At 53.6% G+C, this 57671-nt stretch carries 53 protein-coding genes (1 of these 53 running past the window's edge); 15 read left to right on the top strand and 38 right to left on the bottom strand.

Annotation, left to right across the window (positions count from 1 at the left end; translation table 11 throughout):
• Positions 1-45 precede the first annotated feature (45 nt).
• Both EAV92_RS23175 and EAV92_RS23170 read right to left on the bottom strand, forming a co-directional pair.
• A complete protein-coding gene (locus EAV92_RS23175; protein WP_123043274.1) occupies positions 46-1365 on the bottom strand; it encodes an extracellular solute-binding protein in 1320 nt (439 codons plus the stop codon).
• A gap of 172 nt (positions 1366-1537) precedes the next feature.
• The gene (locus EAV92_RS23170) at positions 1538-2845 is read right to left on the bottom strand and encodes an S-layer homology domain-containing protein (RefSeq protein ID WP_123043273.1); all 1308 of its coding nucleotides are present in this window, start codon (positions 2843-2845) and stop codon (positions 1538-1540) included.
• Between the two features lie 200 nt (positions 2846-3045).
• On the opposite strand from EAV92_RS23170, the gene EAV92_RS23165 reads away from it, so the two are divergent.
• On the top strand, positions 3046-3474 hold the full coding sequence (locus EAV92_RS23165) for an SRPBCC family protein (RefSeq protein WP_123043272.1): 429 nt from the start codon (positions 3046-3048) through the stop codon (positions 3472-3474).
• 90 nt (positions 3475-3564) lie between these two features.
• Here the strand turns inward: EAV92_RS23165 and EAV92_RS23160 are convergent, their stop codons facing one another.
• Both EAV92_RS23160 and EAV92_RS23155 read right to left on the bottom strand, forming a co-directional pair.
• Positions 3565-4185, bottom strand: coding sequence for a class I SAM-dependent methyltransferase (locus EAV92_RS23160; protein WP_123043271.1), 621 nt, complete (start codon positions 4183-4185; stop codon positions 3565-3567).
• A gap of 34 nt (positions 4186-4219) precedes the next feature.
• Positions 4220-5674, bottom strand: coding sequence for a serine hydrolase domain-containing protein (locus EAV92_RS23155; RefSeq protein ID WP_123043270.1), 1455 nt, complete (start codon positions 5672-5674; stop codon positions 4220-4222).
• 128 nt (positions 5675-5802) lie between these two features.
• Here EAV92_RS23155 and EAV92_RS23150 point away from each other — a divergent pair, with 128 nt between their 5' ends.
• Positions 5803-6519 (top strand): TetR/AcrR family transcriptional regulator C-terminal domain-containing protein, encoded by a 717-nt coding sequence (locus tag EAV92_RS23150; protein WP_164472909.1) that lies wholly within the window; start codon positions 5803-5805, stop codon positions 6517-6519.
• A gap of 173 nt (positions 6520-6692) precedes the next feature.
• Here EAV92_RS23150 and EAV92_RS23145 read toward each other — a convergent pair whose 3' ends face one another.
• Genes EAV92_RS23145 through EAV92_RS23125 form a run of 5 tightly spaced genes read right to left on the bottom strand, consistent with a single transcriptional unit; the run spans position 6693 to position 11310 of the window.
• Positions 6693-7379, bottom strand: coding sequence for a response regulator transcription factor (locus tag EAV92_RS23145; RefSeq protein WP_123043269.1), 687 nt, complete (start codon positions 7377-7379; stop codon positions 6693-6695).
• Positions 7376-8842: a sensor histidine kinase gene (locus EAV92_RS23140; RefSeq protein ID WP_123043268.1), complete on the bottom strand. Its 1467-nt coding sequence runs from the start codon at positions 8840-8842 to the stop codon at positions 7376-7378. Before EAV92_RS23140 ends, EAV92_RS23145 begins: the two co-directional genes overlap by 4 nt.
• A gap of 12 nt (positions 8843-8854) precedes the next feature.
• Positions 8855-9607 carry an ABC transporter permease gene (locus tag EAV92_RS23135; protein WP_123043267.1) on the bottom strand — a complete coding sequence of 251 codons (753 nt, stop codon included), beginning with the start codon at positions 9605-9607 and terminating at the stop codon, positions 8855-8857.
• Positions 9579-10346, bottom strand: a complete 768-nt coding sequence (locus EAV92_RS23130; RefSeq protein WP_123043266.1) for an ABC transporter ATP-binding protein — start codon at positions 10344-10346, stop codon at positions 9579-9581. The genes EAV92_RS23135 and EAV92_RS23130 overlap by 29 nt, the downstream gene beginning before the upstream one ends.
• A 58-nt stretch (positions 10347-10404) precedes the next feature.
• Positions 10405-11310 carry a hypothetical protein gene (locus tag EAV92_RS23125; protein ID WP_123043265.1) on the bottom strand — a complete coding sequence of 302 codons (906 nt, stop codon included), beginning with the start codon at positions 11308-11310 and terminating at the stop codon, positions 10405-10407.
• A 189-nt stretch (positions 11311-11499) separates the two neighbouring features.
• On the opposite strand from EAV92_RS23125, the gene EAV92_RS23120 reads away from it, so the two are divergent.
• The 6 genes from EAV92_RS23120 (at position 11500) to EAV92_RS23095 (ending at position 18443) form a co-directional block, all read left to right on the top strand.
• Complete coding sequence (locus EAV92_RS23120) at positions 11500-12588, top strand: GGDEF domain-containing protein (RefSeq protein WP_123043264.1); 1089 nt, start codon at positions 11500-11502, stop codon at positions 12586-12588.
• Between the two features lie 276 nt (positions 12589-12864).
• A complete protein-coding gene (locus tag EAV92_RS23115; protein WP_123043263.1) occupies positions 12865-15195 on the top strand; it encodes a glycosyl hydrolase family 18 protein in 2331 nt (776 codons plus the stop codon).
• 228 nt (positions 15196-15423) lie between these two features.
• Positions 15424-15660, top strand: a complete 237-nt coding sequence (locus tag EAV92_RS23110; RefSeq protein WP_123043262.1) for a hypothetical protein — start codon at positions 15424-15426, stop codon at positions 15658-15660.
• 115 nt (positions 15661-15775) lie between these two features.
• Positions 15776-16663: a MetQ/NlpA family ABC transporter substrate-binding protein gene (locus tag EAV92_RS23105; RefSeq protein ID WP_123043261.1), complete on the top strand. Its 888-nt coding sequence runs from the start codon at positions 15776-15778 to the stop codon at positions 16661-16663.
• Positions 16664-16750: 87 nt separating this feature from the next.
• On the top strand, positions 16751-17779 hold the full coding sequence (locus EAV92_RS23100) for a methionine ABC transporter ATP-binding protein (RefSeq protein ID WP_123043260.1): 1029 nt from the start codon (positions 16751-16753) through the stop codon (positions 17777-17779).
• Complete coding sequence (locus EAV92_RS23095) at positions 17769-18443, top strand: methionine ABC transporter permease (protein WP_123043259.1); 675 nt, start codon at positions 17769-17771, stop codon at positions 18441-18443. Before EAV92_RS23100 ends, EAV92_RS23095 begins: the two co-directional genes overlap by 11 nt.
• 43 nt (positions 18444-18486) lie before the next feature.
• Here the strand turns inward: EAV92_RS23095 and aac(6') are convergent, their stop codons facing one another.
• From aac(6') to EAV92_RS23015, 16 genes are all read right to left on the bottom strand, one after another.
• Positions 18487-18936, bottom strand: coding sequence for an aminoglycoside 6'-N-acetyltransferase (aac(6'), locus tag EAV92_RS23090; protein ID WP_206424261.1), 450 nt, complete (start codon positions 18934-18936; stop codon positions 18487-18489).
• A gap of 139 nt (positions 18937-19075) precedes the next feature.
• Complete coding sequence (locus tag EAV92_RS23085) at positions 19076-22114, bottom strand: S-layer homology domain-containing protein (protein WP_123043258.1); 3039 nt, start codon at positions 22112-22114, stop codon at positions 19076-19078.
• A 590-nt stretch (positions 22115-22704) separates the two neighbouring features.
• Positions 22705-23061: a DUF1801 domain-containing protein gene (locus EAV92_RS23080; protein WP_164472908.1), complete on the bottom strand. Its 357-nt coding sequence runs from the start codon at positions 23059-23061 to the stop codon at positions 22705-22707.
• 247 nt (positions 23062-23308) lie between these two features.
• On the bottom strand, positions 23309-24688 hold the full coding sequence (locus EAV92_RS23075; RefSeq protein ID WP_123043256.1) for an MFS transporter: 1380 nt from the start codon (positions 24686-24688) through the stop codon (positions 23309-23311).
• A 21-nt stretch (positions 24689-24709) separates the two neighbouring features.
• Entirely contained in the window at positions 24710-25351 is a 642-nt protein-coding gene (locus tag EAV92_RS23070; RefSeq protein ID WP_123043255.1) for a cysteine hydrolase family protein, read from the bottom strand.
• 19 nt (positions 25352-25370) lie between these two features.
• Complete coding sequence (locus EAV92_RS23065; protein WP_123043254.1) at positions 25371-26444, bottom strand: ABC transporter substrate-binding protein; 1074 nt, start codon at positions 26442-26444, stop codon at positions 25371-25373.
• A 36-nt stretch (positions 26445-26480) separates the two neighbouring features.
• The gene (locus tag EAV92_RS23060; RefSeq protein ID WP_123043253.1) at positions 26481-27356 is read right to left on the bottom strand and encodes an ABC transporter permease; all 876 of its coding nucleotides are present in this window, start codon (positions 27354-27356) and stop codon (positions 26481-26483) included.
• Positions 27357-27386: 30 nt separating this feature from the next.
• Positions 27387-28178 (bottom strand): ABC transporter ATP-binding protein, encoded by a 792-nt coding sequence (locus tag EAV92_RS23055; RefSeq protein ID WP_123043252.1) that lies wholly within the window; start codon positions 28176-28178, stop codon positions 27387-27389.
• Between the two features lie 165 nt (positions 28179-28343).
• On the bottom strand, positions 28344-28718 hold the full coding sequence (locus EAV92_RS23050) for a Na-translocating system protein MpsC family protein (RefSeq protein ID WP_123043251.1): 375 nt from the start codon (positions 28716-28718) through the stop codon (positions 28344-28346).
• Between the two features lie 212 nt (positions 28719-28930).
• Positions 28931-29752 (bottom strand): ABC transporter ATP-binding protein, encoded by an 822-nt coding sequence (locus EAV92_RS23045; protein WP_123043250.1) that lies wholly within the window; start codon positions 29750-29752, stop codon positions 28931-28933.
• A gap of 14 nt (positions 29753-29766) precedes the next feature.
• Entirely contained in the window at positions 29767-30804 is a 1038-nt protein-coding gene (locus EAV92_RS23040) for a taurine ABC transporter substrate-binding protein (protein ID WP_123043249.1), read from the bottom strand.
• Between the two features lie 25 nt (positions 30805-30829).
• A complete protein-coding gene (locus EAV92_RS23035; RefSeq protein WP_123043248.1) occupies positions 30830-31597 on the bottom strand; it encodes an ABC transporter permease in 768 nt (255 codons plus the stop codon).
• A gap of 24 nt (positions 31598-31621) precedes the next feature.
• The gene (gene ssuD, locus EAV92_RS23030) at positions 31622-32767 is read right to left on the bottom strand and encodes an FMNH2-dependent alkanesulfonate monooxygenase (RefSeq protein ID WP_123043247.1); all 1146 of its coding nucleotides are present in this window, start codon (positions 32765-32767) and stop codon (positions 31622-31624) included.
• A gap of 195 nt (positions 32768-32962) precedes the next feature.
• Positions 32963-33439, bottom strand: coding sequence for a GNAT family N-acetyltransferase (locus EAV92_RS23025; protein WP_123043246.1), 477 nt, complete (start codon positions 33437-33439; stop codon positions 32963-32965).
• A 29-nt stretch (positions 33440-33468) separates the two neighbouring features.
• Positions 33469-35538 carry a beta-galactosidase trimerization domain-containing protein gene (locus EAV92_RS23020; protein ID WP_123043245.1) on the bottom strand — a complete coding sequence of 690 codons (2070 nt, stop codon included), beginning with the start codon at positions 35536-35538 and terminating at the stop codon, positions 33469-33471.
• Positions 35539-35612: 74 nt separating this feature from the next.
• On the bottom strand, positions 35613-36470 hold the full coding sequence (locus tag EAV92_RS23015) for an AraC family transcriptional regulator (protein WP_338134383.1): 858 nt from the start codon (positions 36468-36470) through the stop codon (positions 35613-35615).
• A 121-nt stretch (positions 36471-36591) separates the two neighbouring features.
• Between EAV92_RS23015 and EAV92_RS23010 the strand changes: the two genes are divergently transcribed.
• Positions 36592-38130: a sulfatase family protein gene (locus tag EAV92_RS23010; RefSeq protein ID WP_123043244.1), complete on the top strand. Its 1539-nt coding sequence runs from the start codon at positions 36592-36594 to the stop codon at positions 38128-38130.
• Positions 38131-38192: 62 nt separating this feature from the next.
• Here EAV92_RS23010 and EAV92_RS23005 read toward each other — a convergent pair whose 3' ends face one another.
• Entirely contained in the window at positions 38193-39845 is a 1653-nt protein-coding gene (locus tag EAV92_RS23005; RefSeq protein ID WP_123043243.1) for a LamG-like jellyroll fold domain-containing protein, read from the bottom strand.
• Positions 39846-40066: 221 nt separating this feature from the next.
• On the opposite strand from EAV92_RS23005, the gene EAV92_RS23000 reads away from it, so the two are divergent.
• Positions 40067-40921 (top strand): helix-turn-helix transcriptional regulator, encoded by an 855-nt coding sequence (locus tag EAV92_RS23000; protein WP_123043242.1) that lies wholly within the window; start codon positions 40067-40069, stop codon positions 40919-40921.
• A 23-nt stretch (positions 40922-40944) separates the two neighbouring features.
• On the opposite strand, the gene EAV92_RS22995 is transcribed toward EAV92_RS23000, so the two are convergent.
• From EAV92_RS22995 to EAV92_RS22970, 6 genes are all read right to left on the bottom strand, one after another.
• Complete coding sequence (locus EAV92_RS22995; protein WP_123043241.1) at positions 40945-41766, bottom strand: carbohydrate ABC transporter permease; 822 nt, start codon at positions 41764-41766, stop codon at positions 40945-40947.
• Between the two features lie 12 nt (positions 41767-41778).
• Positions 41779-42675, bottom strand: coding sequence for a carbohydrate ABC transporter permease (locus tag EAV92_RS22990; protein ID WP_164472907.1), 897 nt, complete (start codon positions 42673-42675; stop codon positions 41779-41781).
• 97 nt (positions 42676-42772) lie between these two features.
• Positions 42773-44143 (bottom strand): extracellular solute-binding protein, encoded by a 1371-nt coding sequence (locus EAV92_RS22985; protein ID WP_164472906.1) that lies wholly within the window; start codon positions 44141-44143, stop codon positions 42773-42775.
• Between the two features lie 186 nt (positions 44144-44329).
• A complete protein-coding gene (locus EAV92_RS22980) occupies positions 44330-45166 on the bottom strand; it encodes a carbohydrate ABC transporter permease (protein WP_206424260.1) in 837 nt (278 codons plus the stop codon).
• Entirely contained in the window at positions 45163-46152 is a 990-nt protein-coding gene (locus EAV92_RS22975) for a carbohydrate ABC transporter permease (RefSeq protein ID WP_123043238.1), read from the bottom strand. Before EAV92_RS22975 ends, EAV92_RS22980 begins: the two co-directional genes overlap by 4 nt.
• A 39-nt stretch (positions 46153-46191) precedes the next feature.
• Positions 46192-47520, bottom strand: coding sequence for an ABC transporter substrate-binding protein (locus EAV92_RS22970; RefSeq protein WP_164472905.1), 1329 nt, complete (start codon positions 47518-47520; stop codon positions 46192-46194).
• A 224-nt stretch (positions 47521-47744) separates the two neighbouring features.
• On the opposite strand from EAV92_RS22970, the gene EAV92_RS22965 reads away from it, so the two are divergent.
• The 5 genes from EAV92_RS22965 to EAV92_RS22945 all read left to right on the top strand — a co-directional run bounded on the left by EAV92_RS22965 (position 47745) and on the right by EAV92_RS22945 (position 53754).
• Positions 47745-50069 (top strand): helix-turn-helix domain-containing protein, encoded by a 2325-nt coding sequence (locus EAV92_RS22965; RefSeq protein ID WP_123043236.1) that lies wholly within the window; start codon positions 47745-47747, stop codon positions 50067-50069.
• A 48-nt stretch (positions 50070-50117) separates the two neighbouring features.
• Positions 50118-51317, top strand: a complete 1200-nt coding sequence (locus EAV92_RS22960) for an ROK family protein (protein WP_123043879.1) — start codon at positions 50118-50120, stop codon at positions 51315-51317.
• A 220-nt stretch (positions 51318-51537) separates the two neighbouring features.
• Positions 51538-52155: a chromate transporter gene (locus tag EAV92_RS22955; RefSeq protein WP_123043235.1), complete on the top strand. Its 618-nt coding sequence runs from the start codon at positions 51538-51540 to the stop codon at positions 52153-52155.
• A 22-nt stretch (positions 52156-52177) separates the two neighbouring features.
• Positions 52178-52717 carry a chromate transporter gene (locus EAV92_RS22950; protein ID WP_123043234.1) on the top strand — a complete coding sequence of 180 codons (540 nt, stop codon included), beginning with the start codon at positions 52178-52180 and terminating at the stop codon, positions 52715-52717.
• Between the two features lie 47 nt (positions 52718-52764).
• Positions 52765-53754: a formylglycine-generating enzyme family protein gene (locus EAV92_RS22945; RefSeq protein WP_123043233.1), complete on the top strand. Its 990-nt coding sequence runs from the start codon at positions 52765-52767 to the stop codon at positions 53752-53754.
• Positions 53755-53803: 49 nt separating this feature from the next.
• On the opposite strand, the gene EAV92_RS22940 is transcribed toward EAV92_RS22945, so the two are convergent.
• From EAV92_RS22940 to EAV92_RS22915, 6 genes are all read right to left on the bottom strand, one after another.
• Positions 53804-54208 carry a GNAT family N-acetyltransferase gene (locus tag EAV92_RS22940; RefSeq protein WP_123043232.1) on the bottom strand — a complete coding sequence of 135 codons (405 nt, stop codon included), beginning with the start codon at positions 54206-54208 and terminating at the stop codon, positions 53804-53806.
• A gap of 146 nt (positions 54209-54354) precedes the next feature.
• Complete coding sequence (locus EAV92_RS22935; protein WP_123043231.1) at positions 54355-54564, bottom strand: hypothetical protein; 210 nt, start codon at positions 54562-54564, stop codon at positions 54355-54357.
• Positions 54565-54710: 146 nt separating this feature from the next.
• Complete coding sequence (locus tag EAV92_RS22930) at positions 54711-55505, bottom strand: SDR family NAD(P)-dependent oxidoreductase (protein ID WP_123043230.1); 795 nt, start codon at positions 55503-55505, stop codon at positions 54711-54713.
• Positions 55506-55555: 50 nt separating this feature from the next.
• Positions 55556-56584 (bottom strand): helix-turn-helix transcriptional regulator, encoded by a 1029-nt coding sequence (locus tag EAV92_RS22925; RefSeq protein WP_123043229.1) that lies wholly within the window; start codon positions 56582-56584, stop codon positions 55556-55558.
• Positions 56585-56695: 111 nt separating this feature from the next.
• Positions 56696-57145, bottom strand: a complete 450-nt coding sequence (locus EAV92_RS22920) for a DUF441 domain-containing protein (RefSeq protein ID WP_123043228.1) — start codon at positions 57143-57145, stop codon at positions 56696-56698.
• 162 nt (positions 57146-57307) lie between these two features.
• Positions 57308-57671: the 3' portion of an MFS transporter gene (locus EAV92_RS22915; protein WP_241158365.1), read on the bottom strand. The gene runs 1046 nt beyond the window's last position; only the last 364 of its 1410 coding nucleotides appear in the window; the start codon falls outside the window, past its right edge — the gene reads right to left on this strand; the stop codon is at positions 57308-57310.

Genomic DNA, 57671 nt, shown 5'->3' with positions numbered 1-57671 from the left:
ACCACCCACTCTTAGGCGGGTGGTACTTTTCCTCCATTCTGCGATTTAATTATCCGAATCTTCGTTTGCCGTTTCCTGGACCTTTTGGACGCTGTCCAGCATCGCTTTCGCCGTCGTTTTCCCGCCGATCAATTTTTGGATGCCTTCGCTGATCGCCGTATTCACGTCAGGTTGGACCAAGGAATCGAATGCCGGGAACGCGCCGCCTGCTCTGTTGCCTACCGCGATGATGACTTTCACGAGATCGGAGACTTTCGCTTTCGCCAATTTCGCGCTGTCGATTTTCATGGAAGGCAGGACGCCGTCGGCTTCCAGCCCGCGAATTTGCATTTCGTCGTTGTACATGTTTTTGATGAAGGATTTCACTACAGCCAATTGTTTCGGATCCTTAGCGACTTTGGCCGAGAATCCGTAGCCGTTGGAGAAGCCGCCGTTGACCCAAGTTTGGTCGCCTTTGCCCTTCGTGGCTTTAGGCATCGGGAAGTAGCCGACTTTGTTCGTCATTTTACCGGCTTGCTTCGGATCCGCGAATACGCTGGATGCCCAGGAACCGTCGTACATCATGATCGCTTCGCCGCGAATGAGCTGGTTGCGCTGTTCGGCATAATCCAGACCGAGTTCGCCTTTCTTGAAGTAGCCTTTCTTCACCCAATCCGCGTATTTGTTGAACGCAGCTACCATCTCGGGGCTGTTCCATTTCGTTTTACCGGTTGCGAATCCGGAGGTGATCGTCGGACCGGCATAACGGGCCCACAAGGTATTGGCGGTCATGAGCGGTACCCACGCTGCTTTGGAAGCTTGCGCGAAAGGCGTTTTGCCGTCTTTCTTGATTTTGGCGGCCAATTGATCCAGCTCATCCAGCGTTTTCGGAATCGTCAGTCCTTTGGCCGTGAAATAATCCCGGTTGTAGAAATAACCTTCTTGGTAACCGCCGATCGGCAGCCCGTATACTTTGCCGTTCACCTTGAACTCATCCAAAGAAATGAATTTGCTCGTGAGGCCGAGTTCTTTCAGAATCGGGGTCAGATCGAGCAGCTTTCCTTCGGAGGCGTACAGTTGCGTGTCGGCTCCGCCGAACAGATCGAAAATGGGCGGTGCGGAGTCGGTAGCCATTTCGGACCGCAATTTCTCTTTGCGGTTAACGTCCGAGTCCACGCCGTCCAATTTAAATTCAACGCCGGAAACGTCTTTCTGCACTTTCTTCAATACATCGGTAAGGATGTTGAGACGTTGTTGTTTCGCCTCTCCCAATTGCGTGTGTCTTACAACCATGGTAACGCTTTTTGTTGCTGCTCCCGCTGAGGTTACGGCCATCGTGGCCACAAGAACCAAGCTGAGCACTACCAGGAGAAGACTTTTCTTCATGTGCGGGGAACCTCCCATAGAATTAGAAATTTCTCATCTACTTCATTTTAGGGAGATTAGCAAATTCCGGTAAGTGCTTAATCCAATCATGCAGGGATAAGATTGTCTAATGCCCAAAAAAAAGAAAAAAAGCCAAGACCGAGGTCTTGGCTTAATGGAGGAACGATTACTTTTAATATACGGTAACGGAGCTTCCGTCGGTCGTCGTTTCCGTGGTGACGGAGTACAGTCCGACGGCGTTTTTCACGTTGATCTGGAAGTTCATCGCGGCTTTCGGATCGGTGGGGTCGATCGTGTAAGTCGCCGCGTTCTTCCATGTGTGGTCCGCTTGCTCCGTGGACGTGAAGCTTGCGGGGTTGCCGCCGTTGATTTTGAAGTTGCCGAGTTTCGAAACTTGTTGCTTCGTCGTGAACGTCAACGTAACGACATCGCCGACGGTTGCTTTGGAAGGATCAGCGTTGTTCGAAGCAAGGGATACGCTGCTGATTTCAGGCTTTTTAAAAACCGTAACCGTGCTTCCGTCGCTCGTGGCTTCCGTCGTGACGGAGTAAATGCCGGCATCGTTCTTCACGTTGATTTGGAAGTTTACGACGCCTTCCGAATCGGAATCTTCGAGCACATAGGTGGCCGTATTCGTCCATGCGCTGCCCGAACCTTCGGACACGAACGTCGTCGGGTTGCTTCCGTTGATTTTAAAGTTGCCCAGCTTGGACACATGTTCCGTTGTCGTGAACTTTAGCGTCACCGTGTCGCCGACTTTGGCGCGTCCGGCGTTCTCATTGCTGGATTCGATATGGACGCCGCTGATGGCTACGGGTGCCGGCGTGTTTTCTTTGACGACAACCTCGATGGCTTTAAGTAGATTGGAACCCATAACGGCGCCCATTTCACGGTTGGCCGTCGTTTTCGGATCGAACGTACCGTCCGGGTAGCCGGCGATCAACTGATATTTCTGAGCGACGCCAATGGAAGCCTGGAACCAAGTCGCGATTTTGCCGCCGTCCTTGAAGTTGACCGCAGCGTTCGCGTCGTCGAGCTTCCCTTCGGTTTTGAGCGCATTGACCAGAATCGCCGCGGCCATTTCCCTCGTTACCGGTTCATTCGGAGCGAACTTGTTGTTGCCTACGCCGTTCACGATACCTGCCTTATAGGCGGCTTCGACGTACTTAACGGCCCACGCCGCTTTGACGTCCGTAAAAGAAGAAGTCGTCGCGTCGGCTGGCAGACCCAATGCATTCACGATGATCGTTACGAATTGGGCGCGAGTGAGGGAGCCTTTCGGGTCAAAGCGGCCCTCGTTGTCGACGCCGGACAAGATCCCTTTGCCGTGCAATTCTTCAATCGCCGATTTCGCGTAGGATTTGTCGATATCGATGAACGAGCTCGATTTCGCAGTGATGGCCGTATCCGCGAAAACCGCCGGAACCGCCGACACCGAAACGACCGTTGCCAGTAACGCACTTGCCAAAGCTTTTTTCATCTAGCTGCCTTCCTCCTGCTGTCTATCATGTTGTTATAACGACGGTATAAATTATCCGATCCATCAATGGTGAATTCAACCGTTATATACTGGGAGTGTACCCATTACACTTGCCAACGCGTCTATCGATTGCCCGCCCCAACGGAAAAATGGTATAATTAGGAACGATTTCTAAAACATTTTAGTTGGGTGGTAGAATAATGAGCGCAGGCGATAAAATCACGTTAACGGTGGAGACTACGGTAAATGCACCGGTTGAAAAAGTATGGGAGTATTGGACGGAACCCCAGCATATCACGCAATGGTCTTTCGCTTCGGATGATTGGCATGCCCCGTCCGCCGAGAATGATTTGAGAGCAGGCGGCAAATTCTCAACCCGAATGGAAGCCAAGGACGGCAGCTTCGGATTCGATTTCGGCGGCATCTATGACGAAGTCAGAACCCACGAATGGATTGCTTACACGCTCGGCGATGACAGAAAAGTGACGATCTCATTCCTTCCTGTCGACAACGGCACGAGGGTCGTGGAGACTTTCGAAGCGGAATCCTCCCATTCGATCGAGCAGCAGCAAGCGGGATGGCAGGCGTTCATGGACAACTTCAAGAAATATAGCGAGCAGCCGAAATAAATAAAAGCAAAATGGATAGAGGCTTCAGAAAAGATCTGAGCTCTATCCATTTCTTTTTATTTTCTACAGCAACAATTTGCGCGGTTTTCATCATATAGTGACGTTGTTTTTATTCGGCTTAGCCCATACCAAATGAACCATATTCATGAAATGTCGCTCTGCCTTGATAATATGGATACCGGATTTCTGAAAGAGGTGCTCCATATCGCGATTCTGATGACAGCCGACCACCTTTAAGAACAAAGGATCAACTGCCTTCTGAATAGAACGAATGAGCCCATTCGAACTCGTCCCGTGCTCCATCAGAAGAATTTGCCCATCTGCTTTGGTCCACTTATTGAATTTGTTCAACATGGCAATCGGGTCTTTGTAGCCGCAAAGCGTCAGCGTAGAAACAATCGTATCGAAGCTGCCCTCGGGAAAATCGCACGATTCGATATCGGACAGCACGAACTCCGCTCGCACGCCTAACTCGGATGCCGCTTCCTTCGCGCTGCTGAGCATCTCCTTGCTGAAATCGACTGCCGTTACGATAACATCTTTCGGGTAATACGGGAAATTGCCACCCGCCCCGACGCCGACCTCGAGAACCATTCCCTTCGCGCCGCAAATCAATCGTTCCCGCCATTCATTTTGCGTAAGCTGCTTCCTTCTCCTCTCATACGCTTTCGCTTGTTTGTCGAACTTCCGGGCCAAATTTTCCTTATTCATTCAAATACCCCTTTTCGTAAGCGACGCGAACAGCTCAATGTACTCCGTCCTGTTGAAGCGCTGCAATCACATCGGCGACCAACCGATCGGCGCCAGCAATAAATCCATCCGAGTAATGGGACACGCCCAATCGCACCACAACCAGATGCTGGGATGGCACGATCACAACAAACTGCCCCATATGGCCCAAGGCAAAAAACGCGTCACGCGGCACATGGTGCATCCCCCAGGGGAGACCATACGGAGCCTTGCCGCTCGTCTCCTGATTTATCCAAAACCCGGCTCCATAGCCGGTGTTTAGCGTTTGGGAGGACGAGTATTTCACCCACCCTTTCGGCAGGATGCGGTCAATGCCAACCATGCCGTCGTTCAGGTACAAAAGCCCCAAATGAGCCCAATCACGCGCAGAGGCTAACATTGAGTTTGCACCGTTCGGCGTGCCGGTCGCATCGAACTCCAACGTCACGTGCTTCATGCCAATTGGCCCGAACAGCTCACGCTGCGCGAAATCTTTTACATCCGGGCCCCGACCGCCGACGGCGTCGCGGATAATACGCGAGAGAAGTATATAGTTGCCATCGGTGTAGGCCCATCGGGTTCCGGGCACTGTAGTTAACTTCGCCTCCTCTGCGAAGCCTGCCATGTCGCGCTCCAGATATATCAATCGCGACGCAGGATCGAAGCCCGAGCTAGTTTGTTTGAGAGCAAGGCCGCTAGTCTGCCGTAACAGGTCATCTAGCGTGATCTTGTGACGAGGGTCCTGCTCATTTTGCCAAGCTGCAATGGGTGCGGGTTGGCCGATGTCCAGCTTTCCCTGCCGGACCAGAATGCCTATCAGCGCATTGGTGATTGATTTTGTAGCCGAGAATCCCAATAAAGGCGTGTTCACGCCAATGCCAGGCGCATACCGCTCGGCAACGATTTTGCCATCTTTGACAACGACTATTGCTTTGGTTCGGATGTGCGGCTGATTCTTTGGCTCTGTAAAAGCGCGGTCAACCGCCGTGCGCAGAAGCTCGTTACTCGTCTCGGCCACCCCGGGCCCCGCGATCTCAGGAGCTAGTGAATCAGGTGGGCGAACGGGGGAATTGAGCTTAGCATCCGCAGCCAGATTGACGTCCTCGGGCTTTTGGACCAATAAGCATCCCATCTCTTCACCGTACACCGCTTGGGTTTTATATAGGCCTGCGATCGTCGTTGTTACTTCACGTTTTTCACGATCAACGTTGAAGTGAATCAAATGGCTAACGAGTCCGATTGCCCCTTCCGGCTTCACCCTCTCGTCGTAAACCTGCTCGGGGTCAAGGCCCGAGACAAACGTTTCGGAACAGATTTGATGACTTGTAAAGCCAGAGGCAACCATTAACGGCTGATAAAGCACAAACCCTGCGCTCACGAATAGCGTTAAAACGGCTGCCAGCAACGTAAATCTGCGTTTTCTTTTACTTCTAAAAAGTATCACCCATGGGTGAACTTTGCGGAATTTCATTTCGCGATCGACTCCTCGTACGCGGAAGTATACAGCGTATACATGGTATTATAAGTATACAGTGTATACACGTCAACTTTCTTGTTATAATAATTTTGTTATACTGTTTCATTCGGAGGCGTCGAACTATGGTCCACAATAACAATGATCAAATACCTGAAGGTAACCATAAACGGAAAGGCTCTGCTCGCCTTAGTCGAGAGTCCATCGTGGGGCTGGCATTGAATATCGCGGATACGGAAGGAATCGACGCGGTGAGTTTTAGGCGCTTAGCCCACGATTTCGGCGTAACACCCATGGCCATCTATCGGCATGTACGCAATAAGGACGACCTTTTAGACGCTATGACCGAACATATGCTGGCTTCTTTCGATACCTCGGCAATAAAAGAGGTGGATTGGCGGGAACAGGTGAGGGGATTGCTTTACGCTTTACGTCAGGTATTGCTCGACCATCCCTCGGGCGGAAACTTGCTGTCCAGGCGGTCTCTGCCTTCAACGAACAGGCTCAAGATTTTCGATACTTCGCTTGGCATCCTCCGCAACGCTGGCTTCGAGCCTCAAGAAGCATTCTTTACTTTTGAACATTTGCTAACTCAAGTGGTGTCGCTGGTTGTGACGGGAAATGGTTATGTACAAGGGTCGGAAGAAGAACGCCAGGTGTGGGGGGCTAAATTGCTGAAGTTCTATGGAGGCCTTCCACAGCAACAATATCCATGGCTCGTAGAAGCTGCCCCGAATATTGCGGCTCGCGTCGATACGGATCTTCACTTCAAGTTCGGTACGGATCTCCTGTTGGCAGGATTAGAGACAATGGCGGCGTCCAAACGATCGAAAAAGCTATGAGGAAACAACCGCAAGTTAAACAGTGTTTTCAAAAAAATGAGCAATACAGAGAGCTTTCCCCTCTACATTGCCCATCTAATTCGATTATGACCACTTGCTGAGACAAAAGCGCCGGTCCACGGTACTGTAGTTCGATTTTGCCCACTTACGGTGGGGGGCCATCCCGAATTGCGTCACACCTTAAAACGGTAACCCGCTCCCCAGATCGTATCGATGTATTGCGAGTTGGAGGGATCGTGCTCGATTTTCTCACGGATCTTGCGGATGTGGACGGTCACGGTGGCGATGTCGCCGAGCGAGTCCATGCCCCACAGCTGCTCGAACAGCTGGTCCTTGCTGAAGACCCGGTTCGGGTTCGAAGCCAGGTAGGTCAGCAAGTCGAACTCCTTCGTCGTGAAAGCGACCTCCTTGTCGTTCACGAATACGCGGCGGGACGCCTTATCGATCCGCAAGCCGCGGATCCGGATCTCCTCGCTCTTCTGGCCGGCGCCCGACAAGCGCTCGTACCGGGAGAGATGGGCGTTCACGCGCGCCATCAGCTCGCTTGGGCTGAACGGCTTCACCACGTAGTCGTCCGCGCCGAGGCCGAGCCCCCGGATTTTATCGATATCCTCTTTCTTCGCCGACACCATCAGGATCGGGATGTCCAGCTGGCTTCGCAGCGTGCGGCAAATCTCGAACCCGTCGACGACGGGCAGCATCAAGTCGAGCAAGATGAGGTCGAATTTCTCCTCCAACGCCCGCTTCATTCCCCGGTCTCCGCTCGTCTCGATATGCGGCTCGTATTGGTGAATGGCCAGATAATCGCGAACGAGCTCCGCCATGCTGGTATCGTCTTCGATGATCAAGATGCGTTTCATGCCGACTGCCTCCCGTCCGTTCGTCTAAGCGAAATCATGATGACCGTGCCGATGCCCGGCTCGCTGGCCGCATGGATCGTGCCGCCGTGCTCTTCGATGATGTGCCGCGCGATGGCGAGCCCCAGGCCGCTTCCGCCCGTATCGACGTTACGCGCAGGATCCGCGCGGTAGAACCGATCGAAAATATACGGCAGCGCTTCCGGCGCGATCCCCTGGCCGTTATCCTTGACCACGATCCGGTAGTTGTCCCCGTCTTCCCGCATGTCGATCCACACTCTTCCGTCTTCCTTATCCATATACTTCACGGCGTTCTCGATGACGTTGACGAATACGCGCTTGAGCTTCTCCCGATCCGCGATCACGTTCGCGGGATGCGGGAGCAGCGGAGATTCATAGGCCAGCTTGACGCCGCGTTTCTCCACGTCGAGCTGCATCTCCTCGGTGCAATCCTGCAGGAAGGAATCCAAATTCACTTCTTCAAAATGGAACGGCAGCCGCTTCAGGTCCAGCTTGGAAAACAGGAACAGCTCGTCGATCAGGCGGTCCATCTGCACGGTTTTCTTATGGATCGTCTGAATGTACCGGTCGAGCTTCTCGGGGGTGTCCGTCACCCCGTCCATGATGCCTTCCACGTAAGCCCGGATGGCGGCTACCGGAGATTTCAAATCGTGGGAAATGTTCGAGATCAGATCCTTGCGGTTATCCTCGTATTGAAGCTGCACGTCGATCGAGCCCTTGAGCTTGATCCTCATTTCTTCGAACGCGACGGCCAGCTCTCCGATCTCATCCCTTGATTCGGGACGGATCTGGTAGGCAAGGTTGCCTTCCTTCATTTCTCCCGCGGCGCGTTTCAACGAACGAAGCGGCCGGATGATGCTGCGGGACACGTAAAAGGTGAGAATCCCATTCACCACGACGAGAATCACGAGCAGCGAGATCAAGAACATCTTCGCGAACTTCGCCGCGAACCAATTCAGGAAGTTCACGTTCAGAAATATATAGTAGGAGCCCTTCGAGCCGTCCTTGAACGTGACGTCGTATTGCCGATCCAGCATCCAGCCGGAACGGAAATCGTGTTCGGTTTGAGGCTGCCCGTAAGCGGGCAAATGCTCGGCGACGTCCGTCCCGTCGATATTGGGAGAGGAGTAATACACTTGGTCCCCCAAACGGACGATCAGCCCCATGTTGATCCGCTGAAGCTTGTCGCTGTACCCCTGCATCTGCGTGCGGTCCCTCAGGGAATCGGGATCGTTCGCGGCCCGCAAACGGATGTCCGCCGCGATGTCCGCTTCTTCCCCGATGATGGCCGCGATCGGGTTTTTGTTCTTGGTGTCCAGCTTGAATACCGAATCGAGATCCCCGAGCACCGTCGAGACGATGACCGCGAACGAGATGGCCAGCAAGACGAGCGGGATGATCAACATGGCCAGGTAAGAGAGCAAAAGCCGAATCCGGATCGACATCGGGAGATTCTCCTAAACTTCTTTTTTATCGAAAACGTAATAACCGGACGTATAAAACAATATACCGCAACCGAGCAGAAAGCTGAATACGGTCATGATTTTGCTTATGGACACGATGCTTCCGATCCAATAGGCATGCCAATCGGTGTAAGCGGTGGGCGAAAACACGGCCAGAGACGGGAAGAAGAAAGCGAGCAGTTTGGCCGCGGCGTACAGAAGGATGCAAATCGCCAGCGTGCCGCTCGCGTTTTTGAAAAACTGCGCGATGAAGACGGCTGCCGTGCACAGCGCGAACATCGGCACGGCCGCAACCGCGTAAGCGAGAGCGGCTTCCGCGACGGCTCCCCCTGCTCCGGCGGATGCCGGCAGGAAGAAGGAAGCGATGGCGGAGCCCAGCAAGCCGAGCAGCAGCGCGGCCGCGATGAGGGCAAACAAAGCGAGCAGCTTGCCCGTGAACACCTTCAGCCGGCTTACCGGACGAAGCAGCACGGAGCGGATCGTTTTATCGCCGACCTCTCCTGAAAACATATCGGAAGCCGACATGAACATCATGAGGGGAAGCACGAAAACGGTGAGCACGTTCAAGACGGAAATCGCGTAATGGTCACCCGAGACGCCGGTGACGCCCAGTCCGCTCTGCAGCCGAATGACGGCAAACAGTCCCAGGAACGGGAGCACGGCGGGCAGCAGCAGGAAAAACGCCGTTTTTTTCCTCGACAGCAGTTTGACGATTTCGTTAATGGTAATGGACTTCAGCAGGCTCATGGCGGCCGGCCTCCCTTTCCGCGCGGATTTGCTGTACGAAATAACTTTCGAGAGACTGCCCGGAGCCGTGAACGAGCTCACCCATCCCGCCTTCGCGAATCAATCGGCCGTTATGGAGAATGCCGACGCGGTTGCAGATCATCTCCATCTCGGAGATGAGATGGCTGGACAAGAAGAACGTGACCTGCTCTTCCTTCGCCAGCCGCGCGATCAACTCGCGGATTTCGACCATCCCTTCGATGTCCAGGCCGTTGGTCGGTTCGTCAAGAATAAGCAGCTTCGGTTTGGACAGGATGGCGGACGCGATACCGAGCCTCTGCTTCATGCCGAGCGAATAGTGGCCGACCTTCTCCTTCTTGTGAGCGGCGAGGCCCACCAGCTCCAGCGCTTCGTCGATCCTCGAATTCGGCAGCCCCGGATACAGCCTGGCAGCCTGCTCGAGATTGCGGTACGCGCTCATATATTCGAACGCTTCGGCCTTCTCGATGAGCACCCCTACCTGCTTCATGGCATCCTCGTACCGTTCCCCGGGATCGTAACCGAACAGCCGGACGGAGCCCCTGTCGGCCTTGGCGAGACCGGCCGCGATTTTCATGACGGTCGTTTTGCCGGCGCCGTTGGGCCCGAAGAACCCGTAAACGTCCCCTTCGTTGACCCGAAGCGAAACGTCGGCGATGCCCCGGTTATTTTTGTAGGTTTTGGTGAGGCCTTGTATTTCCAGAACGGTATCCCCGTACATGATTGTTCCCTCCTCGATGGGAAGAGAGCGGCGGTGAAGCCGCTCCCTCGTATTCGGATTAATGTTCAAAATCGGCGAATTCGATTTTTTGGACTTTCTTGCCCGTCAGGTTGACGGAATCCGGCGTTGTGGTGCCGAGATCGGACGTGTCGATATCCGCGCGGATGACCACGTTATGCGATTGGCCGGAAGCGTCCTTGCCGGAAATTTTGAAGCCGATCGTTTGGCTGTTGATGTGTTGGTCGCCATCGATGTCCGCATGCAGCGACACTTCGTCGATGTTCACGTCCTGCGTCAATTCCGGGAATTCGGCGGTAATTTGCGCGACGTCAAGCCCCAGCGCCTGGCTGCCCATCGGGCGGTGAGCCATCTTGCTCTGCATGTCTTTTCCGCTCATTTCCTTGATCAGCAGCGATCCGATCACATTGGCGGCGGAAGGGATGCGCGAGCCGGTCAGCTTCATGTCGATCGAATGCTGCCCGTCCTCGGAACCGCTAAGTACGACTTCGTTCTTCAGGTTGCCGACGAGCGCGTCTACGACGTTTTCCATTTCCTTGCTGAGCTGCGGATTGTCCTTGAACCGGTCGGCATGCTTCATTTCGCGTTTGCCGGATTCGTTCGTCACGAAATACGTATCGCTGTTGCCGGCTTTCAGGACCGATTGGCCGTCCTGGTTGTAGAATTCGAAGTTTTGCGAAGTTCCTCCGGATTGGATCGCGGCTTTGCCGCTGACGTCCTTGCCGTCTTCTTTCACCGTCGTCGTGACGTTCAGCAAGGATTTGCCGTTATCCTGCAAGGCGAGCGCGATCCGCTGCGTTGCGCTGGAGGTGGCTGCCGTTTGCTTCAAAGCGTCCTTGTAAGCTTCATAGCCGCGCGCTCCTCCAATGTCCGCGAAAGCGGAAGTGACGAGCAGCGCGCTTCCGAGCGTCAAGCCTGCTCCCAGCATCAAAACCTTTTTCTTCATATCGATGACCTCCAAGGCGTTTAATCGACGCATCTCTGCGTCACATTCCCTATAGTAGACTCCACTTCTAAACTGCCGAGAAAAGAAAATTAACGCGGGCTAATCAAATTATTAATAAAATCTAAACTTTAGCGGAGGCGTCCATGTGGTAAAATTCATTATCCGAATGCTAGACAGGTGAGGCCCCCCATGACAGAACATTTGACGCGCCAAGAGAGCAAATGGGCCGGACGAGTCTGGTTTTCCTACTGGTGCATTATCGGCGTCCATTTCCTGGCGCAGCTGATGTCGTTTCTATTCCTTCCCTATGAAGCTTCCGCTTTGGAATTCTATTCGATCATCCTGATCGGGCCGACGCTCGCCATGAGCGCGGCCTTGTTCGCCGCATGGATCGTGCGGCGCCTCGTGCCGCGATTGTCCATCTATTCGCTGCTCATCGCCGGAAGCCTGATCTCCGTGACGCTGGTCCGGCTGAATACGGATATCCGCATCATTTCCGCGCTCCTGCTGTTGCCGATTTTGGCTTCCGTCATTTTTTATCGAATTCGGCTCACGCTCTTCGCCTCATTCCTTCAATTCGCCGCTTTTATCCTGTTGTGCCTCCGCTACCCCGTTTACCGAAACTACCTTTCCGATTTCGACCTGGTCGCCACCCCGTGCTTCCTCGCCATGTGCACCTGGGTCGCCATCGTCATCATGATCCGGGGACGGGAACTGCGGGAAGAGCTCTACGTGACCTTGAAAGCGAAACAAGAGCTGATGGCGCAATACGCGGCCATGCGGCGGCAATCCCAGATCGATGCGCTGACCGGATTGTACAACCAGGCATCCTTCCATGAGCATTTCGAACTCGCTTGGGAGTATGGCAGACAGCACCCGGAAAGCGGGTTTTATTTGGCTCTGATAGATATCGATAACTTCAAATCGGTGAACGACACCTACGGTCATCGCGCCGGGGACGCGATTTTGTCGCGGGTCTCCGGCTTGATCCGGGAGCTTGTCCCGGAGAACGCCATCGCGTCGCGTTACGGCGGCGAAGAATTCGCGATCCTGCTTTTGGGTGCGCGTTACGAAGAGGCGGTCGGCACGATGGAAGCGATCCGGGAACGCGCGGCCGGCATTCGCCATGAGGATTTGGGCGGACAAGCCGTCACGCTCAGTGCCGGACTGGCCGCTTACGAACCTGCGATCGGCAAGGAAGAGTTGTTCGAACGGGCGGATGCCCGCCTCTATCAAGCCAAACGCTCCGGTAAAAACAAACTGGTCACCGCCACGTGAGCGGCAACCTCGTCATCCATGCCACGATTCTATCCCCTTATTAGGGGATTTTCCTCTTTCTGGGCCTCGAATCTTCCTTCACAATAAGAATAACGATGCTATGAACCTCTCTATTAACCTCTTAAAATTCCATACCGCTGCCGAATGCCGTAAGATTCGTCCATCCGCCGTCGTTCCCTTTCGCGATTTTCGTTAAAGGAGGTGATGCCGATTCGTCATGAAACGGTTTTTTTGCCGTTCGGATTTCATTACGCATGAGGAGAGGTGGAATGAAGAATGACGACCCTCGCAGTTCGCTTCCGCAAGACGAACCTGCTCGTAATGGTTGCCGCACTCCTGCTGTCCCTCATTCCCGGCCTGCTTGCCCCCGCCAAGGCGGAAGCCGCCGCGCCTTACAAGATCATCGGCTATTATCCCGCCTGGGGCGCCTACGGCCGAAACTATCAAGTGTATGACATCGATCCTACCAAAGTAACTCATATCAACTACGCATTCGCCGACATTTGCTGGAACGGCTCGCACGGCAATCCGGACCCGACCGGTCCTAACCCGGCTACATGGAGCTGCCAAGACGAAAACGGCGTGATCAACGTGCCCAACGGGTCCATCGTCATGGGCGATCCTTGGATCGACGCGCAGAAGAGCAACCCCGGAGACGTGTGGAGCGATCCGCTCAAAGGCAACTTCAAACAGCTGATCAAGCTGAAACAAATCAACCCGAACCTGAAAACGATTATCTCGGTCGGCGGCTGGAGCTGGTCCAACCGGTTCTCGGACGTCGCGGCCAGCGCGGATACGAGGGACAATTTCGCCAATTCGGCGGTCAACTTCCTCCGCAAATACCAATTCGACGGCGTCGACCTCGACTGGGAGTATCCGGTCGGAGGCGGACTCGCGGGCAACAGCTACAGGGCGGCCGACAAGCAGAACTACACGCTGCTGCTTCAAGCGATCCGCGCCAAGCTGGATGCGGCGGGAACGGCGGACGGCAAGCATTACTTGCTGACGATCGCTTCGGGAGCAAGCCCGACGTACGCCCAGAACACGGAGCTGGCGAATATCGCCGCCATCGTCGACTGGATCAACATCATGACGTACGACTTCAATGGCGGCTGGCAGACGGTGAGCGCCCATAACTCGCCGCTGTACTATGACCCCGCCGCCGCGGCCGCCGGCGTTCCGAACGCTTCCACGTTCAACACGGACGCCGGCGTCACGGGGCATCTGAACGCGGGCGTTCTCGCGAGCAAACTCGTCATGGGCGTGCCTTTTTACGGGCGCGGCTGGACGGGATGCAACACGACGGGCAACGGGCAGTACCAAAGCTGCACCGGTCCTTCCACGGGGACCTGGGAGGCCGGCGTGCTGGATTACTCGGACATCGAGAACAACTACGTGAACAAAAACGGCTACACCCGCTACTGGAACGCCACCGCAAGGGTGCCGTACCTCTACAATCCGTCTAACAAAACGTATATCAGCTACGACGACGTTCAATCCATCGGCGAGAAAACGTCGTACATCAAGACGAAAAACCTGGCCGGCGCGATGTTCTGGGAATTCAGCGGCGACCGCAACAAGACGCTGCTCAATAAGCTCGCGACAGACCTGCCAACGACGGGCGCAGGCGACACGACGCCGCCCAGCGCGCCGACGAACCTGACGTCGCCGTCCAAGACGTCCTCCAGCGTATCCCTCAGCTGGACCGCGTCTACGGATAACGTCGGCGTCACCGGCTACACCGTTTCCTATGGCTCAAGCAGCGTGAACGTCACCGGCACCTCCGCGACGATCTCTGGACTGGCCGCAAACACGTCGTACACGTTCACGGTCAGCGCGAAAGACGCGGCGGGCAACGTCTCCGCCGCCAGCAACGCGCTCACCGTGACCACGAGCCCGGCTTCGACGGACACGACGCCGCCCAGCGCGCCGACGAACTTGACGTCGCCGTCCAAGACGTCCTCCAGCGTCTCCCTCAGTTGGACCGCGTCCACGGATAACGTCGGCGTCACCGGCTACACCGTGTCCTACGGCTCGACGAACGTGAACGTCACCGGCACTTCCGCGACGATCACCGGGCTGGCCGCGAACACATCTTACACGTTCACCGTCAAGGCGAGGGATGCTGCAGGCAACGTCTCCGCCGCCAGCAACGCGCTCACCGTGACGACGAGCCCGCCGCCGACGGACACGACGCCGCCCAGCGCGCCGACGAACCTGACGTCGCCGTCCAAGACGTCCTCGAGCGTCTCCCTGAGCTGGACCGCGTCCACGGATAACGTCGGCGTCACCGGTTACACCGTGTCCTACGGCTCGACGAACGTGAACGTCACCGGAACCTCCGCGACGATCACCGGGTTGGCCGCGAACACGTCTTACACGTTCACCGTCAAGGCGAGGGATGCCGCAGGCAACGTCTCCGCCGCCAGCAACGCGCTTACGGTCACGACGAGCCAATCCGGCATCCCCGCCTGGGCGCCGAACACCTGGTACAACGTGAACGACTTGGTCACGTACGGCGGCATCACGTACTATTGCATTCAGGCGCACACCTCCCAGACGGGTTGGGAGCCGCCGAACGTTCCCGCGCTGTGGGGACCTAAGTAATCGAGGGTACGATATGCGGAAAAGGCAGCGAGCTTTGGGCTCGCTGCCTTTTTGCGTGGTAATGTGCGCGCGCGAACAAGCTCGCCCCACCACCGTCACCCCAATTTGATCCCCGTCTCATTCCCATCGACCCGCGCAGTTCGGTTTTGCACACTTAATTTAGTATTTTCGGCGGGAGGCACACTCCAGTTCGAAATCGCACACTTAGAAGCGCATTTCGGAGGGCCGGTGCTGAAAAAGAGCCTGCAAGCAGGCAAAATCGAACTACAGGGAAACTCGGGCCGAAACTTCGTCTCCAAGCAGGCAAAATCGAACTACAGCACTTTTTCACACAATTACGGATTGACCTATTATTCTGATGGACTCCTCAAGTATGACGTGCGGGAAGAAGACGGCTCCATCGTGCTCTATCTCGATAAACCGCCGGAACGAGTCGCGAGAAAAACCTTTCATTGCATTTTGTAAATTTTTACTTGACGTGCCGTAAAACACAAACTATATTTTAATTCATACTATTCCGGTAGGTTAATAACTATTTTAGTCCGGCAAGTATCAAACTCAGTTGAAAGCGGTGTTCAGGATGGCAAAAAAATCTCTGCTTGTACTTCTCGTTCTCGTGTTTACGGTAATCGCGGCAGCTTGCGGTAAATCGAACGACGACAAATCCGGCGAAAGCAGCGCGGCTGCCTCCAGCTCGGCCAGCAGCAGCCCGAACGAAAGCGCGAGCGCCAGCCCCACCGGTTCCGAACCGGCTAAATTGAAGCTCGGCGTTATGGCCGGAGCGGAAGAAGAAATCTGGAAAGTGGCCAAAGAAGTTGCCGCTAAAGATAATCTGGATTTGGAGCTTGTCGTATTTAACGATTACGTTCAGCCGAACAAAGTGCTGGAAGACGGCCAACTTGACGCCAACGCTTTCCAACACGTGCCTTACCTCGACGAATTCAACAAAACGAACGGCACGCACATCGTGAAGCTGGCGGATACGATCAACTATCCGATTGGCGTCTACTCCAAATCCATCAAGGATCTGGCGGAACTGAAAGACGGCGATACGCTCGGTTTGCCGAATGACCCGACCAACGGCGCCCGCGCGCTCATCCTGTTCCAAAGCGCCGGCTTGATTAAGCTGAAAGACGGAGTCGGCATTACGGCCACGGTCCGCGACATCGCGGAAAACCCGAAAAACCTGAAATTCAAAGAACTGGATGCGGCCTTTATCCCGAAAGCGCTCGGCGACCTGACGGCAGCGGTCATCAACACCAACTACGCGATCGACAACGGTCTTTCCCCCAGCAAAGACGCGATCTACCGCGAGCCTAAAGATTCCCCGTGGGTGAATATCATCGCGGTTCGCGAAGGCGAGCAGGACAAGCCGGTATTCCAGCGCTTGGTCAAAGCTTTCCAATCCGAAGAAGTGAAAAAATTCGTAACGGAAAAATACGGCGACTCGATGGTTCCTGCTTGGTAATTCAACCACGCTGAACATGTGCAGGTCTCTCCCTCGGGGACGGACCTGCCTTTCCTATTTTCATCGAGACATGAAAGGGCGTGCCGCATGATTCATCTAGAGAACGTAACGAAAGTCTTTCATCAACATAAACAAAAAATCGAAGCCGTCAAAAAAGTCACGCTGCAGGTGGGCAAAGGCGAAATTTTTGGCATTATCGGTTACAGCGGCGCGGGAAAGAGCACCCTGATCCGTTGCATCAACTTCCTGGAACGGCCGACCGAAGGAACCGTCCGGATCAACGGGGTCGATCTGGCCGGGTTGAACGAAGCCCAGCTCCGGCAAACGCGGCGTAAAATCGGCATGATTTTTCAAAACTTCAATTTGCTCTCTTCCAATACGGTGTTTGACAACGTGGCCGCGCCTCTGCGGCTGGTGAATGCCCCGAAAAAGGAAATCACCAGAAAGGTCCATGAACTGTTGGAGCTGGTCGGACTGAAGGATAAGGAATCCGTTTACCCTTCCCAGCTTTCCGGCGGCCAAAAGCAACGCGTCGCGATCGCGCGGGCATTGGCCAGCGATCCGGAAATCTTGTTGTGCGACGAAGCGACGTCGGCGCTTGACCCGCAAACCACCGAGTCCATTCTCGAACTGCTGCTCGAAATCAACCGCAAATACAATCTCACGATCGTATTGATCACCCATGAGATGCATGTCATCAAGAAAATTTGCGACCGCGTCGCGGTCATGGAAAACGGAGAAGTCGTCGAAGAAGGCAAAGTGCTGGACGTATTTTCGAATCCGAAGCAGACGATTACCCGAAACTTCATCAAGACCATTTTCGACGTGAACTTACCCGAGTCTCTGCTCAAGAAAATCAAAGAGCGGAACAGTTCCGGAAAACTATTGCGGATATCGTTCGTCGGCGAGCACGTCGCGGAGCCGATCTGGGCGGATTTGGCCACCCGGTTCTCGCTGCGCCCCAATATTCTGTACGGCAACATCACGCAAATCAAGGATACGACTTACGGAACCCTCGTCGTTCGAGTAACGGGCGAAGCGGAGGCCATTCAGGCAGGCATGGATTACTTGTCCAAACAAGAGCTGCAGATTGAGGTGATTGACCATGCTGGCTGACTTTTTCGGCATCTTCGGGGAATTCTGGGACTTATACGTGCAATCGATGAAAGAGACAGGCATCATGGTCGGTTACGCCTTGCTCGTTTCCGCGGTGATCGGATTGTTTCTCGGCGTTGTGCTCGTCGTCACCCGGCCTGGGCATATCTATCAAAATACGTTGATTTATCAAATTTTGAACGTGGTCATTAATATTTTGCGCTCGCTGCCGTTCATCATTTTGATGGTCGCCATCATCCCTTTCACGAAATCCATTGTCGGCACGACGATCGGGGTGAAAGGCGCCATCGTGCCGCTGGTCGTCTATACGGCCCCTTACCTTGCACGGTTGATGGAATCGGCCCTTCTTGAGGTCGATCGCGGCGTCATCGAGGCGTTTCAAGCCATGGGAGCGACCCGAAGGCAAATCATTACGCGCGTAATTCTACGGGAAGCGAGACCCGGCCTCATACTCGGATTAACGATCGGAACCATCAGCCTGGTCGGCGCTTCCGCGATGGCCGGGGTGGTCGGGGCCGGCGGTCTGGGCGACGTCGCCATTCGGTACGGTTATCAGCGCTGGGAACCGAACGTCATGATCACCTGCGTGATCTTGCTCATCCTTTCCGTTCAACTCGTCCAGTCGATCGGCACCGTGATTGCCAAAAAGTTGCGTAAACGTTAACGAAGAAGGCGGTGCCGGGGATTAACCGGTACCGCCTTGTGCCTTATTCGAGATCTTTAATAAAACAGATAATCCGGTTGGCTTCTTTGAATCCGACGCCGAGATGAAATTGATAGCTCGTATGGTTGTCATACTCGATGTCCGAGCCGATTTGTTTACAGCCTTTGCTTTTCATCCATTCCTCGCTCTTCTGCAGAAGCGCTTTAGAAATCCCCTGCCGTCTGTACTCCGGTTTAACGTATATCCCTTCTACATAACCGACAGGGCTCGTTACCGAACCTTCTACATAGTCGAATCTGATGCACAGGTGGATGAATGCCACGGGCAGATCGTCTGCCAAATAGAGATAAACCTTATCTTTGTCCGATTGCAGAAACTCGAAGAATTCATTTCGGAGTTCGTCATAATCACTGTCCGGCCAGAGGTCCAGCGCCATATCCGTTAATGGCCCAAGATACCGTTCGCTTGATTCTTCAATCCGCCTCAGGATCAACCCTCATAACCCCTTCCGTGCTCCTTAATAAGCATGAATACGAAAATCATGCCGATTGGTTTCTGCAGAACATGGCACAAAAGTGGAAAATGAAAAAACCGCCGGAGTCGTTGTAAACCCTCCGGCGGTCTGTATGCTCTTAAATCAAATCGGCTTTCTGAAGAAGACGCTGCACGATAACGGCTACTTCCGCTCGCGTGATAGAGTCGAGAGGCGCAAGCCGGTGATTTGCTCTTCCTGAAACGATGCCTGCCTGCAAGCAATCCGCCAAGCCGTCGACAGCCCAAGCAGAAGCGAGCGTTGCGTCGCTATAGGCTTCGAGAGAGGCCTTCGCTTGCTCTTTTGATCCACTTACGCGGAGCCCGGCCAGCTTCATCGCTTTGCTAATCACGGTCATCGCTTCCTCGCGTGTGATCTTGCGGTTCGGCTGAAAGGAGCCGTCTTTAAACCCGCTGATCAGGTCGTACGACTTCGCTGTATGAATGGCTTCGCCGTACCAGTCCGATGCCTTTACGTCGGAGAAGGAAGTTCCCTTTTCCAGCTTCAATCCGAGAGCACGAACCAGGATAGCCGCGAATTCCGCACGGGTAATCGCTTGATCCGGCGCAAACGTCTGATCAGAGATGCCTTTAATGACCATACGGGAACCCATGTCGTTCACGGCATCTTTCGACCAATGGGCAGCTACGTCTTGGAATTCGATCGGATGCCAGACGACGGAGTAGGTACTGTTGGTCAAACTGCTCACTTTGGCGTAGTATTTGCCGTCTTCTACAACGATCTTCGTCGGCACGTGACGGACCGTTCCATCCGGCTCAATGACGATCCCGGTCGTGATCCGCTGCGGGTCGACTCCGTCCGGGATGGCGATCATCCGTTCCACGTATGCGATAAACTTGGAAACCTCCACCGTCTTTCCCCCGTAGGTTCCGCGGACAGTGAAGTCGAGCGGAGGAGCCACGATCGTAAACTGTCCGGCTGCAGCGGTTGACTCCACCAGCTTGACGGTATTGCTTGGAGGGGAAGCGATCTCGATTTGGACCTTAATATCTTGCAACTGCAGGTTCTGCCCCAATTGATCAGACACCGCGTTAATATTGATTTGCTGAGCAGGAAGCGTGTAGGCGGCGTTCCCGGTCTTGATCTCCACCACGGCTTCCTTCTGCTCCATGTTCTTGATCATTTGGCCGTTGAGCTCGCCGACGACGACGTCGGAATCCGCCGATTTGATCGGAATGGTAATCACGGCTTTCCGTCCCTCGGCTGCGAGCTTCTCATCGAGCTTATTCTGATCGACGCTGACGGTTGTTACAGTCCGATTGTTCACGACGGACGTCGTCGCGGTGCCCGCTTTCTCGATTTTGCCGTTCACGAGAACTTCTACCGCTGTTGTCTGCTGCAAGTTCCCCGACTCCGATTGTGCAGGCGGGTTGGCTCGTGAAACCGTAATCGTATACGTGTTGCTGGTTTGGCCGTCTTCGGCCGTGACCACCACCTGAATCGTGTTATCCCCACCGTTCAAGGGGATTGGATTCGACGCATGGCCGCTTGATACCGTCTGGCCGGCTACCTTCACCGTCGCGTGATCCTCCGACACCGTCGGGGTCACCGTGATGTTGGCCACATTACTTCCTACGTTCGTTCGATAGGTACTTGTTCCAGATACAAACACAGGGTTCAACGTCCCTGCGCTTATCGTCATATCGCTGAGCGTCGCATCGTTCGATATTAGGGAAGCAAGAGGCATTGCCCCATCCACATTGGATATCCCCATCCGGTCGCCCCCGGTCACCACTAAGCGAAAATGATACATATCCCCGTTCGTAAGCCCGGTCACCCATGCGCTCGTCGTCGAGGAATCGATCGTGCCCGTTGTGGCAGCCTGCGTCCATGTTACCTCATCCGTAGATTGTTCGATCCGAACGCTTGTCGACCGCGCAGCTGCACTGAAGGTCAACTTCACTTTTCCGTTACCTGCAGCGGCAGTCAGATCGTTTATCGGATTAGGCTTGATCAATTGAAGCGTTCCCGGGCCCAGACTCTGGAAGGAGACATCTCCGGATTCGCCGTTTTGCCAAGTCGTCATCACCAAAATGTATGTTTTTCCCGCATCCAAATGCAGCATCGGAATGTACGACTTTGCACGATCGGGCTGATTGCCGTAGATGCCGAACCCAAGCATGTCGTCATTGCCGGCAATCAGGTTGGTTAAAGGGCTGGAAGCGTCAAATTGATCCTTGTAAACAAATACGACCGAGTCACTGCGATCGATGGCCGCGTCCTTCACCCAGAACATATAATCACCGCTAGTATCCGGGATGACATTATAGTAAAAATAGTTAAAATCATCGCTTGAAACGGAAGTCATCGATTCGGCGTCGTATACGCCGGTCGGCGTTGCGGTATCCGGAAACTCGGGGCGCTTAAACACGTGTTCGGTCGTGAGTGTTCCACTGAACGGCGTCGAGCGCAATCCATCGCCCTCGGGGGTACGGATTTCTATCCAACCGCTGGCTACGGTCAACCCTTGATAATATCCATTGTTAGGAGTTACCTCTAATCTAAGGTATTTACCGACGTCACCCGCTGTCGGTGTGTAAGTCAGATATACAGCGTCCGTAACTGCTTGTTTACCGTCGCCGCTGGGATTATTCGCTCGATACCATTGATAGGTAGAAGCATTACCCTTCCGAACTTTGTTCGTGTAATAATCGTAGTTCCCGATCAGAAAATAATCTTTATAGGGATACGCCTTCGCTATAGTTACATTGGTAGCCTCGGGAAGATTTACGGTCACAATGCTACTCGCCGTAAAACTCCCATCCGTAGTGGTTACGGTAATCGTTGCGGATCCTGAGCCTATTGCGGTTACCACGCCATTGGCGCCCACGGTGGCTACATTGGAATCAGAGCTGCTCCAGCTCAAGCTCTTATCGGTCGCATTCTCAGGACTGACGGTCGCGCTCAGCGCAGCTGTTGTTCCGCTCGCAAGGTAAAGTTTTTTCTGATCCAAACTAACCCCCGTGACAGCATAAACGGCATCCGTCACGGATGTAAGGCTCTCAGATGGTAGGGATCCGTCGTCTGGCGTATCGGCTGAGGCAACCGGTATCCGCAAGCTTGTGAGTGCTAACGCTAGAATGAATAATGCGGTTAATATTTTCTTGATCGTCTTCATTGTCGACACCTCTGCTGTTATTGAATATCTCAACACGACACGCTAATTGTGCCGGGTTTGATTCGGAAATAGGGCGGATCGGCACTAGAACTCGTAAAGCAGTGAGAAGACATGTCTCCCGGCTTCTTCGAGAAAGCCGCTTGTGAAATTTACGCGATCGGGATTGAGCCCGGCTCTGTTAGGGGGAACGCAGAGATGCTTACTTAAGGGCCAAGTGGCAGGCTGGTCACCGCAGTTAGCGATGCAGGTTCCTGCATGCACGGTTGGGAGAGTGGGCGGCATGAAACTGAAAAATAGGAGGAATGCAGCGAACAGCGAAATCGAGGCTTTTTCAATCCGGGGGTAAAAACCAAATGAATGACCCTCCAATGTCTTAGATGACCATAGCCTTAGTTGATCGTCGGGTAACTTGTGGGACTTGCGATGATAGCGTATTTCAAATGGCTTAATTAAAATACAACCAACTAACTATAGAAGATACGACTGAACAATTTCTGAACATCCGTTAAACGATTCGCAACATTTTCTTAAGCGATTAGATGTGGTTACAGCAAAAGCCTGCCGGCGAACCGGCAGGCTCTTCTTACTAATCAGAACAGTCCATTTTCATTGGGAGAATCCGCAGGGATGGGCTGCGCTTCTGCCCAAGCTTGTCGAATCAACTCCGCCACTTCATCCGCGCGAGCTTCCTCTGCCGTCTTTATTTTGACGTGACGCATACGCCGACCTGTGCCTTGTAAAAGTTTCTGAGGGTCGGAAAGATTCGCCCCAAAATAAAATTCCAATCGCACGTAGTTCTTGTGAGCCGTGATGTAGCAGATCCACCTGTTCGACGCTTCATGCAATTTATAATTGATGGCGTCATGATACACAAACTCATGTGCACCCGGCATGTTGGCCTTGGCAATCTCCCGTAACGTTTCAATGACTTCCCGAATCGGGTCCATCTTAACCCCCTGTGCGGATATACATAAGTCCATTCTAAACGAAAAAAGCGGCTGCCGCGCAGCCGCTTGAAACATTGTTATGAATCGCGCCTCTCCAAGTGGCGGAGCAATTCCTCCCGCAACGCGGCATACTCCCGATGCTGGCGCAGCTCCCCCACGCCTTCCCCTTCCCGGAACAAAGATTGACCCGATCCAGGCCGATCCGGCCGGGAGCCCCGCTGATCAATCGACCAATCTATTTCGCTTCTTATCGGGTAGCCGACAAGGCTTTGCGTTTCCATTCCTTGCGAACGTGACGGACTTGCCAAAATGCGACGACCGTGACTAAAGCTGCGGATGTGATGAATACGTTGCGGTAACCGGAGGCGGCGTGCATGAGCGAGCCCGCCAGAACCGAGCCGAACATCATACCGACGTTGCGGCTGAGCGCGATCATGCTGCCGATGAAAGAGACCAGGGATTCATCGGCATTCCCCATGATAAGGTTGCTGTTCGGGGAAGTAATCATCCCCATGGATGAACCGAGAAGGATGATGAATCCCAATACGTAAATAAGCGAAGTACCGGCGGACACGAAGCTGAGCGCAAGCAGCGCGCCGGCCATCAAGATCAGTCCGAGCCTCATGATGGCGTTCGAGCCGAATCGATCGGACAAATCGCCGCTCAACGGAGCGGAGACGATCAGCGACAGAGGATATCCGGCCACGATCAGTCCCGCCAGCGCCGGCCCGTAGCCCATCTCCCCCCGCAAAAGGAACGGCACCACAATTTGAGTGGAGAATGCGGCCATGTACGTCAGAATGGTAATAAGAAAACCGAGCCGGATCGTGGGATTTTGGAAAACGCCGGTTTGGATAAACGGCATCCTCTCGCCCGTACGCCACCGTGGGGACCGGCTCCAGTAAAGGAACGCAGCGGCCAGACCGGCGCAGACGGCCCAAAGCGACCACAAGGCGGGCGACATCCAGCCCCAGGTTTGGCCCAGGTTTAAAGCGGTGACCAAAGTGCCGAGACCGGCGGCGAAAAGCGCCGCCCCGATGCCGTCCAAAGGAACTCGCGAAACGGGTTTGTCCACCGGGATCAGTCGCTGAGCACAGATCCACAACAAGCAGGCCATCGCGGCGAGAATCCAGAAATTCGCTTTCCAATGCAGCCATTGTATGACGACACCGCCTAAGCTGGGCCCGATAATCGTTCCCGCCGCTACGAACGTGCTGATAATACCCAGCGCTCTGCCGCGCCGCTCCGGCACTGCAAGCGAGACAACGAGCGCCATATTGGTGGCCTGGTACATGGCCGCGCCAACGCCTTGCAGCACCCGCGAGAACAGAAGCACAGCCAGATTCGGGGAAACCGCGCAGCAAACGGAGCCGGCCAGAAAAATCAGAAATCCCATGTTATGGACGCTTCGTTTGCCGCGCAAGTCCCCCAGCCGGCCCATCAAGGGCAAGCAAACGGATATCGTAAGTAAATAAAGAGTGATTACCCATTGGACAGCCCCGACAGGACGGCCGTATTCGCCCGCGATGTCCAGGAGACCGACGTTCAGCATGCCGGCGGACAAATTGGAGAGAAACGATCCCAGACAGATGACGTAACGCGCAAGGTCGCGGGAGGTAAGATTCATGATCGATACCCAAGCGTCCTGTTAAAGGCCGACGGCCTCGGACACCTCCGCGCGTTGGGATGCCCATACGTTCAAAATCTGCTCTACTTTTACCACCGAACCGAAATAGCCGTCGATATTTTCCAGGGTCATCTCATGGGCCTTCTGCGAAAACGCGGCGCAAGCATCAGACGCGAGAACGATGTTGTAATCGAGCATATAGCCTTGCCGGGCCGTCGATTCTACGCAGACGTTGGTACTAACGCCGGTCATGATCAAGGTTTCGACCTTCAGCGTCCGAAGCACCGAGTCCAGTCTCGTGTTCACGAACGCGCTGTACCGGTGTTTGTTCACGATAATGTCGCCGGCCTGCGGAGACACCTCGTAAAACTCCGCGCCCCACGTACCTGTGCGGCACACATCTCCGGAACGGCCGTCGGAACGGTCTGTCCAGGCGGCGGAATCCGTCGCCCTCTCGTGGAAGGTTTGGATGAAAATGACGGGAACGCGGTTCTCTCTGGCGCCGTTGATTAAAGCCGCCAAATGCGGAACCATCCCCTTCACGCCGCTTACGTCATTGCCGCGCCTGGCGCAGGCGCCGTCCGGATGGCAATAATCGTTCTGTACGTCTACGACGATCAGGGCGGTTTTTTCGGGAATAACGTGCTGTTCTTTGAATTTCATCTCTTGTCACCTCGTCAAATTATTTGGAGTTTTTCACGAATTGCATGTCGACAAGCTCATCGTACTTGTACGGATCGGTGAAAATGCCTGTTTTCAACATGACGTCCATGTCGAGCTTGAGGGCGGATTCCGAAATAAGCCCGTCCTTGCTCCACAGATTGTCCTCGTACGCGCGGTCAAGCGAAGCTTGCACGCTCTCGTCTGATAAGGTCGGGAACTCGGCTTTCACGGCGCTTTTCGCGTATTCCTTGTCACCGTTCACCTTGTTCAAGCCTTCAATAATGGCGTCGACAAACGCCTGTACGGTCGCCGGATCTTCGTCTATCGAGGATTTGCGGACACTCAGCACGGAATAAGAGTAGTCGCCCATGTCCGGAAATTTGTAGAAAGGCTCGTCCCACACGCCTTTGGAAATGCCGTCCGTGATTTGCGGCTCCGCCCCGTTGGCCAGATCGACGATGCCTTTCTGCACCATGGACACGACCGTCGAACCGTCAGCCGGCTCCTCAAGCGTCACATCCTTCTCGGGGTCCAGGCCAAGCTCGATGAGTAAATACCGGGTAAGCAGATTCGGCGTCCCTCCATGCCGGCTGGCCGAGATTTTCTTGCCTTTGAGAAACTCCTTCAGGTCTTCTTTGGAATTACTCTTCGGCGCCAGTCCTTTTTTGGCCATCAAATATACGTTGGCGCGGTTGACGACGTTCACGACGGAGACAATCGGATCCTTATTCTTGCGGTTGGCCATTGCGTTGGATTCCGGTCCGCCGATAACGCCCCAAGCATCGCCGCTCACCACCGAGGTCACGTGTGCGCCGCCCGTTGCCGTGATCACCTCCACCTGTAACCCGCGTTTCTCGAAATACCCTTCCTTCTGCGCCACATACAGAGGCAAATAGCCCACGCTGTGGATCGGCTCCGCGATGACGAGTTTCTTCAACTCCCCGGAAGTACCCGACGATTGGGAAGCGGACGCCGGGGACGAAGGGGTCGCCGCACCGGCGGTTTCCCCCTTCTTGCCGCATGCGGCGAGCGCCATGGTCAGCATCAAGAGCAGCACGAGAAATCCAAGGTTCGTCTTTTTCAAAATAGTCATTCGCATTCTCCCCCACTTATCAGATTGTTTGTTTTGTTACTTCGGAAACTTCTTGGACAGCTGTTTCTCGAGCAGGACAACCCCGCCGTACATGACCATCGACAAGATGGACAGAACGACGACGCCAACCCAGACCAGATCGATGTCAAGCAGCGTTCCCGCATAAAGAATCATGCGTCCCACGCCTTCGCGGGAAGAGATGAACTCTCCGACGATGGCGCCGGCCAAAGCAAGCGCGATATTGATTCGAAGGCTGTTGATAATCCAGGGCATCGACCACGGGATGACGACCTTCGTGAAGACCTGTCTTTTCTTCGCTCCGAGCGAGTACATCAGCTTCTCCATGTCCGGATCAACGCTCTTCACCCCGCTGTATGCCGATAATGCCGCCACGATGAGGGTCATGGCGATGGCAAGGGCCACCTTCGAGTAGAATCCGATACCGAAAAGGATGACGAGCACCGGCGCGAGCGCGAGTTTGGGCATCGCATTAAGGAGCACCAGGAACGGTTCGCTGATTTCCGCGTATTTGCGTGACCACCAGTAGCTTAGGCCGATCAAGGAACCCGCCAGCGTGCCCAATACGAAGCCGATCACCGTCGAACCGGACGTATAAAGCACGTCTCCGATCAGACTCCCTTCTGTCGCCGCGACCCATCCGGTCTTCAGAATCACGCTTGGCGAACTCCAGAAGTAGGGGTCCATGAGGCCAATGCGGGTGAAAACTTCCCAACAGACCAAGATGAGAATGCCGACCGCGATCCGTCCCAACAGCACGACCCGGCGGTGCCTCTTCTCGAGTTCCTCCACATCCTGCACGACCGGCTTCTCGCGAGCTGCTTCTCTAACCGGTTCAAGTTCTTGTATGACGGACGGTTGGACGACATAGGCTTCACTTCTTACAGAATCCATGGTTTCTCTCCTCCTTCTCTCTGTTTTGTTTTATGAGATTCTCTCCTGGCCGCCTGCAATCCGCACTTCCTCGGAGAGCAAGTCCAAAAGGTGATGCTTCAGTTCGGTAAAAGCCGGCGTCGTCATGTCCTGCTGCTTGCGCGGCCTCTCCATCGGCACCGTGATCTTAGCCTTGATGCGTCCCGGCCTTGCGGTAAAAACGTAAATATCATCGGAAAGATAAATCGCCTCGTCGATGTCATGGGTCACGAACAGGACGGTTTTCCGGAAATCCTCCCAGATTTGCAGCAGCCAGTTTTGCATTTGAAGCCGGGTCTGCGCATCCAGCGCACCGAACGGTTCGTCGAGCAGGATGATATCCCGATCGTACAAAAGCGTGCGGAGCAGCGCGGCCCGCTGTCTCATGCCTCCGGAAAGCTCTTTGGGGTAGTGATTGTCGAATCCCTTGAGCCCGTATTTCTCCATCAGCGGAAGCGCCCTTTCCACGGCCTCTTTCTTCGGAACGCCCCGCACCTCCATGCCCAGGATGATATTATCGAGTATCGTGCGCCAAGGAAGCAGCATGTCCTTTTGCAGCATGTACCCCACATAACCGGCCTTCTCGACGATATTCTTTCCGTCCGCCATGACCCTGCCAGTCGAAGGGGACATCAGGCCCGCAATGATATTGAACAAAGTCGATTTCCCGCATCCGCTGGGTCCGATAATGCTGGCGAACCTTCCTTCTTCAATGAACAGGTTGGTTTCTTGCATGGCTACAATTTCTTTACCGTTGCGGCGGAACAACTTGGAGACTCCCGACACCTCAACCTTGTTAGCCATCAGGTTCACGCTTCCTTTCAAATGTTTTATAGCAACCAGCTCCACTCGAAGAGAAGAACCGGAAACCTGCCCTCGAAAGATATAAAAAAATCAGCTCAAGACCCGACACCTGAGGGGACAGATGTTATCGGGAACTTGAACTGACAGAACATCGGTTCTCTATCGCTAGAGCTCCGGCGTATCCTTCAGATACTCTTGGACGTCGCGTTCGAGGATTACGATCGTACCGGAATATTCGGTCATCACATCGTAGTCCTTGAGGATGGCGGCGACTCTCAAATCGAAAATCGATTCCAGCATTTCCTTTAACTCTTCTTTGACCCGATCGTGCAGCACTTTGTGCACCCTCGTGATCACTTCCGGATCATGCTCGTCCAGAATCTTTAATAGCGGAAGCCGGGCGTTGATGGAAATGAAGAGCAGCTTGTTACCGACCCATTCCAAGTCCTGCCGTTTGACACCCGTGTTGAAGATTTTCTTGTTAATGTCGTTGTAGTGTTTCAGAACCTCTTGCTTGAACTTTCCGGGAGTCATAGGCATTTAATCACACGCTTTGTGTAAATTTATCTGACGTTTATCTGACTTATATTCATTATATTCTGAGAATTTCGAATGTCAATAGCCTATGTGTAATAGAACATCACATTTACATCACATATGAGTGCTCGCAATAGGAAAAGGGGCTGTCTCAAAAGTGGGAAAATAAACGAAAAAGCGGCTGACGCGCAGCCGCTTTAAACGTATCCGTCCCGTTATGAATCGCGCTTCTCCAGGTGGCGGAGCAATTCCTCCCGCAATGCGGCATACTCCCGATGCTGGCGCAGCTGCCCTACGCCTTCCCCTTCCCGGAACAAGGGATTAACCCGATCCAGGCCGATCCGGCCGGGAGCCCCGCTCATCACGATAATCCGGCTGCCGAGAAGCAGCGCTTCGTCGACGTCGTGCGTGATGAAAAACACGGTTCTCCGCGTTTCCCTCCAGATTTTCTTGAGCAGGGACTGGAGATTCTCCCGGGTTATCGCGTCCAGCGCCCCAAAAGGTTCATCCATCAGCAAGACCCGGGGATCCGCGGCCAGCGTGCGGGCAATCGCCGCTCTCTGTTTCATGCCCCCCGACAACTGATAGGGCAAATAGCGGTGATAATCCGCCAGACCGACCTGGCGAATCGTCTCGAGCGCGATCCGGCTTCGCTCCTGACGGCTGACCCGCTTCATTTTCAAACCGAATTCCACGTTGCGGCGAATATCGAGCCAAGGGAACAGGTTAGCTTGCTGAAACACCACGCCAACCTCCGGCCGGGGTGCGGGAGTCTCGCTCCCCAGTACCGCGATCTCTCCCTCCTCGTGGGTTTCGTAACCCGCAAGAAGGCGCAGCAAGGACGTTTTGCCGCAACCGGACGCTCCCAGCACGACGACGAATTCGTTTTCCCCGATCTCCAGGTTTACGTCTTTCAATACCGCTTTACGGTTTTTCCCCGCCCCGTAAGCCAGGGACAACCCCCGCAGCGAAATGACAGGCTGTTCGCGTGCCGCCGGGGATAACCGTTCCGCGATGTCCGTCTCCAGAAGCGCCATTCCGTTCCTCCTCCTTACTGTTGAAGAGCCGCTTGATTGATTGCTTTCTGATAGTCGCCCAAAGAAGGCGCCGAAGGGATTTGCTTTTGCTCCACCAGGAATTGCCCGGTTTGAAGCAGCACGTCGGCAAAGCCGCTTTCCTCCGGCTTCGAGCCGAGATACTTCGCATCCTGCTGTTCCTTGGACGTCAGCCAAACCAGCTGTTTCGTCTGGGCGAGCGCATCCGCCTCATCGGTGCTGAGTACGGGAGCAAGCGCTTTGGCCGCGTCTTCCGGATGGTCGCGGTACGATTGAACGGCTTCGTCCAACACGGATACGTATTGCTTCAGGAAGTCCGGATAATCCTTCGCGAAAGCCGAACGGACGATCCCGACGTCGGCGGTGATGATGCCCTTGTCGGCCAACTGCTTCGCGCTGACCAATACGGTTCCGTCATCCGCGAGCAGCTTGCCGAGGGTCGGATTCCAGACGAATGCTCCATCGATGTCTTTCCGCTGCCAAGCGGCCAGAATGTCTTGTGGCTGCAGGTCGAGGATCGTCACGGATGCCGGATCCACGCCTTCGGATTTCAGGGCCGACAGCAGGCTGAAATGGGAGGTGGATCCGAACGGAACGGCGACTTTTTTGCCGGCCAGATCCTTAATGCTTTGGGTGCCTTCGCTTTTGCGGACGGCCAGCGATTCCGCATCCCCGATAATATCGTGAAGGAAATACACTTGGTAAGGCAGCTTATTGGCGACGCCGATGGCGACGGGCACGGAGCCGGCCAGCCCGAGGTCGATGCTTCCGGCAGCCACGGCGGTATTGACGTCGCGCCCCGAATCGAAAGGCTTCCAATTGATCTTCACGTCCGGGAATTTCTTCTCCGCCAACCCCAGCGTTTTCACGAGCAGCTCCGCGTTGGGGATGACCTGGTACCCGATGGTCACCTCTTTCGGAAGCTTGCCGCTCCCTTCGGACTTGGCCTTATCGGTACCGCATCCGGCCAGCAGCAGGGATAAAGAAGCAATCAGGGAAATCAGGACGATGAAACGTTTTGTTTTTTTCGACATGGCGACCTCTCCTAAACTCTCATATTCATTCTTTGCCGCTCCAGGGAATCCGGTTCCGTTCGAGCAAACGGATCAATCCGTCCAGGACGACGGCGATGAAACCCATCAATAAAATACCGGCGAAAATGACGTCGCTGCGCAGGAATTTGCTCGCGTCGAGCACCATCCAGCCCAAACCCGATACGGCTGCGACCATCTCGGCCGCTACCAGCGTCGTGTACGTCATGCCGAGAGAAGTGCGTATTCCGGTAAACAGGTCGGGAAGAACGGATGGAAAGATGACGTAGACGAACAGCCTCCATTTTCTCGCTCCGAGCGATTGGGCCCCTTGGATCCGGTCTCTCGGAATCCGAGCGACGCCCGACACGACGGACAAATATAAAGGCGCAAACGCGGCCAGCGCAAGAAGCGCGATTTTGGAAGCGTCCCCGATGCCCATCCAGAGGACGAGCAGCGTGTAATACGCGAGGGGCGGCAGCGGCCGGTAAAATTCGACGAACGGATCCACGATGGCCCTTACCGAAGCGAAATATCCGCTGAGAAGCCCCAGAGGAATCGCGGTCAGCAGCGCGATACCGAATGCGACGCCGAGACGCATCATGCTCACGCCGATGTGGACCGACAGCGGGCTTCCCTTGTAACCCGAGGACGCGATTTCCACGAACGCCGCCCACACGGCACGGGGAGAAGGAATGAACAGCGGATTCACCGCGCCTGCTTCCGTCAGTGCCCACCAGGCAGCGAATGCGGCCAGCAGAGCGGCGGCGGATAAGCCAAGCTGGCGCTTTCTCATCTGGACCTCGCCGTTACGCCGGCGTTATCCTCTTGTTCCCGTGGGAATGCGCTCATAGGCGACCACCTCCCCTGCGACCGTTCGCCGGCTCGGCTGCGCAACTTGAACGGCCCCAGGCTTGCTGAGCGGAAGCAGCGGAAACAGCAGCTCCGCGACCCGGTGCGCTTCCTCCAAATGCGGATAGCCGGAGAGGATGAACGTGTCGATTCCGAGCTCCGCGTACTCCTTGATCCGTTCCGCAACCGTGTGCGGGTCTCCGACCAGCGCGGTTCCCGCTCCTCCGCGGACGAGTCCGATGCCTGCCCACAAATTGGGGCTGATCTCAAGCCGGGAACGGTCGCCCCCGTGCAGTTCGGTCATCCGCTTCTGTCCGTGAGAGTCCATTCTGGCATAGACCTGCTGCGCCTTCGCGATCGTTTCGTCGTCCAAATGCCGGATCAAATCGTCTGCCGCGGCCCATGCCTCTTCTTCCGTTTCCCGAACGATCACATGCAAGCGAATGCCGAACTTCAAAGTACGGTTTTCCGCTTCGGCCCGTTTGCGGACCGCTTCGATTTTTTTGCCGACCGCTTCGGGAGGTTCTCCCCAGGTCAGGTAAGTATCGCAGTGTTTCGCGGCGATTTCGATTCCCGCCGGCGAAGAGCCTCCAAAGAACAATGGCGGATAAGGCTTCTGCTCAGGCGGGTAAAACACGCGCGCTCCGGTTACCCGGATATGTTCGCCGTCAAGGTCCACGCTTTCCCCTTGAAGCACCTTTCTCCACACTTCCAGAAACTCGCCCGTCAAAGCGTACCTCGAATCGTGGTCCAGATAGACCCCGTCCGCTTCCAACTCTTCCGGATCGCCGCCGGTTACGACATTGACCAGCAGCCGTCCGTCCGAGAGCCTGTCGAAAGCCGACGCCATTCTTGCCGCCAGCGTAGGCGACATCAGACCCGGTCGAACCGCAACCAGGAACTTCAGGTTTTTGGTGAACGGTACGAGCGAGGACGCCACGACCCAAGCGTCGTCGCAAGGCCTTCCGGTCGGAAGAAGCGCTCCCGCGAAGCCGAGATCGTCGATAGCCATGGCGATTTGCCGGAGGTACGCGGGCGTGACCGCCCTCGCGCCGACATTCGTGCCGATGTGCCGTCCGTCACCGTATGTGGGGAAGAACCAAAACAGCTCCATCGTCTACACTCCTTATGTCTTATATTCCGATTGACAAAATCGGATTTAAACGCAAAAAAAGAGATTCCTCCCGCTCTGCGCATTGCAAAGCGATGGACGGAATCTCCGGCGTGTCCGGTCGATTGTGCCACTCGGTATGTGTTCTTGATCGTATCAACAAATTCCGAGTTAGTCAATCGGATTTTTTAAGCAAAATCATAAATCGCGGATATACCAAGCGTCGCATGCAAAATGGACGGAACCGGACAGCGGTGCTTCCAGCCTCCGAAAGCCGTTTTTCTCATAGAAACGATTCGCGGCTTTCATATCTTGCAGCGTCTCGAGATAGCAGGCTTGATATCGTTGTTCAGCAAACCGGAGAGCGGTCTGCAGCAACTCTGCCGCAATTCCCGTGCCTCTGGCTTCCGGAAGCAAATACATTTTCTGCAGCTCGCAAATCCGTTCCTCGGCGGAACCGAATTCCGCGATCCCGCAGCCGCCGACAATCTTGCCGTTTGCATCTTCCGCAACCCAGTAAGTTCTGCCCTCTTGGTCATAAAAGTCGGACAGATGGCTCAAGCTTTCGTCTTCCCACGCCAACCCTGCACGATTTCCTCCAAACTCGATCAAGCATTGCCGGATAATCGCTTCGATGGCGCGGTTATCATCGGCTTCAAGTAATCTAATTCGCATTCGGCTGCGCTCCTTTATCCACGTGACGCTCACCCATAGTAAACCTTCACGATCTGATGGATCGTTAGCTCCGGAAGGTCGATTTCGTATCCGTCCGAAACCCGTCGCACGTTCAATTCTTTGCGTTCCGGATACGCGAGCTCTGCTCTTCTAATATTCTTCCAGGAGTCGGACAACTTCAGCGTTCCCCCGGCAATCGGCGGCGCTTCCCCTTGCGTCAATTGCGCCAAATGCGAGATTTCGTGCACGATCAACGCCTTTTCGGCAGGCCTGTCGTAACCTACGAAACCGACGGTTCCGGGATGCTCCGAAACGAGCCGCATCTTGGCATCAGACAAATTCGATTCGAAAATTCCTTGAACGAGAGGCGTTACATAGTGGAACTCGCTCTCCATCCGGAACAGGTCGAATGCAGCGTAGATGACCGTTCCCGCTCCGTGCGAGCGCCGCACGATAGCCGGCTCATCCGTCGCTTCTCTTGGAGGTGGAGACCACCAATTGACCCACGTCGTCGCCGTAATCGGCACGGTCGGATCGATATACGCCGCCAAAGCTTCGCCTTCCTTGGCTTCCACTTTCAAGCGCAACGGCGAGACCGGAGGAGTGGTCTTCGGCACATGCTTCCACATCGGGGAATCGTTCAGCTGCAAATAACCGCTCCACGGATTCGCGCTGTACCGCTCGTCATGGCGGACATAACGGCACCCGTACAAAGCTGCCAATCGGAAATCCTCTAACGGCCGGCCTTCGGCATCGAACAGTCCCGATTCTCCGGCGGAAACAAGAAGCCCTCCGCCGCGAACGTACTCATCGAGTACTTCAGCCAACTCATCGCTAACGCAATACACGTTTGGAAGAATGATCGCTTTATATCGCGACGCTGACGTTTTCGTCAACGTTTGTTCAGGCACGATTTGCCACGTGTAGTTCAACCGATCGCAAATTTTCATGGCGCCCAGAACGCCTTCCCGATGGCGGCTGCCCGCCTTCAGTCGGCCGATGGCGTTCGGCAGAATCGAATCGCCGGATTTGATTTTCGCGGATACATCGCTTTGCACGATCGCGATGTCGGCCACCGGCGTACGGTCGTTCAACAGCGACTCGAACTTCGCCACCTCGGCGTATGCGCTGCCGACACGCCGGGCTTCCTCGTGCTCCAACGTGCCGTCCGTATGCTGGGAGCCGCTGTACATGAACACCCTGCAGCCTTGGGCGGCAATTTGCGCGGCGGCGAGTTTGTAGACATTTTCCGGCCTGTAATTGTAAACTTCCGAGACATCGCCCGGACCCAGCTGGGGATATTGGCCGATGGCCGTATCCCGGGCATAGGCCGCAGACAGCCAATTGCCGGCCCACGGCTCCGTGAATTGGTAATCCAGCAGGTCGCGAAGCTCCTTGTGGTACAACGCCGCGAAGTTGATCGTGACCTTCAGACCGGGATCGATGCCCTTCACGACACGCAAAATATCTCGGTACATCCCCGTTGCGCAATCCTCTAAAAACTCGCCGACGTGCTGATGCTGTGCCTTCAGCCCCGCTTCGTCCTCCGGAAGCGCCATGCCGTAACGATTTTGGAACTTCGACCGGCAAGGGTCGCAATAACAGAGAGATTTCCCGAAAATATCGAGGAACAAACTGTCCGGCCGATGCATGCTGACGATTTCCTCAAGCTGCTCGAGCACATAGGACCGATAGCCGGTTTCGTAGCAGCCCACCCCCCATTTCGCGATCGGGGATGCGCATTTCAGTTGTTCCCCGTTCGCTTTTAGCACGGACCATTCGGGATGGGTGTTTACCGCGAGCGAATCATATTCAATGGAGTAATAGGCGTTGAATTCGATGCCGTTGCGGGCCAGAATCGGTCTCAACTCCGCGATCCAGTCCTTATCGAGACCCGGGTGCCGGCGGCCGATCTTGGAATCGTAATACGTGACTCCCCAGTGGTCCTTGCAGTAAAGCATTAAGGTGTTGATTCGACTTTCGCGAAAAAACGCCTCATACTCGCCGGCGTCCAGCTTATGAAGCGTCACGACCGGCGGATCGGGAGAATGGTGGTCGACCAGATAGCCTCGATATGTCTTTTGATATAAGTCGCTCATGATGTCTCTCCTCCTGTGCCGCCCTCTATGTCCATTTTAGCAATTTAGGAGCGGCAAAACTTCACGCGCCCCCCCTATTTGCTTGCAGTCCGAAATGCCATTGGGGAAACCTTGTAATAGATTTTGAAAGCCCGAGTGAACGTATACAAGTTCGGATAACCCAGAGACAGGGCGATCTCCGTGATCGTCGCGTCCGTTTCCTTCAATAGCCGTTCGGCCTTTTCCATGCGGATTTTCTGAATGTACTTCAGAGGAGGCATCCCGACCTGGCTGTTGAACACATTGGAAAAGTACGAGCGGTGCACCCCTGCGAAAGCCGCGACTTGCTGCACGGAAATTCCTTCGGTGGCGTGAAGTTCAATGAATTCCATGCATTCGTGAATCCAGCCGGATGGCTCATCCGCATGGCTGGGAACCGTCTCCGGAATGAATCCCGCGAACAGCGCGTAGATCAAACCTTGAAGCTCCAAAGCAATGGATGGCTTCCACCGCTCGACGTCGTTCAGCGTTTGAATGACGCGTTCAGCCGATTCCTTGACCTCGGGGGTGATCATTTCCTGCCGAAACGGCCTTTCGGGCGTCACTCCGGAGAGTTCCAATAATGGCTTGACCCTGTTGCCATCCAGCGCCAACCAGCTTAATTGAAGCGTTGAATCCGAGGGAAGCATGTCATAGTAATAGGTCCGCCCCGGAAACAGGCAAAATAAATCACCCTGCTGCAGTTCCGTCCATTTCCCGTCGTATTCAAACCGGACCATTCCCCCATGCACGAAATGAAGGCTGTAGCATTCGATCCTTTTCGGACCTACTCTATAGTTGGGTTTGGCGATGCTGCGTCCCGCCCGGACCGGCCATAGCTGTCCTTCTTTATCCAGATTACCGGGGGTATAGTAAATGAATTGGGCAAACTCATGCTCGAATTCCTGCATCATCGCCGTAGCTTCCCCTCTAATTCGCTCTCACGTTCATTACAAAATGACAATCGAAATATAACACGAAGCTATTTAAATAACGGAACGATTTCCCTATTATCTTACTAGGAGGGGATCATGTTTGTCGAGACAACCTAACATTCTGCTAATCACGAGCGATCAACAGCATTGGAACACCATCGGAGCTTTCCACCCTGAAATCTCCACGCCGAATTTAGACCGTTTGGTACGGCAAGGCACGACTTTCGACCGGGCCTATTGCCCGAACCCGACCTGTACGCCCAGCCGGGCCTCCATGATCACGGGCATGTATCCGAGCCAGCATGGCGCATGGACATTGGGCACGAAGCTCCTGGAAGACCGCCATACGGTGGGAGAGGATTTCAAACAGGCGGGATACCGGACCGCGCTGGTGGGCAAAGCGCATTTCCAACCCTTGAAATCCACGCCGGAATATCCGTCGCTTGAAGCCTACCCGACGCTTCAGGACTTGGAATATTGGAAAAATTTCAACGCCCCTTTCTACGGGTTCGATCATGTTGAGCTTGCGCGCAACCATACGAATGAATCCCATGTCGGACAGCATTACGCCCTATGGCTGGAAGAACAGGGCTGTGCCCATTGGCGGGATTACTTTCTGCCGCCGACCGGAACGATGGACCCTTCCGTCACCTACAAATGGCCGATACCGGAAAAATACCATTACAATACGTGGATCGCGGAACGAACGAATGCCGTCATGGAAACCTATCAAAAAGAAGGCGAACCTTTCTTTCTTTGGGCCAGCTTCTTCGACCCGCATCCGGAATATTTGGTGCCGGAGCCTTGGGATACGATGTACGACCCGGATAAGCTGACTATTCCCGCCCTTGTGCCGGGAGAGCACGATCGCAATCCGCCTCACTTCGGGCTGACGCAAGAGGAGGATCCGGATTTCACGCATCTGATGGAAACCGGGTTCGGCATCCACGGCTACCGCTCCCATCACTACTATGAATATGGCGAGAAAAAGCGCTTGACGGAATATGACAAGAAGAAGCTGGTCGCCGTGTATTATGGCATGATCAGCATGATGGACAAGTATATCGGCAAGATCCTCGATAAGCTGGATGAGTTAGGTTTGACGGAGGATACTCTCGTCGTCTTCACGACGGACCACGGCCACTTCTTCGGACAGCACGGCCTGCAGGCGAAGGGCGGATTCCATTACGAGGATCTCATCAAGCTCCCGTTCATCGTTCGTTACCCCGGTCGGGTACCCGCCGATCGAAGGTCCCACTCTATTCAATCCTTGGTGGATCTGGCGCCAACCTTCTTATCCTTCTGTAACCTTCCGATTCCGACATCCATGACGGGGATCGACCAGAAGGAGGTATGGCTCGGCACGAAGGAACATGCCCGGCAGCACGCGATTTGCGAGTTCCGTCATGAACCGACCACGATTCACCAGAAAACCTATGTCGACGAACGTTACAAGATCACCGTCTACTACAATCAAACCTATGGGGAAATCTTCGACCTCAAGGAAGATCCAGGGGAACTTCGCAACTTGTGGCATGAACCGGGTTACCAGATGTTAAAGCTCGAGCTTCTACTGAAGTATGCATGGGCCGAGATGGGCAAGGAACCGCTGCCCATGCCCAGAATCCATCACGCGTAACCAAATTAGAAAAACGGAGCCCGCAGATTAGCGTGGCTCCGTTTTCGTTGCCGTTCATGCATTTAGGGCGTTTCGTATAAATCTACAACATCTTGTCCAAACAGCGGTACGTCGAAAATTTTCACTTGATCCATCTTCCCTTTGAAGTACGCTCCGTCATTCGTCCCGTTAAAGGCATCTTGCGCGAACCGTTTTCCGAGACCGCCGAAATCGGTATGGGCGCCGACCGTCGGGATTCCCGAATTGACGGAAGCTTTTAAAGCGCCGTCCAAATACAATTCCAATGTTCCTTCCCTGAACACCGCAGCCACATGATGCCAGCCCAACGTATCCGTAAAAGCGGTGCTCACGGACTTTCGAACGTTGTTGTTCGCGATACCCGCCAATAGATTCCCGTTCTCTATTTTTACGGCGAACCCGTTACTTGCCCCTCCCTCATCGTATAAGACTTGGGTACTGGACGTCTGATCCGCCTTAAACCACATCGAAACCGATCTCATGGAGAATGCGTCGTGCATGAAGCCTGTACCCGGACTGTTCGCCAACTGAATTCCGTCATCGATTCCATCCAGGTTTACGTATCCTCCGGCCACCCCGCCCGAGCTCGTGAAGACAGGCGAACCGATTAACGTTCCGTTCCGGTTGTTCCCCGATGCGTCCAGCGCGGCCGCATCAAGCTTATAATGAGCATCCAGGGAATACTGATTGATCAAAGCCCAAAGTTCGGATTCCGTCAGATCCGCAACGCCTGCGTGCCGCATTTTGTAAGGGAACCTGGCATTGGAATTCTCGGCAGACCAGGCCGTCGGATCTTCGATATTGGTCGTCGTTTTCAATCCGTACTTCCCTTGTGACCAATAATCATAGATGAGGTGCCATTTGTTCTGCCCGATGATTTTGAACGCTTCAGGCCCTTCCGTATAATCGGGCGTAATATAATTGTCGCTGATATGGGCAGGATCCTCATACTCGATTTTGTTTACGGGCTCCGATGCCCAGGTCTGCTTGATTTTCATCGGGCTCGCGCTTTCATCTTTATAGAACAAATAATAAAAGTCCTCACCGTTTTTATCGTATCTCAACATGTTGGCGTCAATCGTTTTCACGCCCGGATCGAACAAGATGGAGGCATCGCTGAAAGTATTCCAGTCCGTGGTCGTCGCTTTGTAATGTTTATTATTGCTTGGGCTGCTCGCATTCAGCGTGGATGACCAGAAAATGATGTATTTTCCCGTTTCGTCATTATAAACCCACTCCGGTGCCCAAGCGTTGTATACCGTGTTAGCGGGCCTGTAATTCTTCATTAAATCCAACCGTTTTTGATTGGTCCAATGGATGAGGTCGGTCGATTCGGCATACCCCAAATAATAATTGGGAATGTTGTTTCCGTTACTGTCTACGTCGGGAGTCGTGTACACCAATCTCCAAATCCCGTCCGGACCTTTATCAAGGAAAGGATCGCGAAGCGGATACAAGAGATCGGCCACCGGTGCATTGTTGTTCAATTCATACCACTTCAGCCCGTCCCTGCTGTAACCATAGTGCAGCTTTTGAATCTTCTCGCCCGTTTGCGACGGGTCTGACCGGAAGTACGCAATGACGTAGCCTCCTTCGTCGGTAGCCGCCTGCGTCCAAATCGGCGAAACGGCCAATATAAGCAGCATGACCAGTGAAATCAACGACCATCTGACTGAGGCATTCCTTTTTCGATTCATACTTTACTATCCCTCCTTAAGAGATTGGCGTACAACACAATTTTATGATTATGGAAACCGCTTACAAATGTCAGGATGTGTGATGGGGTTTTTGTGAAAATGTGAGCCTTCCCTTGTAAATCCTTACATAAAGATAAAGCAAATCGAACATTATGCTATTCTCTCGTTTTCGACAGGAATGTTAATATATCCCTATACTCACCTTGTGATGAGGGATCTCCATGATCGAGTTTTCCCACGAGTTTGCAGAGCACTGGTATCACACCCCCAACGCTTTGGAAAAGCACAGCGGCATCATTCCCATTCGCATAGGCTACAACGAAGCAAAGCCCAATTATCGCATTGGGCCTCGTTTTATCGTTTATTTTAGTTTGCATTTCGTCCTGAAAGGCCATGTTACGCTGCGCTGGGATCATGAAGAAGTCATTTTGCGGCGCGGCGACCTATTCGCGTTGTTTCCTCACCAAATCCACAAGTACAATATCACGCCCGACTCCGAAGAACCTCTGAAAATGTTTTGGATCGCCGCGGAGGGCAAACAAATGCCCTCATTGATCCGCCGGCTCGGTCTTACTCCCCAATTGCCTTATTTGAAAGCCTTTTTCTCTCCTTCTTTCGAGGCTTCCCTTTTCCATCTCGCCAATCAATGGGAGGATCTGACGAGAAAAGACGATTTCTCCTTAACGCATGCCTTCTATGCTTTGCTGAATCAATTGCTTCAGATGTCCCAACCGCCTCAATCGTCTGCCTCAACCGATGATTGGATCAGCAAAAGTCTTGCTTACATTCATTTGAATTACATGGAAGGAATCACGATTCGGGATATCGCGGAGCATGTCGGCATCCACCGCTCTCACTTCTCGAACATTTTCAACAAAAAAGTAGGCGTTCGACCTCAGCAATATCTCATGAATTTATTAATGAAAAAAGCCATGGAAATGGTCAGCACGACGACGATGCCCATCACGCACATCGCTTTGTCGCTGGGCTATTCGGACGTCTATTCTTTCACTCACTCGTTTAAGGGCTTTTACGGAGAATCCCCCAGCTTTTATCGCAAAACGCCGCAGCCGTAAGATTCCCCGTATCGCCCAAACGATTACTTTCCTCCCGTGAACGCGATTCCTTTGACGATGTATTTTTGAAAAATGAAGAATACGATGATGATCGGAATCGACGTTATAGCGCTGGCGGCCATAGGCAGCGATTGGGTGGAGAAGTATTGCGATTTGAATACGGGCAGTCCGACCGGTATCGTCATGATTTTAGGATCCGTAACGGAAATAAACGGCCAGAGGAAATCGTTCCACGCGGCCAGGAAAACGAATATGCCAAGCGAAGCGAGCGCCGGACGGCACAGCGGCAAAGCGATCCGATACCATGTACGTATCCATCCGCAGCCGTCTATTTTGGCCGCTTCGAACAATTCTTCCGGTAAGCCGTCAAAAAACTGCTTTAATATGATGAGACCGAACGGGGCCGCCAAAGTAGGGGCAATAAGCGAAAAATACGTGTTCAGCAAATCCATGTTTCTAAACAGCAAATACAGCGGAATTAAAGTCGCTTCCCGCGGGACGAGAAGCCCTGCCATGATCAACCAGAACCAGAAGGTGCGGCCCGCGAATTTCATTCTCGAAAAAACGAAAGCCGCCATCGCGCACAGAATCAACACGCCGAGCGTAGACAACACGGAAACGATAAAGCTATTCGTCAACCACAGTTTGATGTCGGCATTCGTAGATTGAAGCACCTTGCGGAAATTGTCCAGCGTATAGGGAGAGAACAGCCATTCGCGAAGCGATTGGGCGACCACGGATTCCGGCTTCATGGCCAGGATCAGCATCCATAGAACAGGTGCGATAAATAAAAAGAACAAGAGATAAGCCGCCGCGTTTACGGCGATTTTGGCGGTACGGTGCATAGTCGATTCCCCTTAATCCTCATTAACGTTCTTGAGCAATCGGAGTTGCAGCATGGAAACAAGCATAATCACCAAGAAAAGGACGAATGCGGCAGCCGACGCTTTGCCCATGAGGAACCTTTGGAACCCGCTTTCGTAAATGTACTGGATATACGTCCGGCTGGCGCCTCCCGGCCCGCCTTCGGAAGTCAGAAACACTTGGCCGAAAATTTTGAAAGAAGCGACGGCCTGCAAAAAGAGAACGAGGACGTGTATGCGTTTAAGGGAAGGCAAAGTAATATAGCGCAGGGTATGCCAGCCATTCGCTCCGTCAATCTGGGCGGCTTCGTAGCGATCCTCCGGAATTTCCTGCAAGCCGGCTAAATACAGAATCATATAGTATCCCGTGTTCCACCAGAACGTAAGCCCCGTGATTGCCGGCCAGACGAGGTTTTTGTCGTTCAGCCAGGCCAAGCTCCCCTCTATTCCGAACAAGGAAAGCACGTTATTGAGCAATCCGCCGTACGGCTGGTAGATGCTGATCCAAACGATGGATACGATCGATACCGCCAGCACGTTGGGAAGGAAAAACACGCCTCTGAGGAGCGCCCTTCCTTTGATGAATTTATGGTCGATGATGACGGCGAACAGAAACGCGCCAAACATGAATATCGGCGTAGAGAACACGACGTAAAGGAAAGTATGTCTTAGTGCCTGCCAGAAAGCGTCCTCGGCGAACAACTCCTTATAATTGTCGAGGCCGATGAATACTTTGTCGCTCGTGATGTTCCATTCGTAGAAGCTGATGAAAAAACCTTGCATCAGCGGGTAAAAAGTAAACAATAAGTAAAAGCCTATGAAGGGCAGCAGCAGGAAATACGCGATCATAGACTCTTTGGATTTCGCTCGGAGTTTGAATTTCGAGACCATACGCCCTATCCTTTCCGATGAAGCCTGAAATTCTGAAGAAACAGGGATCATGCGGGCATCCACGTGTCTGCATGATCCCTGCGTGTATTGCGATGGTTTACTTCACCAATTGAGACAACATCGAGTCGACGCCCTTGCGAATCAACGCTACGGCTTCTTCCGGCGTCTTGTCTCCGGATACCGCCGCTTGAACGAAGTCTTTGACTTCGGGCGCTTGATGCAGCATCGTGCCGGGAATGACCGGAAGAGCTACGACGTTACGGCCGGGCTCGGTAAATTGCGGGTGGTACGGAAGAGCCTTGAATTCAGGCGTTTCGAGCGCGGGGCCGTATGCCGGCACATGACCCGCTTGCGCCCATTTCCAGTTGTTGTCACCGAACCATTTGATGAACTCAAGCGCCGCTTTCGTCTCCGCGTCCGTACGGTCGGCATTCTTCGGAAGAACGAAGCCGTGCGAAGTGGTCACTTCGGTCGGCGTGGAGAAGAGGTAAGGGAAGCCCGTGACGCCGAACTTGTCTCCAAGCGCTTGCGCCGCGGCTCCGATGCTCCAAGATCCATCGATGAAGAACGCGGATTTTCCTGCTTTGAACATATCCAGGCCGGCCGGGTCGGTCAGCTTGGCGGGTACGTACGCCGCATACAGATCGTGCAATGCTTTCAGGGCTTCCGTCGCTTTCGCGTCGTCGAAAGTCGCTTTCTTCTGTTCGATGCTGAGGAAGTCGGTTCCGCCCAGCTGGTAGTAAAGGGACAGCCACACCAGCACCAGCTGCGGCGGCTTCATCGATACGGTGAGCGGCTGGACGCCCGGAGACGATGCTTTGACTTTGTCCAATGCTTGTTTAAAACCGTCGAAGCTCATCTGGAAATTCAGCTTGCCGTCCTGGCCCACCAATCCGGCCTTGGACAGTACATCTTTGTTATACATGAGCACGCGCACCAAATTGTCCAGCGGAACCGCGTATTGCTTTCCGCCGATGTTCGCAGCCGTGGTCGGATCTTTGCTGTACTTGTCGAACGCGATGTCTACGCCCAATCGTGAAGCTTCTTGGTCCAGCGGGATCAGATCGCCGGTCGCCGCCATTCCGTTAATGTTGCCGCCGATATGGGAGATCGCGAGATCCGGTCCCGTTCCGCCCAAAATCGCCGTTTTCAGCTTCGTGTAATACTGGGCGTTATCCTGGAATTCCAGCGTGACTTGCGAATCCGGGTGCGTGCCGTTGTAATCTTCGACGATCTTACGCATGGTGTCGGCGTCGGAGCCGTCGAACAATACCCAGAACTTGATGTTTGTCTTTTCCGTTTTCGGCGCGTCGGATTTCTGCGATTCCGACGCCTTGGCGGAAGGAGCCGCCGCCGAGCCGGAGGCAGGCTCGGCGCTTTTCTTATCCCCGCCGCATGCCGATACGAAAATCGCTACCAGCAGGATCGAAAGCAGGACTGACAGGCTTTTGGTCCATTTTTTACTCATATTTGACACCCTCTCTTGTATTTGCATGCATTTGAATCGTAAGCCATCTGAATGCGGTTTCACATGCTGGAATGTATTCCTCCCGATTTGTCGTTTTGTAAGCATCCGTGTTCGTTTGGCCCGAACAAAAACACTGCCGCGGACACCATGTGATGGCGCCCGCGGCAGTGTTTTGTCGGTCTCTTTCTATCCTTTTACCGCACCGGCAGTCAAGCCGGAAACCATGTACTTCTGAAAAAACAGAAACAACAACGAAATCGGCACGATCGAGGTTACGCATACCGTCATAATGCTTGACCAATCATAGGACAGCTCTCCGATGTACCGAATCGCGATCCCGGCGTTCAATGGGCGAAGCTCGTCCTTGTTGATGAGCGTGAGAGAGTACAGAAAATCGTCCCACGATAAAATAAAGGAGTAAATGCCGATCGATAACAAGCCGGGTTTCGTCAGCGGGAGAACGATTCGGAACAGAATGCCGAATCGGGAAGCTCCGTCGATCTTCGCGGACTCTTCCAAATCGACCGGGATATGGTCGAAGAAAACTTTGATCATCCAGATCGAGAACGGCAAGCAAGAAGTCGTCAGCGCAAGGATCAGCCCTGCCCTCGTATTCAAAAGATGGTATTTGTTATACATCGTATACAAGGCAATGAGCAAGCTGACGACGGGAAGCATCTGGGTGGAGAGAATCGAGAAAAGCGCGAGCGATTTGAACTTGAACTCGAATCTCGAGAATCCGTATCCCGCAAACATGGCGGCTAATAGCGTGATAGCCGTCGTAGTGAGGCAAACCAGCAGGCTGTTCCTGTAATAGCCAAGGAAGACGCCGTCTGCGAACAATTTGCGGTAATGGTCCATGACAGGCTCCGAAGGCCACCATTCCGGGGGGAGCTTGAACAAGACTGAATTATCTTTAAAGGAAGTCAGCAGCATCCAATAAAGCGGGAATATCAGGAACACCAGGAACGCGGCGGCGATCAATATCGAGAGGAAGGCGCTCGTCCGTTTGCTTCTATTCAATGCATGGCGCCTCCTTTGCCTTCGCCGATCGAGAACAGCCTGTTATATACCCAAGAGAATACAAGCATGATGATGAGCCAAAGCGCGCCCGTAGCTGCTCCCTTACCTAAATCCAGATCGATGAAAGCCGTTTTATAACTCAAAATGGAGAGGGTCGTCGTCGCATCGACGGGTCCGCCGCTTGTCATGATCCAAAATAGGGGGAACATTTTGAAATTCTCGATGCACGCGATCAACGTCACCGTCTTGATCGTATTCTTGAGCATCGGCAGCGTGATATGAAAAAACTGCTGACGTTTGCCCGCGCCGTCGATCATCGCAGCCTCGTACATATCTCCGGGAATCCCTTGCATGCCGGCAAGAAGCATCGTGACCATAAACGGAAGCTGCTTCCATAACGCGGCGATCGTAACGGCCCAAAGGGCCAGATGAACGTCGGACAGCCATTGTAATGGCTTATCGCTCAAGTTCAGACTTTGCAGTATAAAGTTCATGACTCCGTATTGCGGCTGGAACAGCCACATCCAGAGCAATGCGCCTATAATGGTAGGAATGACCCAAGGTATGAGAATAACGGTCCGAAGAGCTCTCCGAAACGGGAGTTTTCCGTTGAGTATAAGAGCAAGCATCATGCCTAGCGCGAATTGAAGGGAAACGACCGTCAAAACATAACGGAATGTGACCCCAATCGAGTGCAGGAGATCGTTATCCGCGAACAACTTATGATAATTGCCGAATGCGTTCCATTTGAGCGTTTTCATGCTGAGCAGCGTGACATCGAAAAAACTGAGATACAAGGATTTAATGATCGGAATCCCTATCGTGAACAATAACAGCACGATCGCCGGAGCGATCAATAACGCGAGAAACAGGATATCCTTTCTCTTCTCGCTTAGTCTCATTCCGCCTGCCTGCAGCTGTGCCGGCTTCTCCAAGATGCTCACTTCCTTGTCCGTTTCGGAAGTTTCCCGAAGCAAAGCCGGCAAGGCTAGGCCATGCTTTGCTTCCGGAAAACGATCGTTCGTTTACTTCATGATTTGCTTGAGCTTGGAATCGAGCTCCGCGGCGGCGTTTTCGGGGCTTTCGCCCGCAACGGTCACCTTCTGCACGGCTTCGGCAATTTCCAAATAGGCTTGTTCAAGCCCTTGATTGTTCGCCGGCAGCGGCTTGACGTGCTGCAGTTGGGCATTCAGCGTTTTATCCAATTCGGAGGCATTGAACGCAGGAAGCGCGCCGATCGATTTGCGGGCACTCATAACGTCGCTGTTGTCGTGGTAGAGCGAGATCATTTTCTCGTCCGTCAGGAACTTGATGAACTCTACGGCCATTTCCGGATGCTTGCTGTCTTTGCTGACAACCAATCCGTGCGCTTCGCCGATCGATACGCTTTCGTTCGTTTTGTTCGTCGGGATCAGCGCCGCTCCCCACGTCGCGTCGAAAGCTTCCCCTTTGCCGCTTAAGTTCTGAAACACCTTACGGCCGTAGTAGCCGTCGGCATACATGCCTAACCGTCCGATGCTGAACAGGTTCCGCAGGTCTTTCAGTTTAGCGCCTTGCGGGGAGAGGCCATCCTTCACGATCTTCTGATAATATTTAAAGGTTTCGATGACTTCGGGCGTATTGACGTTGACTTTGCCGTCCGCTCCGAACACGGAGCCGTTAAAGCTGTAAATATTCCGCAAGGCGATCATCCCGTTGATCGGCAATTTCTCCGTCGCTTCCCCAAGTCCGTAGATCTGTTCCCCGCTGTCCGTTTTCAATTTGGAGATCGCCGCGGCGAATTGCAGCATCTCGTCATAGGTTTGCGGGGCCCGATCCGGCAAGCCGGCTTTCTTGAACAGTTCTTTGTTCCAATAAAGCACGTACGGCGACGGTGCCCACGGTACGCCCATCAGCTTCCCATTGTAGGTATAGTCCTGCTTATAGGAGGGAAGCAAATCGTTGATGTAGTCTTGTCCGAGCAGATCATCCAGCGGGATGACGATGTCGGATGCGGCATACGTCGGAAACGAAGCCGTGAACGTCTGGATAATGTCGGGAGCGTTGCCCGAAGATGCCATGACGAAGGTTTGTTGCTTGATATCGCCGAACGGAATGCCGACGAACTCGATTTTCACGTTCGGGTGAAGCTCGGTAAATTGTTTCGCCATTTCCTCTAATGCGCCTTTCGTCGCCTCTTCGCTAATGCTCCAGGACGCGAATTTAAGCGTGATCTGTTCTTTGGCGTCAGGCGAGGCGGAGTTGCTTCCGGCAGGCGAAGCTGCTTGGCTGCCCTCGTCTTTGTTGCTGCTGCATGCGGCCAACATCACCAATACGAGCAAAATCGCCATTCCCGTTATCAATATCTTTCTCAATGCAATGACCTCCTGTATGGTTATGGGATGATACGACCTCATCATAGACGACTCTATCCTGAAGGGTAAACGATACGAAAATGACATCCATCGTCCAAAAACAACAATGGAACGTATTCAATTCCTGACTTCCGTCTTCATTTTCTGAACAATAGCCTGATCGCGGCCGGTTCACGGTTCCTCCGCCAGAACATCTGTGCCATAATGGTCTGGGGGGTAGCTTCATGAACTTGATGCGCTTCGCGAAACGTAAACCCAATAAATTGTTTCTGTTTTATTTCCTTTCTTATTTCTTGGTCATCCTCGTCCCTGTGATTCTGCTCGGCATCTCATCTTACCAGTTAGCCTACTCATCGATCATCAACGAAATCCGAAACGGCAACAAGAACGCCATTCAACAGACCGGCACGTCATTGGATCGGCTGTTAGATGAGATCAAGACGCTTTCGATCCAACTCGGACTTGACGGCAGAATTTACGCGACTTCCCGTAACGCCGTAAGTTCTTATTTACTAAACGACGTGAAAGACCGGATCTCCTCGCTCTCCAAAGAGCACGGTTACATTCATTCGATCCAGATCTACTTTAACGACAACGGAACGATCTTATCTTCCGACGGCCCGAACCGCCATATGCCCGGACAGCCGATCGATCAATGGATTTCGCAGGTGACGGCGGACAAGAAATCGATTCTATGGCTGCCCACCCGGACATTCGTCAATCAAGACGGGAACCCCTATTCCATCGCCACGGTCGTCGCGAAGCTGCCCGTTGCCTTTCCGGAGATCACCGGCTATATCGCCATTCATTTCAAGGAAGAAAGCTTGAATGCCTATCTTCGGGGAGTCGACTCGGAAAACAACACTCGTGTATATCTCGTTGCCGAGAATGGCGCACTTGTCAGCGCCTTCGATAAAGATTCCGATTCCCGGGCGGTTTCCGCGGAGTTGGCAAAGCGGTTTCAAACGGCACGCGAAGGCTCTTCCGTCATGCACATCGAGGGAGCCGCTTCGCTTGTTACGATAGGCTCGCCGCTGAACAACGGTTGGAAGCTCATTTCCGTCACTCCGCTCGCATACGTGGACCATAAAATGAGTTACATTCGCAACGTCATCTTATTAATCGGCTTGCTGCTCGTGCTGCTCGGAACCTTCTTTTCCTTTTTCCTCTCCAGAACGATTTACAATCCGATCAAGCTGGTATTGGAGAGGACATCCCGGTTACACAAGGAGCTTTCGCTTCCGGATACGATGGAGAAAGAGCATTCGCTAAGAGACGTTCCCGAAATATTCGATCAAGTCTATCTGAGCCACAAAAAACTGGAGGCTTCCTATAAAGCTATTTATCCGGTGATGGTCAACCGCTTTCTGAACGACTTGTTCCACAACCGGATTCATGAATCGCTTCAAGACGTCGAACGGAAACTCGCGGATTTACGACTGCCGAAGCTGACTCGCGGATTCATGGTCATGCTGGTCGAAATCGACGATTATTCCAAATGGAAAGAGCGGTACAGCTCCCACGACCTTAGTTTGCTTCGGTACGCAGCGCTTAACATCGCGCATGAGAAGGCATCGGAACAATTCACCTGCCTGTCGGCGGAAACGGGCGATAATCAGCTCGCCATTCTATTGAATACCGGAACTTTAATGGAATCGCTCGTCGATATGTTGACGGAAACGGCGAAATCCGTCATTCACTCGATTCTAGCTTATCTGCCATTCACCGTTACGATCAGCTTCGGAACCGCGACCGATGATCTTTTACAGGTTCATGTCTCTTACCAAAAGGCTCAAGAGGTCATGCGCCGAAAAATCCTCCAAAAAGAAATGGCGATTCTTTTCCCGGACACGACGTTGCATCCGCAAACATTCAAGTATTTCTATCCCGCGCATATCGAGAAGTCGCTCGCGAATAACATGCGGGCCGGGAACGACCGGGAAGCCCTCCTCTGTCTGGAACGGATGCGCGAGCAATTGTTGGACAAGCCGAATCTCTCGTCCGAAAACGTCATTCGTTTGTACAATCGTTTAATCGAAACCATGATCGATTTGATCGAGGATATCGGCTCCTCCTGGGAAACGGCATACGGAAGCGGCAATGTCTTTCAGGATCTCTCGAAGCATGAAACGATTGACGGCTTGCACGATTGGATATCCGCCGTCTGCGAGCGCGTCTGCGAAACCGTACGCAATCATGTCCGCAATCCATCCAAAGCCGATGCGGCGATTGCGGTCATCGAAGCCCGATACCAGGAAGACATATCCGTGGAGATGATCGCGGATGCCGTGCAAGTAACCCCCGCTTATTTGAGCCGGATTTTCAAGCAGACAACGGGGAAAACCGTCTTGGAATACCTCACCGTCGCCCGGATCGAACACAGTAAACTCCTTCTTCGCGATACGTCTTTGACGATGCAGGAAGTTTCCCGCCGTGTCGGTTACAATAACGCAAACAGTTTTATTCGTTTTTTCCGAAAGCACGAAGGGGTTACTCCCGGCGAATACCGCAAGATTAACGGAAACCTGATTCGCGAAGTCGCGGATTAAATGGTTATAATGGAAACGACCCATACTTTCATTGAAGCAGGGGAGTTTATGAATCCGCCGAACATTCCGTCCATGAAGAAATTGGTCTATAACCGAATTGCCGAGTATGGTCCCCTGTCGAAGGCTGAACTGCTGTCCGCGTTTCAGATCACGTCAAGCACCCTGACTCGCATGTTGGAAGATATGGTAAGCGAAAAGCTCATTCAGGCAGCCAGCCTAGGAACTTCAAGCGGTGGACGGCGCCCGATTTTGTACCGGATCAATCCGGATTACGGATATATATTCGGGTTGGAGATCTCAAGGTTTTCGTCCACGTTGGGCCTTTTCGACATGGCCTTGAACCCGAAATCCTCGATCCGCTGGCGCATGGACGAGACCATGACACCCGAATGGCTTGTTGACCACGCCGCCCGTCATATGAAAAGCATTTTAAAAGACCACGGTATCGACTCTTCCCGCGTGATGGGGATCGGAATCGGAGCGGTCGGACCGTTGGATCGGGACAATGGCATCATTTTGGACCCTCTGCACTTTCCCGCTTCCGGTTGGCGGAACGTCGCCATCTGCCGGCTTTTCGAAGAAGAAACCGGCTGGAAAACCCGATTGGAGAACGGCGCGAATGCCGCGCTGCTGGGCGAAATTTGGTCAATGCGGGATCAAGGGGCACAGCACGCGCTCTATATTCACGCAGGGGTCAGCTTGCGTTCCGCCATTATGTCCCACGGACGGATCGTGCATGGGAGCGTCGATACGGAAGGCTCCGTCGGCCAAATGATCATCCAGACGGACGGGCCGCGTTTATCCGCATCCGGCAATTACGGGGCTCTCGAAGCCTTCGCCTCCATACGCGCTCTCGAGAAGAAAGCACAGTCCCAGGCCCAGGCGGGCCGAAATCTGGAACCCGTCTTAAGGGGGCTAACGCCCGATCGGATCGATTTCAGCGCCTTGCTTCAAGCCCTCGAGTCGGAGGACCCGTTTACCCGGGAGCTTTTCGATCAATCCGCCGTCTATTTCGGCGTCGGGTTGGCCAACCTCATCAATACCTTTCATCCGGAAATCGTGATTTTAGGCGGACCCTTGATTTCCCGCAATGCGCTTTATTTTGATCGGGCTATCGAAATCGCCAAAAAAAACATCTTCTACTTCCCCAAATACGAACCTTTGTTTTCCAAAGGATCGCTGAAGGAAGACGCGGTGATCACCGGATCCGCCCTTGAAGTTTGGCAGAGCCTCTCCTTCCAAGAATAATCACCCTGCCTGGAAAGCCCCCTTAAGCGAATGCATTCAGAGCCAATCTGCATGTATTCGCTTAAGGTTTTTTTGTTTGTTTTACCCGGATTAAAAACCAATTTGAGTTTAAAGTTCCGTCTTATAAACCAAATAAGAAGAAATAATAAGTCTTTATAGGCTTACTTTCTTCCATTTTGGAAATAAGTGATTATAATAAAAGGGAAGGAGAGGGGATCCCATGAACCGAAAATTAAAGCTGCTAACGAGCATTTTCATGACGTTTCTTAAAATGGGGCCGTTGACGTTCGGCGGGGGATACGCTTTAATTCCCGCCATCGAAAAGGAAGTCGTGGACAAAAAAAGATGGCTTTGCTCCGAGGAAATCGCCGACGTCTTCGCGGTTTCAGGCTCAGTGCCCGGTGCGGTCGCCGTCAATTCGGCAACGTTCATCGGCTACAGAATCGCCGGCATTTCCGGATCGATTGCGGCGCTGCTCGGCATTCTTCTCCCTACCTTTTGCCTCATGCTCCTATTGACGATCTTCTATGTCCAGCTCAAGGACAATCCGAAAATCGAAGCCGCTTTCACGGCGATTCGGGCCACCGTCGTGGCTTTGATCGCATACGCGGCGATTAAAATCGGGCGCGCCTCCATCGTGGATTTCGCCACGGGAGCGCTCACCGCGATCGCAGCTCTCCTCCTCTATTTCGGTCACCTCCATCCGTTGCTCGTGATCGTTTTCGGAGCAACGGCCGGCGTCACCCTCGTAAAGATCCGTAAACATGGGGGGCGGTCACCATTGTCCGTGACTCGTAAACCGCAGGATAAAGAATCCGTATACGATTACATGATATAATCAAGACGAATGGGGAGCTCCTATGCTGATCCAGCTCTTTCTAACCTTTTTCCTCGTCGGGCTCGTCTCTTTCGGCGGCGGTTATGCCATGATTCCCCTCATCCAAGAGGAAGTGCTGAACCGGCACCATTGGATGAGCGCCGCCCAGCTCTCCGATATCGTCGCCGTCGCGGGGATGTCCCCCGGCCCCATCGCCACCAATATCGCGGTGGCCGTAGGACAGCAGCAAGCCGGCTGGATCGGAGCGGCCGTCGCGTCGCTCGCCGTTGTTTTGCCGTCCTTGATCCTGATTCTTGCAGTCGGCACCATTTTCGCCCGCCTTCAAGACCACCCGCTCATGAAATCATCCTTATACGGAATCCGCCCGGTCGTCGCGGGCATGATCGTCTTTGCCGCGGTCACGTTCGCGCAGAATGCCGGCATGTTCGCCCAGTTGTCCTGGTTCACTTGGAGCCAGATCGGTATCTTCGCCGGATCTCTGTGCGCCTTGTTTTTCCTGCATAAGCATCCGTTCTCCGTGATCATTCTTTCCGGTCTCGTAGGTATCGCGCTATATGGGTAGCCGTCATGACCAACCCTCAGACGAATGAAAAAGGAGCCTCTTGCACCATGGATCCGAATCAACAGGCATGCCCTTGCTGCGCTTCTCCCAGAAATTCAGGCCAACCTGACAATGGAATAATAAAGGCTGCCGACGAAGGACCTTACGCCGACCCGCCAGCACGACGCCCCCGCCCGGAACTGCAGAGCGACATGATTTACATTCCCGGGGGAGAATTTTGGATGGGAACGGACACGAGCGAAGGCTTCCCTGCCGATGGCGAAGGACCCCCGCGCCGGGTCCGGGTCGATTCATTCTCGATTTCCGCCCATGCGGTAACGAACGCCCAATTCAGGGCGTTCGTGGAGGAAACCGGTTACGTGACCGAAGCCGAACGGTTCGGCTGGTCCTACGTATTCCATTTGTTCGTATCGGACGCATCCAGAGCGCAAGTGAGCAATGTTCCGGCCGGCACGCCCTGGTGGTATGTCATGAACGGCGCATACTGGGCCAAGCCGGAAGGGCTCGACTCGAACATCGGGGATCGATTGAACCATCCTGTGGTTCACGTGTCGTGGAACGATGCCGAGGCCTATTGCCGTTGGGCCGGCCAGCGGCTTCCGACGGAAGCGGAATGGGAGTACGCCGCTCGGGGAGGACTGGAACGGAAAACCTACCCGTGGGGAGACCTGCTGAAGCCGGACGGGAAGCACCGCTGCAATATCTGGCAAGGTAAATTTCCCGTTAAGAATAACGAAAGTGACGGTTATGCCGGCACGGCCCCTGTCGATGCTTACGAGCCGAACGGCTATGGCCTGTACAACATGTCGGGTAACGTCTGGGAATGGTGTGCCGACTGGTTTACTTCGGATTATCATGCCGTCTCCTCGACGGTGAATCCCCGGTTCGACAAGCCTACCGGTAATCGTTCCATGCGAGGAGGCTCCTATTTGTGCCATCGCTCCTATTGCAACCGTTACCGAGTAGCCGCGCGAAGCAAGAACACGCCCGACAGTTCCACCGGAAACTTGGGTTTTCGTATTGCACAGTCGTTGTAAGAATAAAAAGAGCACTTCACGAGTAACCCGTGAAGTGCTCTTTTGTTCCCTATACCAACTCCGAGATGAACATCGGCGTGGCTCCATCCTCCTGTGTGAAGCCAACCTTATGATAGAACTCTACTGCATCGGAGTAAGAAATTAATACTTTCGTTTTAAACCCTTTATATTGATCAAGCATTCGGTTCATCAATGCTTTGCCTATGCCCTGGTTCTGATAACTCGGATGGATAAGCATGTAATGGAAATATACAGTTAGAACGCCATCGGACAATGCGTTTATTAAACCGACCAGCTTATCTCCGTCCCAAGCCGTAACTACGGAATGAGATCCGAGGATGGCTTGTAAAAGTTCGTTCGGATACTTCCCGGATTCCCAGGCTACGGACAGAAATAGCTCCTGCAACGCATCCTCTCCGATATCCTCCGTACGGGAAGTGTAAAAAATACTCATTCCTGCGCCTCTCTTTCAGCAATGGCTCTACTTTTTTATTGCCTCCTATCTCAAGATAGCGATTAGAAAGCATCGAGTGAATGGAATGAGTGATGAAGAACTTGTGTTTCAATACAGAAGAAGGCAGCCGAAATCAGCTGCGAATTTCACTTCATTTCTTTTGCACGTTCCTTCTCTTCAATTCGGTGGCTGAGTTTGTTGATTCCATAACCAATTGCGAGGATGATCAGAGTTCCTCCGATTACCCATGGCCAGTTATCCGGCTCGAGGCTAATAAAGAAATAGTCGATGCCGGCAAAAACAGCGATACAGCCGATATAGGTTATGTACTTGAAAAATCCAAAAAAGTCTTCCATTCGGCCCCCCTTTCTGATCACACGTCGAATGCAAATGCTACGCAAGCATATGTATGTATATCGGCTTCTGCCCAATAGTTAAACAACCCACCGATAAATCTGGTGGGTTGTTATTATTTATCTATCGTGTCCGTTAACACACAAATCTAATATATTGTCGGCACCATTCCTCCGTCCATGCGGATCGGAGACCCTTTGAAAGCAGACGCCATCGGGCTGCAGATGAAAGCGGCCAACCGGCCGATTTCCGCAGGTCTGATAAACCGTTGGATTTCGGATTGAGGCAGGTTCTTCGCCATAAAGTCTTTCTCTTTCGCCTCGAAGGTCATCTCTTCGTTCGAATAAATGCTTTCGATGATCTGCTGCACGTTCTCGGAGAGGGTCGGCCCCGGAAGGATCGTGTTTACGGTAACTTCGGAGCCGCGCGTCAACTTGGACAAGCTCCTGGACAACGACAGCAGCATGGATTTGGTCACGCCGTATTGAGGCATCTGTCCGGAAGGCATCACCGCTTCCTCGCTCGCGATAAAGATAATGCGGCCGTATTCGCGACTCAGCATGGAAGGCAAATAAAACTTGGTTAAGCCGTTGGCGGCGAGAACGTTCGTGCGGAAGTACTTCTCCCATACGGCATCGTCTATGTCGTCATAGGACATGATCTCATAGATGCCCATGCTGTTGACGAGAATATCGACGTGGGGGTACTTCGCCAATAAAGCTTCTCTTTGCCTCTCATCGACGAGATCGGCCGTTGCATTCAGCGGTTTCGTCTCCGGGAACGCGGTTTGGATCTCCGCGACCGTGCGCGCTACGTCATCGTTGTTCCGACCATTTACAAGAACGTGAACGCCTTCTCTGGCAAGTTCAAGGGCAATCGCTTTCCCTATGCCTCTGGTTGATCCCGTTACTAAAGCCGTCTTATTCTTCAATCCCATATCCATCTGCTTGTGCCCCTTATGTCTAGGATAGGGATAATGATACTTGGATTCGCCTATTCGGTAACTAGCGCAGAACGCCAATGCTCTTGCGCGGCGCGCCAATTGGCGGGAGTCTCGCCCTCCCACGAGCGGAACGCGCGGTAGAACGAGTTCTGGTCTTCGTAGCCGACGAGAAAAGCGACCTCTTTGATCTCCAGCGTCGGGTCCGCCAAGTATGCGAGAGCCTGTTCGTGCCTGGTTTCCGCCAGCAGCCGTTTAAAGCTTAAACCTTCGTCCGTCAGCCTTCGCTGCAAGGTACGACCGCTCATCCCCAGCTCGGAAGCGACGGTTTGAATGTCGATTCGCCCTCGCGTCAGGCATCGAGACAAGATCCACTTCACCTTAGCGCTCGTGGTGAACTGGCTCTGTCGTTCTTCCAGCGTTCGCTCCAAGGCGGGAGTCAGAATTTCGAGAAGTTCTTCATTATACGACGCGAAGGGACGGTCCAAATCTTCGCGTTTCAGCGTGAGCCGGTTTCGGTCCGCTCCCGTCCGAACGCGGCAGCCGAAATAACCTTCAAGAACTCGAACGTCGCCCATGGGGTGTATGAATTCGACGGAACACGCCGTGAGATGACGGCCGGTTCCCCGGCGCCCGAGCTCAAGCAGGTAGGCGAGCGTGATACCGGCAAGCACCGGCGGTCCTGGTTGATCCGTATGCTGCCATTCTAATTCAATCGAGCATTGCTCGCCTTCTTCCCGAATGCGCAAGTTTTCCGGAGGGCACATTTGCTTGTAACGCACCATTCGGTTCAGCGCGTCCCTGTAGTCGCGAGCGTGGAAGGTCGCTAAGGCGGCCGGCGGATACTGTGCCGTCTCATACGCGGTCGCAAGCTTGACGATTCCCGCAGCGGTGTCTCCGAACAGTTCGGAATAGGCTTGCCAGATTGAGTAATATTGGGCGGTCGTGACTAACGGTTCATGGATCACGGAGAGCGGCAGACGGGCTTGGCGCGCTACGTCAACCGGGTCTACCCCTACGCCTCTCAAGCTTGCCCAGAAGCCCGGCGCGATCTTGATTAGGTCTGCGGAAGGAGCGTTCATGGCTGTCGACCTCCAAGGACGAATTCCAATTGCAAATGGTCCACGGAGCCCGTGGACCATTGATTCCTCTGATTATAGCTTAACCGTCGAGCAGCGTCATCCCCGACGTTATTACTGCCTCACCAACAACGACAAAATACCCGCGGCGATTAACGGACCTACGGGTACCCCCTTCAAAAACGCGACACCGATGATCGTTCCGATGATGAGCCCGGTTACGATCGTTGGCTGCGCTGACATCAAGTTCACGCCTCGCGCGCCTAAGTACGCGACCCCGATTCCGACTACGATGGCCGCGATGGATTTCCAATGAACGAAAGACTGCAGTAACTGCTGCCAACCTACCGAACCCGTCGCGAATGGCGCCAAAATCCCGATGGTTAAAGCAATGATCCCGATATTCAGCCCATGTTTTTCGATCCAGGGAAACGTTGACTCCAATTGAGCTGCCTTTAGTAGAAGCAAGAAAACGGCCGCAACCGTTATGGAACTGTTCTTGCTTAGTATGCCGAGTACGGCGAAAATCAAAAGCATCATCATGGACATATCCAATTGAGGCATCGGAATCCCCTTTCTGCACGAAAAGAAGAGCAGCGGGTTCCACAAGGAACCCGCCCGTCGTTGAGTTACTGCTTATTCTTACCATTCTTACGCCAATTCAACTCGTTATTTCTCCCAAAGCTCGTTCAGTCGACCAGTCAGGATCTTCAATCCAAATAAACATCAATCTGTTTCCATCTGCACGACGGCGCGTTGCGTTCTATCCGCCGGCAGTAGAAAGATCAAGACCGCAACGAGTGAAGCCGTCAGGAAAATGGCCGAACCCCCGATTGAGACGGAGATCGCATGGGCAAAAGACGTACCGGAAGTAACTTCCGGTCTGTTCGCCGCCTCGAACACGGCGATCAGAACCGCGAGCCCAAGCGACGCTCCGGTCTGATGAGCGACGTTGACGAGCCCTGATGCCGCTCCTGCATCCTTGGCCTCCACACCGGACAACCCTAACGTCGTGAACGGTTGAAAGATCATCCCGGCACCACCCCCCATGACGATCAACGGTAAAAACAAATCAGGGAAATAGCTTGAA

It is taken from the genome of Cohnella candidum (assembly GCF_003713065.1).
In the GTDB taxonomy this organism is placed as follows: Bacteria; Bacillota; Bacilli; order Paenibacillales; family Paenibacillaceae; genus Cohnella; species Cohnella candidum.
This window is presented reverse-complemented; position numbering and strand designations above follow the sequence as displayed.

Bases quoted from the DNA above. Each gene is read 5' to 3' on its own strand.
- EAV92_RS23175 (WP_123043274.1), bottom strand. From the start codon at position 1,365: ATGAAGAAAAGTCTTCTCCTGGTAGTGCTCAGCTTGGTTCTTGTGGCC.
- EAV92_RS23170 (WP_123043273.1), bottom strand. From the start codon at position 2,845: ATGAAAAAAGCTTTGGCAAGTGCGTTACTGGCAACGGTCGTTTCGGTG.
- EAV92_RS23165 (WP_123043272.1), top strand. From the start codon at position 3,046: ATGAGCGCAGGCGATAAAATCACGTTAACGGTGGAGACTACGGTAAAT.
- EAV92_RS23160 (WP_123043271.1), bottom strand. From the start codon at position 4,185: ATGAATAAGGAAAATTTGGCCCGGAAGTTCGACAAACAAGCGAAAGCG.
- EAV92_RS23155 (WP_123043270.1), bottom strand. From the start codon at position 5,674: ATGAAATTCCGCAAAGTTCACCCATGGGTGATACTTTTTAGAAGTAAA.
- EAV92_RS23150 (WP_164472909.1), top strand. From the start codon at position 5,803: ATGGTCCACAATAACAATGATCAAATACCTGAAGGTAACCATAAACGG.
- EAV92_RS23145 (WP_123043269.1), bottom strand. From the start codon at position 7,379: ATGAAACGCATCTTGATCATCGAAGACGATACCAGCATGGCGGAGCTC.
- EAV92_RS23140 (WP_123043268.1), bottom strand. From the start codon at position 8,842: ATGTCGATCCGGATTCGGCTTTTGCTCTCTTACCTGGCCATGTTGATC.
- EAV92_RS23135 (WP_123043267.1), bottom strand. From the start codon at position 9,607: ATGAGCCTGCTGAAGTCCATTACCATTAACGAAATCGTCAAACTGCTG.
- EAV92_RS23130 (WP_123043266.1), bottom strand. From the start codon at position 10,346: ATGTACGGGGATACCGTTCTGGAAATACAAGGCCTCACCAAAACCTAC.
- EAV92_RS23125 (WP_123043265.1), bottom strand. From the start codon at position 11,310: ATGAAGAAAAAGGTTTTGATGCTGGGAGCAGGCTTGACGCTCGGAAGC.
- EAV92_RS23120 (WP_123043264.1), top strand. From the start codon at position 11,500: ATGACAGAACATTTGACGCGCCAAGAGAGCAAATGGGCCGGACGAGTC.
- EAV92_RS23115 (WP_123043263.1), top strand. From the start codon at position 12,865: ATGACGACCCTCGCAGTTCGCTTCCGCAAGACGAACCTGCTCGTAATG.
- EAV92_RS23105 (WP_123043261.1), top strand. From the start codon at position 15,776: ATGGCAAAAAAATCTCTGCTTGTACTTCTCGTTCTCGTGTTTACGGTA.
- EAV92_RS23100 (WP_123043260.1), top strand. From the start codon at position 16,751: ATGATTCATCTAGAGAACGTAACGAAAGTCTTTCATCAACATAAACAA.
- EAV92_RS23095 (WP_123043259.1), top strand. From the start codon at position 17,769: ATGCTGGCTGACTTTTTCGGCATCTTCGGGGAATTCTGGGACTTATAC.
- EAV92_RS23085 (WP_123043258.1), bottom strand. From the start codon at position 22,114: ATGAAGACGATCAAGAAAATATTAACCGCATTATTCATTCTAGCGTTA.
- EAV92_RS23080 (WP_164472908.1), bottom strand. From the start codon at position 23,061: ATGGACCCGATTCGGGAAGTCATTGAAACGTTACGGGAGATTGCCAAG.
- EAV92_RS23075 (WP_123043256.1), bottom strand. From the start codon at position 24,688: ATGAATCTTACCTCCCGCGACCTTGCGCGTTACGTCATCTGTCTGGGA.
- EAV92_RS23070 (WP_123043255.1), bottom strand. From the start codon at position 25,351: ATGAAATTCAAAGAACAGCACGTTATTCCCGAAAAAACCGCCCTGATC.
- EAV92_RS23065 (WP_123043254.1), bottom strand. From the start codon at position 26,444: ATGACTATTTTGAAAAAGACGAACCTTGGATTTCTCGTGCTGCTCTTG.
- EAV92_RS23060 (WP_123043253.1), bottom strand. From the start codon at position 27,356: ATGGATTCTGTAAGAAGTGAAGCCTATGTCGTCCAACCGTCCGTCATA.
- EAV92_RS23055 (WP_123043252.1), bottom strand. From the start codon at position 28,178: ATGGCTAACAAGGTTGAGGTGTCGGGAGTCTCCAAGTTGTTCCGCCGC.
- EAV92_RS23050 (WP_123043251.1), bottom strand. From the start codon at position 28,718: ATGCCTATGACTCCCGGAAAGTTCAAGCAAGAGGTTCTGAAACACTAC.
- EAV92_RS23045 (WP_123043250.1), bottom strand. From the start codon at position 29,752: ATGGCGCTTCTGGAGACGGACATCGCGGAACGGTTATCCCCGGCGGCA.
- EAV92_RS23040 (WP_123043249.1), bottom strand. From the start codon at position 30,804: ATGTCGAAAAAAACAAAACGTTTCATCGTCCTGATTTCCCTGATTGCT.
- EAV92_RS23035 (WP_123043248.1), bottom strand. From the start codon at position 31,597: ATGAGAAAGCGCCAGCTTGGCTTATCCGCCGCCGCTCTGCTGGCCGCA.
- ssuD (WP_123043247.1), bottom strand. From the start codon at position 32,767: ATGGAGCTGTTTTGGTTCTTCCCCACATACGGTGACGGACGGCACATC.
- EAV92_RS23025 (WP_123043246.1), bottom strand. From the start codon at position 33,439: ATGCGAATTAGATTACTTGAAGCCGATGATAACCGCGCCATCGAAGCG.
- EAV92_RS23020 (WP_123043245.1), bottom strand. From the start codon at position 35,538: ATGAGCGACTTATATCAAAAGACATATCGAGGCTATCTGGTCGACCAC.
- EAV92_RS23015 (WP_338134383.1), bottom strand. From the start codon at position 36,470: ATGATGCAGGAATTCGAGCATGAGTTTGCCCAATTCATTTACTATACC.
- EAV92_RS23005 (WP_123043243.1), bottom strand. From the start codon at position 39,845: ATGAATCGAAAAAGGAATGCCTCAGTCAGATGGTCGTTGATTTCACTG.
- EAV92_RS23000 (WP_123043242.1), top strand. From the start codon at position 40,067: ATGATCGAGTTTTCCCACGAGTTTGCAGAGCACTGGTATCACACCCCC.
- EAV92_RS22995 (WP_123043241.1), bottom strand. From the start codon at position 41,766: ATGCACCGTACCGCCAAAATCGCCGTAAACGCGGCGGCTTATCTCTTG.
- EAV92_RS22990 (WP_164472907.1), bottom strand. From the start codon at position 42,675: ATGGTCTCGAAATTCAAACTCCGAGCGAAATCCAAAGAGTCTATGATC.
- EAV92_RS22985 (WP_164472906.1), bottom strand. From the start codon at position 44,143: ATGAGTAAAAAATGGACCAAAAGCCTGTCAGTCCTGCTTTCGATCCTG.
- EAV92_RS22965 (WP_123043236.1), top strand. From the start codon at position 47,745: ATGAACTTGATGCGCTTCGCGAAACGTAAACCCAATAAATTGTTTCTG.
- EAV92_RS22960 (WP_123043879.1), top strand. From the start codon at position 50,118: ATGAATCCGCCGAACATTCCGTCCATGAAGAAATTGGTCTATAACCGA.
- EAV92_RS22955 (WP_123043235.1), top strand. From the start codon at position 51,538: ATGAACCGAAAATTAAAGCTGCTAACGAGCATTTTCATGACGTTTCTT.
- EAV92_RS22950 (WP_123043234.1), top strand. From the start codon at position 52,178: ATGCTGATCCAGCTCTTTCTAACCTTTTTCCTCGTCGGGCTCGTCTCT.
- EAV92_RS22945 (WP_123043233.1), top strand. From the start codon at position 52,765: ATGGATCCGAATCAACAGGCATGCCCTTGCTGCGCTTCTCCCAGAAAT.
- EAV92_RS22940 (WP_123043232.1), bottom strand. From the start codon at position 54,208: ATGAGTATTTTTTACACTTCCCGTACGGAGGATATCGGAGAGGATGCG.
- EAV92_RS22935 (WP_123043231.1), bottom strand. From the start codon at position 54,564: ATGGAAGACTTTTTTGGATTTTTCAAGTACATAACCTATATCGGCTGT.
- EAV92_RS22930 (WP_123043230.1), bottom strand. From the start codon at position 55,505: ATGGATATGGGATTGAAGAATAAGACGGCTTTAGTAACGGGATCAACC.
- EAV92_RS22925 (WP_123043229.1), bottom strand. From the start codon at position 56,584: ATGAACGCTCCTTCCGCAGACCTAATCAAGATCGCGCCGGGCTTCTGG.
- EAV92_RS22920 (WP_123043228.1), bottom strand. From the start codon at position 57,145: ATGCCTCAATTGGATATGTCCATGATGATGCTTTTGATTTTCGCCGTA.